Source organism: Kribbella yunnanensis (genome assembly GCF_039529655.1).
GTDB classification, from domain to species: domain Bacteria; phylum Actinomycetota; class Actinomycetes; order Propionibacteriales; family Kribbellaceae; genus Kribbella; species Kribbella yunnanensis.
Map to the genome: position 1 here is coordinate 65,459 of NZ_BAAANF010000010.1, position 54,857 is coordinate 120,315.

A 54,857-nucleotide genomic window follows, 5' to 3' on the forward strand; every position below is an offset into this window, starting at 1 on the left:
ATGCCATCTCGTGGGTGGACCCGGCAGCTTGTGGGTTCTCCACCCGCATGCGATGGGGGAACCCACAACCCCGTGGGGGAACCCATCAGATGGCGGACGGCCGGAGGGCGGACCGGTGGGCCATCACAATTGGGGGATCGGCCGCAGGCCCGCGGGGGAACTCGAGGGGTGGGCGGTTGTGATGGGGTCTGGGTTCGAGGAGGGGTGACTTGTGCGGTTGGCGTTTCGGGAGTTCGGGGTGGTCGGGGCACCGGAGATGGTGTTGTTGCATGGGTTGACGTCGGATGGGGGGTCGTTCGACGGGGTGGTGGGGGAGTTGGGTCGGCGGTGGCGGGTGTTGGTGCCGGATCAGCGGGGGCATGGGGAGACGGGGCCGGCGGACGAGTATTCGTTCGAGTTGCTGGCGGCTGACTTGGGGGAGTTTCTCGACGAGCACGAGTTGGTGGCGCCGGTGGTGGTTGGGCATTCGATGGGGGCGGTGGCGGCCTACCTGCATGCGGCGCGGCGGCCGGAGCGGGTGGGGGCGTTGGTGTTGGTTGAGTCGCCGCCGCCGTTTCCGCAGGCGCGACCGATACCTGAGCGGCCGAGTGAACCTTTGGCATACGACTGGCGGGCTCGGGTGGAGTTGATCGGGCAGGTGAATGCGCCGGATCCGGGGTGGTTCGGGGAGTTGGCGGGTGTGCGAGTGCCGACGCTGGTGATCGGGGGAGGCCCATCCAGTCCGTTTCCGCAGGAGCAGATGCGGGCGATGGCTGAGCAGGTGCCCGGTGGTCGCTTCCACGAACTGGCTGTCGGACACGGGGTGCATCGGGAAGCGCCGGAGGCGTTCGTCGCGCTGCTGACCGAGTTTCTAGCGGACGGCGCGGAGACTTAGGTCGCCGGTGGTGGTGACATCGGCGGGAGCGAATCCGGCTAGCTGGAGCATCCAGAGGAGTTCGTTGCGGAAGTACCAGCGGCCTTGGCCGGCGCGGATCTCGGTGCGGATCGGCGCAGCGCCGCCGTACAGGTCGTAGCGGCGTTCTTCGTGCCAGGTCTGCTCGACGCGATCCAAGGCGGTCCAACGCGCCGAGACCTCTAGGCGGTGACCGTCGGGAAGGTCGGTGCTGGTGCCCGGCTGCCAAGGAGTGGGGAAGTCGTCGGCGGGCGGTTCGGTGTAGTTGATCGGGACCGGGAACGCGTTGAAGACCAGGACACCGCCGGGCTCGAGGTGTTCGCGACAGCGCCGAAGGGTTTCGAGCGCCTCCTGCCGATCGATCATGCAGACGAAGCTGCCGCACGGGATGTAGATCGTGCGGAACTTCCCCGGTACGTCGAGATCCTGCATCGCCTATTCGTACAGCGTCGGCGTCAATCCGGCGACTGCGGCCTGGCGCCGGCACATCGCCAGCATGTCGGCCGACATGTCGCACCCCTCGACCTCCAGACCTTGCGTGTGCCGCCATCTCGTGGGTTGACCCATCAGGTTGTGGGTTCTGTACCCGCATGCGATGGGGGAACCCGCAAGCTCGTGGGGGAACCCATCAGATGGCGGACGGGTGGAGCGGGGCGGGCGGGCTAGGTGGGTCGGACGTGTCGCGGTACCGGCTGCGGTCTGCACCAGGTTTTGCGCGAACGGGAAAGCGAAGCGCCCCGGTGGTTGTCCACCGGGGCGCTGCGAAGGTGGTGGGGTCAGCCGGTGAAGGGCTCGGCGGCGACGATCTGGACGGTGACCGGCTTGCCGTTGGGGGCCTCGTAGGTGGCCTTGTCACCCTTCTTCTTGCCGAGGATCGCGGCGCCGAGGGGGGACTGCGGCGAGTAGACGTCGATGTCCACCGAGGCGTCCAGGGCGAGCAGCTCGCGGGAGCCGAGCAGGAAGGTCTCGACCTCGTCGTCACCGGCGAAGGTGATGGACACCTTCATGCCGGGCTCGACCTTGCCGCCCTTCTTCGGGGTCTCGCCGACCTGGGCGCGGCGGAGCATGTCCTCGAGCTGCCGGATCCGGGCCTCGATCTTGCCCTGCTCGTCCTTGGCGGCGTGGTAGCCGCCGTTCTCCTTCAGGTCGCCCTCGTCGCGGGCGTCGCTGATCCGCTGGGTGATCTCGGCGCGGGCCGGACCCTTCAGCTGCTCCAGCTCGGCCTTCAGCTGGTCGTAGCCCTCCTGTGTCAGCCAGACAACGCTCGCCTCTTCGATTCTCTGCGTCATGGGCTGCTCCTTGGGGGGTTGGATAGGTGGGCAGGAAATGCTGCTGGCCGCCGTCGACGACGGCGACCAATCCGTTCAGCGTAGCAAGTTCTGCCCGAGAACCCCACCGTTCTGACGGCTCTCACACGTCAGGAGAGCGCTTTCCCGACGGTTTTTTGCGAATCCCGGCCGCGCAGATGGCAATCGGTTGCCGATTCAAGTTCCGCGTCAACCAGAAAGCGGCCCTGACCTGCACGTTTGACGTCAGTGCGGGCGGTGCGAATCGGCCGTCGTACAGCCGATCAGGACGACCGAAGTGGCGGTTCGCTGGGTGGTCAGCGTCGCCGGCAGCGACTGATGCCGGGGGGAGTCCGCCGGAACGGTCAGCGTCAGCTCGCCGACGATCGAGAAGTCCGCGGCCTTGGCCTGCACCCGGCAGGTGGCTTCGACCGACTTGCTGCGGTCGACCTGGACCGTGGCTGTCACCTGGGTGTCCGAGACCACCTTGAAGGCCAGCAGCCGCGACGTCACCGGCGGGTTCGATCCGACCACCGCGGCCCACAGCAGCCACCCCAGGCCGGCCACGGCCAGTACGGCGACCAGTCCGATGATCAGTGGTCGACGGGACCGTGACGTGCGTCCATAACGGGAGTCGAGGGTGCTGTTGGCGTGCTCTGTCAACGGGGGTCCAGGGGGTTGGTTGTGGCTTTTGGGGTCCGGTGGAGGACCATTGTGTCTTGTGAGTGGAGAAATGCGGTTGTTGCATGTGCATGCCCACCCGGATGACGAGTCGAGCAAGGGAGCCGCATCGACGGCCCGGTACGTGGCCGAAGGTGTCGAGGTGCTGGTCGCCACGTGTACCGGCGGCGAGCGCGGATCCATCCTGAACCCGAAGATGGACCGGCCCGAGGTGCTGGCCAACATCAGCGAGATCCGCCGCAAGGAGATGGACACGGCGCGCGAGATTCTCGGCATCCGGCAGGAGTGGCTCGGCTGGGTCGACTCCGGCTACCCGGAGGGTGATCCGCTGCCACCGCTGCCGGAGGGCTGTTTCGCCGCCCTGAAGGTGGAGGACGCGGCCGCGCCGCTGGTGAAGCTGATCCGCGAGTTCCGTCCGCAGGTCGTCACGACGTACGACGAGAACGGCGGCTACCCGCATCCCGACCACGTGATGTGCCACCAGATCACCGTGGCGGCCTTCGAGGCGGCCGGTGATGCGGACGCGTACCCGGAGCTCGGTGAGCCCTGGCAGCCGCTGAAGCTGTACTACCACCACACGTTCCACCGCGAGCGGATGAAGGCGCTGCACGACGCGATGGTCGCGCGCGGGCTCAAGTCGCCGTACGAGGACCGGTTGAAGGACTGGAAGCCCGACCCGGAGAACGAGCGCCGCATCACCACGCGGATCGAATGCGCGCAGTACTTCGAGACTCGGGACAAGGCGCTCCTCGCGCACGCGACCCAGATCGACCCCGACGGGGCCTGGTTCGACGTACCGCTGGAGGTCCATCAGGCGGCCTGGCCGACCGAGGACTACGAGCTCGCGCGGAGTCTGGTCGACTCGGAACTGCCGGAGAACGACCTCTTCGCGGGGCTGCGTTGACGGAGCGGCCCCCGATCGGGGCGGTGGGGTGGGGAAGGAATCGAGCACAGTGAGAGAATGGTGGCGTGATAGCGATGACCTTCCTTGCGCCGGTCGAGATCGACCCGAACTCGGTGCGTCCCGGCTGGGTCGCGCTGCTGATCGTGCTGGCACTCGCTGCCGTCACGGTGCTGCTGTGGCGCAACATGGGCAAGCAGCTGAAGAAGATCGACTTCGACGACGCCGACGCGGACGACCCAGCTCCGTCTTCCGGCCCAGCGAGTCCCGCCAGTTCTGCGGACCCGGACGCTGTCGATCCGATCCCTACGGTGGCTACGACGCCGACGCAGAGTGAGCCCAAGTAACGCGCACGATACGATCCGCGGCACCGTGATCACGAGATGGTGTCGGACTGGGCTGCCCACCTCCGCGTGACCCTATAGTGGCCGCGTGCCCACCATTGCCGGGCGCGGGTCCGTGCGATGAGCACGACCCGTGCCACTCGCGCCGCCCGGCACCGCATGCCCGGACGCCTCGTCGTCGGCGGATTGAGTGCGGTTCTGGTGGCCTCGATCGCCCTCGTCATCGCCCTGTTCGCCACCGGCAGTGAGCCGCATGACACCGGCGGTATCGGCGGCCCGAGCCTGTTCGTCGCCTGGCTCCTCCCGCTGCTCAAACTGATCGCGACCCTGGCCACCGTCGGCTGCGCCGGCGCCCTGCTCGCGGCCGTCGTCCTGCTCCGCATCGAAGGCGGCCTGCTCGGCACCCAAGGCCGGCGCGCGGTCCACGACGCCAGCAACTCGGCAGTCATCTGGGCCGCCTGCTCCTTCGTCGGCGCAGTGGTCACCGCCGCGGTCCTCCTCGACACCCCGGTCGACCTCCTCTACCTCCGCCTCGACGACGCCCTCGCCGTACCCGAGGTCAAGGCCCTCCTGATCACCGGCATCCTGGTCGTCGCCCTGGCCGTCGGCATCCGCCGCGTCCAAACGTCCCAAGCCGCCCGCCTCGGCGTCCTGGTCGCCATCGCCGCCCTGATCCCGAACGCCCTCACCGCCTTCCCCCGCAACGAGTCGTACGTCGTCCTCGCAGGCGCCGCCCTGGTCATCCACGTCATCGCCGCCACCACCTGGATCGGCGGCCTGGCCGGCCTCGTCCGCTACGGCCGAGCCAGCCGCGGCGGCCTCCCGATCGTCCTCGAGCGCTACAACCAGGTCGCCTCCATCTCCTCGATCGCCCTCGTCCTCAGCGGCCTGGTCAGCGCCGCCGGCCGCCTCGCCGCGAAGGCCGGCGGCTGGGACGGCGTCTTCGACGTCCTCACTTCGGACGGGTACGGCGTCCTGCTGATCATCAAGGTCCTCGCGTTCGCCGCCCTGATCGTCGCGGCTCAACTCAGCCGCACCCGCGCCACCGGCGATCTCCTCGACCGCAACATCCCCTTCTGGCAGATCGTCGGCTTCGAACTCGTCGTCATGGCCCTCGCCCTGGGCCTCTCCGTGGCGTTGTCGCAGACCGCCTAACGTTGGGGTCATGACGACCCCCGTGAACGAGCTCGGTCGGAGTACCAGTCCCTATCTGCTGCAGCACGCGGGGAACCCGGTGGCGTGGCGGGAGTGGTCGGAGGCGGCGTTCGCGGAGGCGCGGGAGCGCGACGTACCGGTGTTTCTGTCGGTGGGGTACTCGGCTTGTCACTGGTGTCATGTGATGGCTCATGAGTCGTTCGAGGATGTGGCGACGGCGGAGTATCTGAACGAGCACTTCGTGTGTATCAAGGTGGATCGCGAAGAGCGGCCGGATGTGGATGCGATCTACATGGCGGCGACGGTGGGGATGACGGGGCAGGGCGGGTGGCCGATGTCGGTGTTTCTGACGCCGGAGGCGGAGCCTTTCTTCTGTGGGACGTACTTTCCGAAGGATGCCCGGCACGGGATGGCGTCGTTCCGGCAGGTGCTGGAGTCGCTCCAAGAGGCTTGGCGCTCGAAGCGGGACCAGATCGACGGGGTTGGCCGGCGGGTGGTTGAGCAGTTGGGGGCTCGGCATTCGGCGGCTGGTGGGGAGCTCGAGCTCGATCGGGCGGCGCAGTTGCTGGCGACGGACTTTGATCCGGTGGATGGTGGGTTCGGGGGAGCGCCGAAGTTTCCGCCGTCGATGGTGCTGGACTTCCTGCTGCGGCATCACCGGCGTACCGGGTCGGAGGACGCGCTCCGGATGGTCGTGCAGACCTGTGAGCGGATGGCGCGGGGTGGGATGTATGACCAGCTCGCGGGTGGCTTCGCGCGGTACTCCGTCGACGGCCAGTGGATCGTGCCGCATTTCGAGAAGATGTTGTACGACAACGCGTTGCTGCTCGATGTCTATACCCAGTGGTGGGCAATCACCGGGGAGCCGCTCGCGCGCCGGGTCGCCGAGGAGACGGCCGAGTTCCTCCGGACGGAACTCCGGACGCCGGAAGGCGGGTTCGCGTCGGCGCTCGATGCCGATACCGAGGGCGCGGAAGGCAAGTACTACGTCTGGACCGCGGCCGAAATCTACGCAGCGCTGCCCGCTGATGACGCGGCCTGGGTCATCGAACTCTGCGATGTGACCGGTACTTTCGAGCACGGCTCGTCGGTGCTGCAGCTCCGTCAGGACCCCGATGACGCCGACCGTTGGCAGCGCGTCCGAGCGACTCTGCGCGAGGCGAGGACGGCCCGCACATACCCCGGTCGCGACGACAAGGTGGTCGCGGCGTGGAACGGTCTGGCCATCACCGCGCTGGTCCGAGCCGGCATCGTTTTCGGTAAACCCGAGTACATCGATGCTGCGACCGACGCGGCTGAATTGATCCGGACGACCCACCTCGACCCCACCACCGCCAGGCTGCACCGGACCTCGCGAGACGGCGTGGTTGGCACGGCTCACGGCGTACTGGAGGACTATGCGGCTTTTGCCCATGGATGTCTCACGTTGTTCGGTGTCAACGGCAACATTCAGTGGTTCGAGACCGCACAGGCGTTGCTGGATCGGGTGCTCGAGCAGTTCGTTGCCGACGGCGACTATTTCGACACGGCGGGTGACGCCGAGCAGTTGGTGTGGCGACCGCAGGACCCGACGGACAACGCGAGCCCGTCCGGTGTGAGCCTGGCCGCGGAGGCCCTCAGTCTGCTGGCGGGCCTGACCGGATCAGTCCGGTATGAGGCCGCGGCCGAGCAGGCGCTGAGCGCCTCGGCGACGATCGCGAACCGGGCGCCACGGTTCGCCGGGCGGGCGCTGGCGGTGGCCGAGACGCTCGCCGCCGGACCGCTCGAGATCGCGATCGCCGGCCGTTCGCCGGAGCTCCTTCAGGTCGCGTTCACCTCCGCGCCATGGGGTACGGCGATCGTCCAGGGTGCGCCCGGTCTCGCCGTACCGCTGATGGACGGCAGGTCGCTGGTCGCCGACCGGCCGGCGGCCTACGTGTGCCGGAAGTTCACCTGCCGGCTCCCGGTTCCGGAACCGGACGCCCTTCGCGAGCAGCTCAGCTGACCATCGTGGTCAATGCGGGTTTTCCCTGTCATTTCGGCACTATCGCTTGACTCCGGGCCCGCCGCAGACGAGAGTCCTCCCTCAGTCGGATGTAACAGAATTCGCATGTCCTGACACGCAGTGTCACAAGTGAGCAGTGGCACTGATGCGCCAGCACATCCGGCGTCCCCAACTGAATTTGGTCGCTGCGCCCAAACAGCGACCACACCGTGAGGAGATGTTGTCTTGAAACGACTGACATCAGCAGGGGCGGTGGCCATCGTCGCGGCAGCCGGACTGGCTGCGGGCTTCACCGGCACCACCGCCGGTGCGGCTGACCGTACGGCGCCGCTCCCGGCATCCGGCTTCGACCAGCCGGCTGCTGTTCAGGCCGAGAAGGCGCTGACCGCGCGGACGGCCGCAGCTCTCGGACTCGCCGGTGGCGAGCAGCTCCAGGTGCGCGACGTCGTCAAGGACCCCGACGGCACCGAGTTCGTCCGCTACGACCGCACCTTCAACGGCCTCAAGGTCGTCGGCGGTGACCTCATCGTGAAGCGCAAGGGTGAGTCCATCGGTCAGGTGAAGTACAACCTCGGCGCCAAGGCCGTCGGTGTCGCGACCAAGCCGACGCTGTCCCAGTCGGCCGCGCTCGCCAAGGGCGCCCAGGCAGCCAAGTTCAAGGCCACCGGCAACAAGGGGACGCTGGTCGTCTTCGTGACACCATCCAAGCCCGTGCTCGCCTACGAGGTCGTCACCACCGGCGTCAAGGCCGACCAGACCCCGTCGGTGCTGCACTCGTTCATCGACGCCAAGTCCGGCGCGGTGCTCGCCCAGACCGACGAGATCAAGACCGGTACCGGAAACTCGATGTACTCCGGCACCGTCAGCATCGGCACGTCGGGCAGCTACTCGATGTCGGACCCGAGCCGCGGCGGCAACAACACCACGGACCTGAACGGTGCGACCTCCGGTAACGGCACGATCTTCACCGACCCGGACGACACCTGGGGCAGTGGCACGACGGCGAACCGCCAGACCGCCGGCGTCGACGCCCACTTCGGCTCCCAGCTCACCTGGGACTACTACAAGAACGTCCACGGCCGGAACGGCATCTTCAACAACGGCCAGGGCGCGCGCTCGCGGGTCCACTACGGCAACGCGTACGTGAACGCGTTCTGGGACGGCACCCAGATGACGTACGGCGACGGTGCGGGCAACGCCCGTCCGCTGACGTCGATCGACGTGGCCGGCCACGAGATGAGCCACGGTGTCACCGAGGCCACCGCGAACCTGAACTACTTCGGTGACGCGGGTGGTCTGAACGAGTCCACCTCGGACATCTTCGGCACGCTGGTCGAGTTCTACGCGAACAACTCCAGCGACGTCGGCGACTACCTCATCGGCGAGAAGATCAACATCAACGGCAACGGCACGCCGCTGCGCTACATGGACAAGCCGAACAAGGACGGTCGTTCCTACGACTGCTGGAGCAGCTCGGTCGGCGGTGCGGACCCGCACTACTCCTCGGGCCCGCTGAACCACTGGTTCTACCTGGCCTCCGAGGGCCCGGGTACCAAGACCATCAACGGCGTCACCTACACGAGCGCTTCGTGTGACGGCTCCACCTTCGCCGGTGTCGGTCGCGACGTGGTCGGCAAGGTCTGGTACCGCACGCTAAGCACCAAGCTCAGCTCGGGCAGCACCTACGCCGACGCCCGGGAAGGCGCCATCACCTCCGCCAAGGAGCTGTACGGCAACGACTCGGCCGAGTGCAAGGGCATCCAGGCCGCGTTCAGCGCCATCTCGGTCCCGGCCGGCACCGCCGCCTGTGGTGGTACCACCGAGCCGCCGACCGGCGACAACCTGCTGAAGAACCCGGGCTTCGAGTCCGGTGCGGTGAACTGGACCGGTACGTCGGGTGTTGTCACCAGCAGCACGTCGAAGCCGGCTCGCACCGGTACCTGGAAGGCGTGGCTGCAGGGCAACGGCCGGACCACCACCGAGAACATCGGCCAGTCGGTCGCCATCCCGGCCACCGCGACCTCCGCCTCGCTCTCGTTCTGGCTGCGCATCGACACCACCGAGACCACCACCTCGACGGTGTACGACACGCTCAAGGTGCAGATCGTCGACGGCAGCACGACCACCACGCTGGCGACGTACTCGAACCTGAACAAGAACACGACGTACACGCAGAAGACGTTCAACGTCACTGCGTACAAGGGCAAGACCGTCACGGTGAAGTTCCTCGGCGCGGAAGACTCCTCGCTGCAGACCAGCTTCGTCGTCGACGACACCTCGCTCGTCGCCGGTAGCTGACCGCTACCCACTCCGGTCCGGGGGCCTTGCGTGGCCCCCGGACCCCCTGGTTCTTCCCCTGTGCAGGACGCGTCATCGAATCGCACCGAGCCGCTGCGCCCATTCAGTGGCCACCACGTGAGGAGAGCTGTCTTGAAACGAGTCACATCTGTTGGGGCCATCGCCGTCCTCGCCGCCGCTGCCCTCGCGGCCGCGCCGGCCGGCGCGAACCTCGCCTCCGCCCCGCTGCCGGCGAGCGGCTTCAACCAGCCCGCGGCCGTGCAGGCCGAGCAGGCCGTCGCGGCGAAGACCGCCGAGGCGCTCGGGCTGGCCAAGGGTGAGGTCCTCAAGGTCCGCGACGTCGTCAAGGATGCCGACGGCACAGAGTTCGTCCGCTACGACCGGACCTTCAACGGTCTCAAGGTCGTCGGCGGTGACCTGATCGTCAAGCGGTCCGCCGCCGGTACGGTCAGCCAGATCACCTACAACCGCAACGCGAAGGCCGTGGGGCTGACCTCCACCAAGCCGACGCTGTCCCAGGCCGCCGCCCTCGCCAAGGGCGCCAAGGCGGCCGGGTTCAAGGCGACCGCCAACAAGGGCGCGCTCGTCATCTATGTCAGCGAGACCAAGCCGGTGCTGGCCTACGAGGTCGTCACCAGCGGGGTCAAGGCCGACCAGACGCCGTCGGTGCTGCACTCGTTCTTCGACGCGAAGACCGGTGCGCTGCTGGACTCCGACGACGAGGTCAAGACCGGTACCGGTAACTCGATGTACTCCGGTCAGGTCTCGATCGGTACGTCGGGCAGCTACGTCCTGAAGGACACGGCCCGGGGTGGCAACTACACCACCGACCTGAACGGTGGCTCGTCCGGCGCCGGTACGACGTTCACCGACGCGGACAACGTCTGGGGCAACGGAACCACCTCCAGCCGTCAGACCGCTGGTGTGGACGCCCACTTCGGTTCGCAGCTGACGTGGGACTACTACAAGAACGTCCACGGCCGGAACGGCATCTTCAACAACGGCCAGGGCGCTCGCTCCCGCGTGCACTACGGCAACGCGTACGTGAACGCGTTCTGGGACGGCACCCAGATGACGTACGGCGACGGCCAGGGCAACGCCCGTCCGTTGACGTCGATCGATGTCGCCGGTCACGAGATGAGCCACGGTGTCACCGAGGCGACTGCCAACCTGAACTACTCGGGTGACGCGGGCGGCCTGAACGAGGCGACGTCGGACATCTTCGGCACGCTCGTCGAGTTCTCGGCGAACAACGCCACCGACAAGGGTGACTACCTGATCGGCGAGAAGATCAACATCAACGGCAACGGCACCCCGTTGCGCTACATGGACAAGCCGTCGAAGGACGGTCGCGGTAGCCAGGACTGCTGGACCACCGGCACCAAGAACCTGGACCCGCACTACTCCTCGGGCCCGCTGAACCACTGGTTCTACATGGCCTCCGAGGGCACCGGCGCCAAGACGATCAACGGCGTCAACTACAGCACGACCTCCTGCAACGGTACGACGTTCGTCGGTGCCGGCCGCGACGTGGTCGGCAAGATCTGGTACCGGACGCTGACCACCAAGCTCAGCTCCGGCTCCAACTACGCGGCTGCCCGCAACGGTGTCATCAACTCCGCCAAGGAGTTGTACGGCGCCGGTTCGGCCCAGTGCCTCGCGGTGCAGCGCGCCATGGCCGGCATCAACGCGCCGGCCGGTACCGCTGCTTGCTAGTAGCAAGTAGTTACTGACACTCGAAGGTCCGGGGGCGGGCCCTGCCCAAGGCTCGCCGCCCGGACCTTCTCTTGTAAGCAAGGAGAAAGTCCCCCATGCGTAGATCCTTGTCTGCAGCTGCTCTCGGCGTCGCCCTCGCCGCCGGAGCGCTGGTCGTCCCTGGTTCGTCCTCGTTCGCATCCACCCAGGTCGTCGACCCCGACATCTCGGTGACCAACACGAAGGCGCACCTGGACCAGTTCCAGACCATCGCCACCAACAACGGCGGCAACCGGTACACCGGTCGCGCCGGCTACAAGGCCTCCGCCGACTGGGTGAAGGCCAAACTCGACGCGGCCGGTTACACGACCACGTTGCAGCAGTTCTCCACCTCGGCCGGTACGTCGTACAACGTGATCGCCGAATGGCCTTTCGGCGACGCGAACCATGTCGTGATGACCGGCTCGCACCTGGACAGCGTCAGCTCGGGTCCGGGCATCAACGACAACGGCACGGGCAGCGCGGGCAACCTGGAGGTCGCACTCGCCTATGCCGCCAGCGGCCAGACTCCCAGGAACCGTCTGCGCTTCGGTTTCTGGGGTGCCGAAGAGCTCGGGCTCCTCGGTTCCAAGTACTACGTGAACAACCTGCCGGCCGCCGAGCGCGACAAGATCGAGCTCTACCTGAACTTCGACATGATCGGCTCGCCGAACCCGGGTTACTTCGTCTACAACGACAACCCGGCCGGTAACGAGGCCCGCGACGCACTGACGACGTACTTCACCAGCAAGAACATCCAGACCGAGTACATCGACGTACAGGGTCGTTCTGACCACGCGGCGTTCCGCTCGCTCGGGATCGCCACGGCCGGCACCTTCACTGGCGCCGAGGGCACCAAAACCTCAGCCCAGGCAGCGAAGTGGGGCGGTACGGCGGGCCAGGCGTACGACCGGTGCTACCACCAGTCCTGCGACAACATCAACAACCTCAACCTGACCGCGCTGGACCGCAACATCGATGCCATCGGCCACATGATCTGGAACTACGCCCAGAAGGACTACGGCAGCGGCCCGCCCCCGGGCGGCTCGAACCTGCTCGTCAACCCGGGCTTCGAATCCGGTGCGGTGAACTGGACCGGTACGTCGGGTGTCGTCACCAACAGCTCGTCGAAACCGGCCCACGCCGGTACCTGGAAGGCGTGGCTGCAGGGCAACGGCAACACCAGCACCGAGAACACCGGTCAGTCGGTAGCGATCCCGGCCGCGGCGACGGCGGCGACGCTGTCGTTCTGGATCCGGATCGACACCGCCGAGACAACCTCGTCGACGGTCTACGACACCCTCAAGGTGCAGGTGGTCGACGGCGGTACGACGACCACGCTGGCGACGTACTCGAACCTGAACAAGAACACGACGTACACGGAGAAGACCTTCAACCTCCTTGCCTACAAGGGCAAGACGGTCACCGTGAAGTTCCTCGGTGCCGAAGACTCGTCACTCCAAACGAGCTTCGTCGTCGACGACACCGCGGTCACCGTCCCCTAGAGCGGCTTGCAGAGATTCCCCGGCGGAATCTTGGCCTCGGTGAGCAGCTTGCTCACCGGGGCCGTCAGCGGCTTGAGCTTCGGATCCTCGAGCCGCGCGACCTTGCCGTTGGCCGACACCGCGATGATCATGTCGTCCGGGTGCCGCACCGTCGGCTTGACCATCGTCAGGCTCGCCCAGTCCACCTGCTCAGCCGCTGAAACCAGCGGTGTCAGCAAAGTCGGGTCGAGCTTGCACCGAACCGTCTCCTTGCCACGCGAACTAACCGTGGCAACGCCGTCGGCAGCCACCTGCACCTGATCATCGAACCCGGCAAACCCACCGGTCCGCGTGATCGTCATCGGCAACCCAACCCCAACCGGCGTCGACTCAGTCACCGTCGGGTCGGTAGGCGTCGGCGTACTCTGCGCCGACGGAGGTGGCGTGCCCGTGGATTCGTCACCGCATCCGCTCAGAACCAGTCCAGCGAGGGCGGCGAGCGCTGTGTACCTCATAAGGTTCTTCACGCCCCATGGATACCCGATCACCCCCGTTTCGTTGCACCTGAGACACGACTGAAATCAAATGCAGTGGCTGAGGTGGTCGAGCCCACCCGTGCGGCTTCGCTGTGGTGCGGGTGGCATTGCCCGCCGGGCCGTGGGTGGTGGCCCGCCGCAGGCAGCTGACCGCCGCCGCATGGCGAGGCCTCACGCCGGGGGTCGGATCATCACCTTGCGCGCGGCCGCCCGACCGTCGGTGAACTCGTCCGGCGAAGGCGGGCTGGTGCGCTCCCAGTCCCGGTCGCCATGCCCGCCCAGCTCATCTTTGTGCACCCACCAACCACGCGGAGCTCACGAAGATGACTAGTGGGCGCACAAAGTTGGATCTCGTGCACAAGGAAGAGACGACCCACCTTTGGGCGCGAGGGGTGCCGGCCTTGGGTCCACGATCAAACGGTGGTACGGCGCAAGCCGTTGTGATCGGGCCCGCGGCCGCTAGCGTTCAGTTGCCTGCGGCGGGTCACCCGGCGCCGGTGGGGTGGGGAACATTGCCCGCGCCACGGAAAGGGTGCACGGGTGGGGTCAACTGTGTTCACACGACCGTTGAGACGAGGTCGACGAGGGCTCGGGTTAGGTGGACGCGTTGCTCGAAGAGGCCGAGGGTGGATGCATCGACGGGCTTGCCTAGGTCCTCCAGGGGGAGTGCGGTGAAGGTTGCTCTTGCGCACAGGGAACCCAGGTAGCCGTAGAGGACCTGGTCTTCGGTTACCTGCATGCCTTCTTCGGCTACACCGGTCAGGAAGGCTTTCAGGATCACCCGGTGTACGACGGGGAGCGCGTCCGGCGAGAGTTCGCCGGCGTGCGCTAGCCCGACCAGGAGTTGGCCCAGGTCGAAACCGATGGCGTGCGGGCAGTCGAAGCCCCAGTCGATCAGCACGAAGTCATCTGGCGAGTCCTGCGGTACCAGCAGGTTCTGCGGACTCGCATCCCCGTGCTGGTAGCACTGGGGCAGCGTGTCGAGTGCATCGAGGATCGCGGGCAGCCGTGCCCCCAGCTCCAACAGATCGTCGCGCAGTGCGTGCTCTCCGAGGTTGCAGACGGCAGCGGCGAGCATCGGGTGTCGCCAGGTCTCTGGGTTCGCAAGAGCCGGTACGGCGCTCGCCAGCACCCGTCCACCCGTGTAGTACCGCAGTGCGCCGCCTGGTGTGGTCGCGTCGGGGCGGGGGAGGAATGGCTCGACCAGATGTGGTTGGCGGCGAGCGGAGAGTCGGCCGAGCAGGTATGCCGCTCGTTCGAACCGGCTGATGGGCCACGGGCCCGGTTCCTGGATCACGTCCTCCAGCCACAGGGTGCCGCGGTCGTCTTCGTGCACGTCGATGCGGTAGGCCTTGGGCAGGCGCATGCCTTCGGGGAGGATCTGAGCGATGTTGCTGCGGTAGACGGCGAGCTCCAGTGACCAGGGGAGCTTCTGGATGAAGTCCTCCCGGAATGGCTCCGGCACCAGCGTGATGAGTGGCCAGCGCCGCGCCGACTGCAACTGCTTGACGAAACAGGACCAGCCGACGCCATCCGCCGTACCGAAGACGCGGTAGAGACCTGCGGTGCTCGGTGTGCCGATGGGGTAGTCCACGTCTTCGATGCGCACGTCAGCGATGCGTGCCGTGGGCACGCCGGCGACTGACCGCCCCAGCTCGGTCAGCTCGTCATCGCTCAGTTCCAGAAGTCCGCCCATGCTTCAGGGTCGCGGACGACCCTTCAGCCAGCCTTCAGAAACGCTCAGGACTGGTAAGTGACGAGGCTGACCGCGATGTAGTGGCAGATGAAGGCGGCCACCGTCAGGGCGTGGAAGATCTCGTGGAAGCCGAACCAGCGAGGCGACGGGTTGGGGCGCTTGGTGCCGTAGATGACCGCGCCGACCGAGTAAAGCAGGCCGCCGACCGCGATCAGCGTGACGACCGCAGCGCCGCCCTGGTGGTAGATGTCGCCCATCCAGAACACCGCGACCCAGCCCATGGCCAGGTAGATCGGCGTGTAGAGCCAGCGCGGGGCGCCGACCCAGAAGACCCGGAACAGGATGCCCAGCGTCGCACCGCCCCAGACCAGGCCCAGCATCAGCAGGCGGTCCTTGCCGCTCAGCAGCAGCATCCCGAGCGGGGTGTAGGTGCCGGCGATCAGCAGGAAGATGTTGCTGTGGTCCAGCCGGCGCAGGATCGCCTCGCCGGTCGCACCCCAGTAGAAGCGGTGGTAGAGCGCGGAGATGCCGAACAGCAGCATCGCGCCCACGGTGTAGACCGCGGCGGCCCAGCGCGCGTTCGCATGCGGAGCCAGGCAGATCAGCACGATGCCGCCCGCGGTGGCCAGCGGGAAGGTGCCGGCGTGCAGCCAGCCGCGCAGCTTCGGTTTGAGCGGGCCGAGCCGTTCGGACAGCTTGTGACCGACTGCCTGGGGCTGTGCGCTGGAAGCGGTCATCGCCGTCCTTTCGGGAGGTCGTACAGGTCTACCTACGCAACCGTAACCTACGGAACCGTAGGTTCAAGCCCCCACCGGATGAAATGTAGGCGAAGTCACCCCTGCTACGCACCTTCTCCCGTGTCTACGATGCTGCGAACAAGTGAAAAGTTCGGCCTCTCTTTCGGAGGCCGATGTGGGCTAGCCTCGTCTGAGGAACTTGGAGGCGAACCCCTGCTCATGCAGACACCAGGCAAGCAGAAACTGCGCGACGCGCTGATGCTGATCTACGAACGCCGGCTGCGGCGTTCGCTGGCACCGGACCGGATCCCGGGCCACATCGGCGTCATCATCGACGGCAACCGGCGCTGGGCCCGCTCGGCCGGCAACCCGGTGTCGCACGGCCACGAGGCCGGGGCGAACAAGATCACCGAGTTCCTGCACTGGTGTGACGACGTCGGCGTCAAGGTGGTCACCGTCTGGATGCTGTCCACCGACAACCTGACCCGGCCCGCCGACGAGCTCGAGCCGCTGCTGCGGATCATCGAGCAGGCCGTCGACGAGCTGACCGCGATCGGCCGCTGGCGGATCCACCCGGTCGGCGCGCTCGACCTGCTGCCGAGTGCGACCGCCGAGACGCTCAAGCGGGCCGAGACCGCGACTCAGGACGTGGAAGGCATGCTCGTCAACGTCGCAGTGGGGTACGGCGGCCGCCGCGAGCTCGCCGACGCCGTGCGGTCCCTGCTGCTCGAGGAGGCCGCTCAAGGCATCTCGATCGAGGAGCTGGCCGAGCGAGTCGACGTCGAGCACATCGCCCGGCACCTCTACACGAAGGGCCAGCCCGATCCGGACCTGGTCATCCGCACGTCGGGTGAGCAGCGGCTGGGCGGCTTCCTGCTCTGGCAGAGCGCGCTGAGCGAGTTCTACTTCTGCGAGGCGCTCTGGCCGGACTTCCGGCACGTCGACTTCCTCCGGGCGGTCAGGAGCTACGCCCAGCGAGAGCGTCGCTTCGGCACGTGACTCCACGTCCGCACCGCACACACGTCGTACGGCGTCTGAGGTAGTAGGCGTAGGTCGCTGCGCCGAGTCCTGCACCCCAGAGGATCCACAGGATGCCTGGGGCGTTGAGCGCCCAGTTGTCGCCGTCCAGGGGTAGCTGGGCGTTCATCAGACCGGCAGGGATCAGTACGACGGCCACGATCGAGCCCGGGATGATCGCCAGCCGCGGGGGAATCCGGCGACCGGCCTTGAACCAGATCCAGCGTGGATAGACCTCACCCCAGCGCTGGACCAGGCCGTGCGTGAGGATGCTGCCGCCGATGGCCAGTACGGCGAGGCCGAGGCCCATCTCCAGCATGCCTGGGGTGTCGACCATCATCTGGTGGAAGTCGTCGGTGATGCCCAGCGGCCAGCCGAAGTACCAGGCGATCCGGGTGGCCTCGTACGGCAGGTTCGCCACGACGGACACGCCGACCGCGACCCGTCCCCAGCGGAGCGCTTCCGAAGGTGTGGTCCACGCGGGTGCGGGCCGGTCGCTGCGGCCGCAGGAAACGCAGGCGTCGCGGGTACGGCGGTGGTAGGCGATCGCAGTCGCCGCCCACAGCACGCCACCGACGAACAGGATGAGCAGATTGAGTCGGTGCCAGTACAGGACGTCACCGACGCCACCCTGCTCACCCGGGATTCCGGTGAACGCGAAGACCACCAGTGCGGGGGACAGGGCAAGGATCGCGATCAGGGTGTAGTCCGGAATCACCAGTGCCAGCACAACCGCGAGTACGGCAGCGATTGTCTGCAGCAACCACCCGCGCGGCCGGCGTCGAGTCATCACCACGGCCAGTACGGCGCCGCCGAGTCCCACGATGGCCATGATTGGCCCGACAACGGCCACTGGAGCGCCTTCCAGGACCGAGGCGGTCGACCGGTCGTCCTCCACCTTCGCGAACGGGTAGCCGGAACCTCCTGAGGACCAGTAGAGGCCTGCAATTCCGTAGGCAAACGACCACAGAGCGGTTGCGCAGCCCACCAGGACCGGCCAGTTTCTTCGCATGACATGAGCGTCCGCCGCGACGCCGTCGTACCGGATCACCCGGTGGGGTGAAGCGGCTCCCTCGGGTGGGGGGAACGTGTAACACCCTGTTAACCCCGCGGGCGGGCGTGTCGGGCTGCGGGGTTTGCCGGACCCTCCTACTCTGACAATGACGGTCGGAGGGGAAGCCGGCTGTTACGGGAGGTGCGATCAGTTTGAGAATCGTTCGCCAGCCGGTTGCCCCATGAGGGGCAGAACGGAGTGTCCGAGACGGTCTGTCTCGGTCCGGCTGATCCCCGACTCCCGGTCCAACACCTAACACTGGTGGGCCGGGCGTGGTGTGCACGTCGCGGCCCGAGAGGACGTGCGACATGGCTGCCACCCACGCCAAGGCGTCAAGTACCTCATCCACACCGGACCAGCGCACTTTTGTGCTGGACACCTCGGTGCTCCTGTCGGACCCGCACGCGATGCTGCGGTTCGACGAGCACGAGGTGGTCGTCCCGGTGGTCGTCGTCACCGAATTGGAGGCCAAACGGCATCATCCTGAACTCGGCTACTTCGCGCGCACCGCACTACGCCTGCTCGACGAGCTCAGGATCCAGCACGGACGTCTGGACGCGCCCCTGCCAGTGGGGGAGAAGGGTGGAAGTCTTCGGGTCGAGCTGAACCATACGGACCCGGAGAGCCTGCCGGCCGGTTTCCGGCTCGGCGACAACGACAGCCGGATCCTGGCGGTCGCCTGCAACTTCAAGGCCGAGGGCCGCGACGTCACGCTGGTCTCCAAGGACCTGCCGATGCGCGTGAAGGCTTCGGCCTGCGGTTTGGTGGCCGAGGAGTACCGGGCCGAGCTCACTCTGGAGTCCGGCTGGACCGGGATGGCAGAGCTCGAGGTCGAGACCGCAGTGGTCGACGACCTGTACGAGGACGGCATCCTGGAGCTCCAGCAGGCCGGTGAGTTCCCGACGCACACCGGACTGGTGCTGCTGTCGGACCGGGGCAGTGCGCTCGGCCGGGTGATGCCGGACAAGCGGGTCCGGCTGGTCCGCGGCGATCGCGAGGCATTCGGGATCCGCGGCCGGTCCGCCGAGCAGCGGGTCGCGCTCGACCTCCTGCTCGACCCGGACGTCGGGATCATCTCGCTCGGCGGCCGTGCCGGTACCGGCAAGTCGGCGCTCGCGCTGTGCGCCGGTCTGGAGGCGGTGATGGAGCGCCGCCAGCACAAGAAGGTGGTCGTCTTCCGGCCGCTCTTCGCGGTCGGCGGTCAGGAGCTCGGCTACCTGCCGGGTAGCGAGTCGGAGAAGATGCAGCCGTGGGCGCAGGCGGTCTTCGACACGCTGGGCGCGCTGGCTGGTTCCGACGTGATCGACGAGGTGATGGACCGCGGCATGCTCGAGGTGTTGCCGTTGACCCACATCCGCGGCCGGTCGCTGCACGACGCGTTCGTGATCGTCGACGAGGCGCAGTCGCTGGAGCGCAACGTGCTCCTGACCGTGCTGTCCCGCGTCGGGGCGAACTCGCGGGTCGTGCTGACCCACGACGTCGCCCAGCGCGACAACCTGCGGGTCGGCCGGCACGACGGCGTGGTCGCGGTGGTCGAGCAGCTCAAGGGCCACCCGTTGTTCGCGCACGTCACGCTGACCCGCTCGGAGCGTTCGCCGATCGCCGCGCTGGTCACCGAGATGCTGGATGACCTGCAGATCTGACGCTGTTTGACGTAAAGCACGCGTAAGACTTCGTCCGCCACGGCGCGGTCGCCCCTGCGGCGGCCGCGCCGTCGCTCGTGACCTGCTTGTGATCACGGTCGGTTTAGGCCAAAGTATGTTTCTGTTGCAGCCGACGGGGGTCGGGATCTCGGAAGGAAAGATGAAAGCGAAGCGCTCCGTCGCGGCTCTCTCTGTGACAGGGATCGCCGTCGTCACCGTGGTGACGGGTATCGACCTCTTCAGCTCCGCCGGTAGCAGCTCTGCCTCCGGACGCGCCGAGCTCGCGGTCGTGAACAGCGAGAAGGCGTCGGCCGGCAAGCAGCCGACCCAGAAGATCCTGACGCAGCAGGAGCAGGCCGAGGAAGCGATCCGGATCCGCAACCAGGTCGAGGCCCAGGCGCAGGAGATGCAGGCCTCCCAGGACGCCGCGTGGCGGCGCCGCGTCGCCAAGAACGCCGCCCTCGCGCGCTACCAGGCGCTGCAGAAGACCGACCGCAACTCCCGCGAGGCGCGCGCCAGCCGGGACGCCGAGCGGAAGAAGTACGAGGGCACTCCCAAGCAGATCGCGATGAACCTGCTGCCCGACCACGGCTGGAGCCAGGGCCAGTTCAGCTGCCTGGAGAAGCTGTGGAACAAGGAGTCGCGCTGGAACCCCCGCGCCGACAACCCGACCTCCTCGGCGTACGGCATCGCCCAGGCCCTCCCGGGTAACCGGATGGCCGCCTACGGCTCGGACTGGCGGACCAACCCGGTCACCCAGATCAAGTGGGGCCTCGACTACATCGAGGACCGCTACGGTTCACCCTGCTCGGCCTGGAGCCACTCGCAGGCCAAGGGCTGGTACTAACGTCCTGGGTTCTTTTTCAGCCAGGCGCCGATGTCGTTGAGCCGGCTCAGCTGGGCGGGGACGATCTCGCCCTCGCCGCCGCTCGGGCCGACGTTCAGTAGCAGGGCGCCGTTGTTGGCCCGGGCCTTGGCCAGGGCGGTGATCAGGTCGGATGACTTGGCGTAGTCGGCTTCCGCCTCCTCGCGGTTGTAGCCGAAAGACCCGCCGATGCCACGGTCCTGCTGCCAGAACTTGGTCTGGGGCGTGTCGAAGCCGACGTACTCGGGGGTTCTGAAGTCGCTGTGCGGGACCTCGCGCGGCGTACTGATGCTGTCGGCGGCGTCCGGGATCTTGAGCAGGCCGCGCATCAGCAGGTCGAATCCCCAGCGCATCGGCTTCGGGCTCATGAACTGCCGGCCGAACGACGCCGTACCCCAGCGATCGTCGACCACGCCGTCGGGCACGGTGTTGTAGTAGTCCGCCATGACGGCGTACAGGCGCTTGCTGCCGGTCGGCCAGGAGATGTCGTTCCAGAGGATGTCCGGCTTGTACTTCGCGATCAGCTCGCGCAGCTGAGCGACGGCGTACTGGCGGTAGTCCTCGCCGTAGTGCAGGAAGGAGTAGTCGCCGAGGGTCTTGACGGTCTTCTTCTGGAAGGTCCAGTCCACGCCGCCGGAGTAGTAGACGCCGAACTTGAGCCCCTGCTTGCGCACCGCGGTCGCCAGCTCACCCATCAGGTCGCGCTTGGCGTGGAAGTCCGGCGCGTGCGGGTTCCGCACCTCGGTCGGCCACATCGAGTAGCCATCGGCGTATTTGGCCGTCACCACGATGTACGACGCCCCGGCCGCCTTGAACTGTGCGGCCCAGCGGTTCGGGTCCCACTTGGCCAGCCCGGCTTCGAACTGCTTGGTGAAGTCGCTGTACGGCGCATCGCCGTAGTGCTCGCGGTGGTACCTGCCGGTGGGGGAGTCCGGGTCCTTCATCGCGTTCGCGTAGTCCTCGGCGTACGGGTTGTGCGTCATCGCGTGCCCGTACTCGGAGGCGAGCAGTTGCGGGAACGTCTTCCCCTTCGGCGCGAACCCCGGGACCGAGTACAGCCCCCAGTGGATCATCACACCGAACGTCGCGTCCTGGAACCACTTCGGCAACGGATGCTTGTTCAGCGACTCCAGATCGGCCGTGTAGGGACCGGTCGTGGTCATCGTCGCCTTGCGGTCGTCCTGCCAGGTCCAGACCTTCGACGAGATCACGAACGCCGGCACCAGAACGATGACCACGGCAACGATCCGCAGCAGTTTTCGCATGGTCGAATCCTCAGATCACGGTGAGTTGGAGGGTGTGCGGCAACGCGGCGGCGGAGGTGCCGACGCGCAGGGTGAAGGTGCCCGGCTCGACGACGCGGTCGAGGCCGGCGTCGATCAGGGCGAGGTCATCGGCCCGCACCGGGATCTTGATCGAGGCGTGGGCACCGGGCGCCAGGCTGACCTTGGCGAAGCCGCGCAGCTGGATCTCCGGTACGACGACACTCGACTCGTCGTCGGTGACGTACAGCTGGACGACCGCGGTGCCGGTGCGTTGGCCGGTGTTGCGGACCTCGGCCCGGATCTCGGTGCGGCCGGTCCCGGTGATCCTGTCCGCGCTGAGACGAACGTTGCTGAGGGCAAACGATGTGTAGCTGAGGCCGTGGCCGAACGGATACAGCGGGGTCGACGGGATGTCGACGTACGTGCCGGCCCGGGCTCGTGCGCCCTTGCTGTTGTAGTACATCGGCAGTTGGCCGACGCTGCGCGGCACCGTGATCGGTAGTCGACCGCTCGGGTCGACGGCACCGGTCAGTACGTCGGCCACCGCCTGCGCGCCTTGTTCGCCGGGCAACCAGGCCTCGAGGATGGCCGGGATGTGCTCGGCGGCCCAGGTGACCGACAGCGGGCGGCCGTTGACGAGCACCAGTACCACTGGCGTACCGGTGTGGTGGACGGCCTCCAGGAGCTCCTGCTGTACGCCGGTGAGGTCGAGCGACGCGATATCGGCCAGCTCGCCGTTCGTGCGGCCGGGGTTGAAGTACCCGCCCTTGACCTCCTCACCGAGGACGACGACCGCCACGTCAGCGTTCTTGGCCGCCTTGACCGCGGCTGCGACGCCGGAGCGGTCGGTGCCGGTGGTGGCGCAGCCCTTGGCATGGGTGATCTGCCGGCCGGTCGCCTTCAGCCTGTCCAGGATCGTCGGTACGGCGTGGAACGTCGGCCAGGCGGAGTATTCGCCGAGCAGGTTCCGGGCATCGTCGGCGTTGGGACCGATGACGGCGATCCGGCGGTGGTGGAGTGGGAGCAGGCCGCCTTCGTTGCGGAGCAGGGTCATCGACTCCCGCGCCGCTTGCAGAGCGATCCTGCGATGCGCGGGCTGGTTGACGACCGCCTGGGCGCGGGCCGGGTCGGCGTACGGGTTCTCGAAGAGGCCGAGACGTTCCTTGAGAGTGAGGATCCGGCGGACGGCACGGTCGATGAGGGTTTGGTCGATCGCGCCGGTGCGGACGGCTTCGACCAGCCCGGTGAGGAAGGCGGCGTGCCACGCGAGTGCGATGTCGATGCCGGCGTCGAGCGCGAGGGCGCCCGCCTGGGCCGGCGTGGTGGCGACTCGGTCGGTGATCATGGTCTCGAAGCCGTTGGCGATCACGACGCCGCGGAAACCGAGCTCGTCGCGGAGGACCTCGGTCAGGTACTTCGGCGATCCGTGCACCGGGATGCCGTCGATGGTCTGTTCGCCGGCCTCGGTCATCAGCGAGCCGGCGGCGGAACCGGCTCGCCACGGTGGGAGGTGGACGTTGCGGAGTTCGCGTTCGCCGAGTTCGATCGAGGAGCCCTCGAGGCCGCCGACATTCGGGGACTCGGCCGGGAACGTGCACAGCGATACGACGGCGCCGGTGTGGAGGTCGGCCTGGGCGGCCGGGACGAGAGCCTCGACGTACCGGGAGGTCAGGTACGGGTCCTCGCTGAACGACCAGATGGCGCGGCCGTAGCGCGGATCGCGGTTGAGCTCGGCGGTGATCGTGCTGATCGCGTGGATCCCGACCGCGCGAGCCTCCGCGCCGACGACGCCGTACACGTGCCCGACGAGCTCGGGCGACCACGTCGCGCCGAGACCGAGGCCCTCCGGGAAGATCGTCGAGCCGGGGCCGATCGAGCCGTGCGTGCCTTCGCTGATCTGGAGCAGCGGGATCCGGTGCTCGGACGCCAGCGCAAGCTTCTGCAGGGCGTTGTGGCGCTCGGCCTGCTCCTTGGGCGTCTTGGGCTGCTCAGGATCGAAACTGCCGAACAACGACTCGTTCACCAACCCGAAGAAGCCGCCACCCGGGCCGAGTACGAGGTTCTGGTGCTGGAACCCGCCGCGCGCGTACCGCTCCTGATCCGCAGGTGTCGCCCCGGCTGAGCTGCCCGGCTCACCCGGGAGCACGACCGGCATGTTCAGCTGCGCGATCTTGTCCGCCAAGGACATTGCCGCCAGCAACTTCTCCACCCGCGCCGACCCTCTGGACCCGGGGCGCGGGCGGCCCTCCTCACCCCATCCCGCGGCCGCCAAGGCCCCGGCGCCCGCTCCGGCGACGAAACCCCTGCGGCTGATCATGCTCGGGTCTCCGTGGCGATCCACTGGTTGAGGCGGCCGGCCCACTGGGCGTTGTCGGTCCGTTCGGTGAACCAGCGGTGGTTGGTGAGCAGGTAGAGCGTCGTACCGCCGCGCAGCTCGAGGATCAACGGCGCTCCGAGCGTCTTCGACCCGCCGCCGAGGAACCGCCCGTACAGGTCGGTGAAGTCGTTGCCGACCGCGGCGATGTCGCTCGGGTGCACGGTGATGTCGTGCCCGTGCTCCCAGGCGGTGAGTTCGAGGCGGTGCAGGTGCAGGCGGATCGTACCCGCGCGCGGGAAGACCGCCCGCTGGTCGATCGCGGCTTTGAACGAGTCCCAGCGACTCCGCCCGGCCAGCTCGGCGGCCGTCGTACCGCGGTAGGTGCTTTCGGCAAGGATCATCAGGACGACTCTGCCGGGACCAGCCGGTACGACGGATCCGTCGGCGGGTGCTTGTGGAGTGCCGACCGGTGGACCGCGGCCTCCACCGAAAGTATCGAGTGTGCGGCGGTTGCGCGGGGAACGGGATACCGTCGGTCGAGTGATCCTCGCGGCGCTCATCGAACCCGGGTCGCCGGCCGCGCCCGGCTACGACCGGCTGACCCCGCGGGACCGGGTCGTGGACGTCGCCGCCGTGGTCGTGGGGTTCCTGCTCAGTCTGCTGTCGGTCGGTGACGTCGAGCCGCCGCCGCGGTTCGGGCCGGTGCCGTACTGGCTCAGCCTCGGGCTGGCGATCGCCGGTGCGCTGGCGCTCCTGCTCCGGCGGCGCTGGCCGGTCGGACTGGTCGTGGTGATGATCGTGGTGTCGACGACGGTTCCATCGGTCGGTGGTTCGGCCGGGATCGCGTTGTTCAGCGTCGCGGTGCATCGGCGGCCCGCGGTGAGCCTGTCGCTCGGTGCTGCGGCGATGGCGTCCTGCCTGGTGCAGTTCTGGCTGTACCCGCTCGCGGACACCCCGAATGCTTACCTGATCGCGGTCACGCTGACCGCGCTCGCCTGTCTCGCACTCGTTGCCTGGGGCATCGTCGTACGGACCCGGCGGCAGCTGATGGCGTCGCTGACCGAGCGGGCGGTGCGGGCCGAGAGTGAACAGCAGTTGCGCGTTGAGCAAGGCCAGCGGCAGGAGCGGGAACGGATCGCCCGGGAGATGCATGACGCGCTCGGGCATCGGTTGTCGTTGCTGAGCGTGCATGCCGGTGCCCTGGAGTTCCGGCCGGACATTCCCACCGACGAGCTGTCCCGGGCGGCCGGCGTGATCCGGACCAGCGCCCGCGACTGCGTCGAGGACCTCCGCGAGATCGTCGGCGTACTGCGGTCCCAGGACATGGACGGTCCCCGGCGTGGGATCGCCCAGCTGGACGAGCTGGTGGCGGAATCGCAGCAGGCTGGGATGGTGATCGATCTGACCGTCCGGGCCGAGCTGGCCGACGTACCGGACCCGATCGGCCGGCACGCCTACCGCATCGTCCAGGAGGGCCTCACCAACGCCCGCAAGCACGCCCCGCACCAGCGCGTCCGCCTGACGATCAGTGGTCAACCAGGAGCGGGGCTGACGGTCGAGCTGGCCAACCGCCTGGAGCCCGGAGCCGGCGGGCCGGGGTCGCGGGTGGGGCTGATCGGGCTCACCGAGCGTGCCACGTTGGCCGGTGGGCGGATCGAGTACGGGCCGACCGTCGACGGTGAGTTCCGGTTGGCGGCCTGGTTGCCGTGGACCCTACGATGACGCCGTGAGTTCTCCCGTCCGGCTGCTCCTGGTGGACGACGACCCGCTCGTCCGCGCGGGCCTGGCCAGCATGCTCGGCGGTACGCCGTCAGTGCAGCTCGTCGGTGCAGCCACCAACGGCCGCGAAGCAGTCGACGCAGTCCGCGACCTCACCCCCGACGTGGTCCTGATGGACATCGGCATGCCCGTCCTCGACGGCGTCGCCGCCACCACCGCCATCCGCAGCGAGGCGCCGGCCCCCGAGATCATCATCCTCACCACCTTCGGCTCCGACCACCACCTCGTCCGGGCCCTCCGCGCCGGCGCCGCCGGCTACCTCCTCAAGGATGCCGCCCCCACCGACATCCTGACCGCCATTCTCAAGGTCGCCGCCGGCGAATCCGTCCTCTCCCCGCAATCCACCCGCCAACTCATGACGCACGCCGCCGAATCCGACCCCCACACCCGCCGCACCGAAGCCCGCGCCGCCCTGGCCCACCTCACCGACCGCGAACGAGACGTCGTACAAGCCGTCGCCGAAGGCAAAACCAACGCGGAAATAGCCACTACCCTCCACCTGGGCGTAGCCACCGTGAAAACCCACCTCGCCAACGCCCTCACCAAGCTCCACCTCACCAACCGGGTGCAGCTCGCCTTGCTGGCCCACGACGCGGACGCCGGCTGATGGAGATCGCGCGGGCGCAGTCGGAGCGAGGGGAACTGGTGTTGCGGCGGCGGGAGGGTGGGGCGCTGGAGTTGCGGGTCAATGGGGTGTTTGTGATGGATGACGTGGAGACTTCGAGTGAGGAGTTGCTGGCGTCGGTGGCGTTGGCGGCGGTACGGCGGCCTGAGCGGGTGCTCGTGGGTGGGCTGGGACTCGGGTATACGGTGCGGGCGTTGTTGCGTGATGTTCGTCTCGGTGCGGTGGTGGTGGCGGAGATCGAGCCGGAACTGGTGGGGTGGATGCGGGATGGTCTGGTGCCGTCGGTGCTGGATGATCCGCGGGTGTCGGTCGAGGTGGGGGACGTGCGGGCGGTGATCGCGGGGGCGGCCCGGGCGTCGTACGACGCGATTCTGCTGGATGTGGACAACGGGCCGGACTTCCTTGTGTACAACGAGAATTCGGCCATCTACGAGTCGTCGTTCCTGGGGGTGTGTCGGGAGCGGTTGCGGGCCGGTGGGGTGCTGACGGTGTGGTCGTCGTCGGAGTCGCCGGCGTTGGGGACCGCGGTGGAAGTGGTCTTCGGGGCGTGCCAGGTGACGCCGGTGCCGGTGTTGCTGCAGGGGCGGGAGGAGCTCTACTACGTCTATCAGGGCGCGACGTAGGCTGACTGGTATGGGTGAGAACGTGGAATACCGGATCGAGCACGACACCATGGGCGAGGTCAAAGTCCCCAAGGACGCGTTGTGGCGGGCGCAGACCCAGCGCGCGGTGGAGAACTTCCCGATCTCCGGCCGGCCGCTGGCCCCGGAGCTGGTGCACGCGCTCGCGCAGATCAAGGCGTCGGCGGCCGTCGTGAACGCCGAGCTCGGGGTGCTCTCCGGTGAGCGGGCGGCCGCGATCGTGGCTGCGGCTGATCAGGTGGCTTCGGGGGAGTACGACGCGGAGTTCCCGATCGACGTGTTCCAGACCGGGTCCGGTACGTCGACCAATATGAACGTGAACGAGGTTCTCGCGACCCTGGCGACCCAGGCCGGTGTCGACGTGCACCCGAACGATCACGTCAACGCGTCGCAGTCGAGCAACGACACCTTCCCGTCGGCCATCCACGTGGCGGCGACGGCCGGGGTTGTCCACGAGCTGCTGCCGGCGCTCGACGTACTGGTGGAGTCGTTGTCGCGGAAGGGTGTCGAGTTCGCCGAGGTGGTGAAGTCGGGGCGCACGCACCTGATGGACGCGACGCCGGTGACGCTCGGGCAGGAGTTCAACGGCTACGCCCAGCAGGTACGGCGGGGTGCGGAGCGAGTGCGGTCGTCGCTGCCGCGCGTGGCCGAGCTGCCGTTGGGTGGTACCGCGGTGGGGACCGGGATCAACACACCGCCTGGGTTCGCGGCTGCGGTGATTGTTGAGTTGAACCGGCGTACCGGGCTGTCGTTGACCGAGGCTGCGGATCACTTCGAGGCGCAGGGGGCTCGGGATGGTCTGGTCGAGCTGTCGGGGCAGCTGAAGACGGTTGCGGTCAGCCTGACGAAGATCTGCAACGACCTGCGCTGGATGGGATCCGGGCCGCGCGCCGGGCTCGGCGAGATCGCGCTGCCGGACCTGCAGCCGGGATCGAGCATCATGCCGGGCAAGGTGAACCCAGTGATCTGCGAGGCCACGCTGATGGTCGCCGCCCAGGTGATCGGCAACGACACCACGATCACCGTGGCCGGTGCCGGCGGCAACTTCGAGCTGAACGTGATGCTGCCGGTGATCGCGCGCAACCTGCTCGAGTCGATCACCCTGCTCAGCAACGCCTCCCGCCTGCTCGCCGAGCGCTGCGTCGACGGCATCACGGCAAATGTCACGCATGCTCGGGCGCTCGCTGAGTCGTCGCCGTCGATCGTGACACCGCTGAACCGCTACATCGGTTACGAGAACGCGGCCGCGGTCGCGAAGAGCGCTTTGAAGCAGGGCAAGACGATTCGCGAGGTCGTCATCGAGAACGGGCATGTCGCGCAGGGCGATCTGACGGAAGAACAGTTGGACGCGGCCCTCGACGTACTGTCCATGACCCGCCCGGCCGAGTCGTGACCTACTGGAGCCCGGGCACCACGATCGAGTGGATCTACGCCAACGACCACGACAAGCCCACCGTGCGTCCGATGACGGTCGTCCGCGACGACGCGGACGGTCTGGTCGCGTGGCTCGCGCCGGGTACCCCGCTGCTGAAGGCGGTGTTGCGCGACGGCCGTGAGCTCCGGCACGCCGGCCCGGTCGGGATGTTCACCGAACCCCGTGTCCTGAAGCGCGACATCTGGCACGGCACCGGCATCCTCAAGGTCGCACCCGCCGGGAAACCCTGGTCAGTCTGGTACTTCTGGGGCTCCGACGGCAGTTTCCGCGGCTGGTACGTGAACCTCGAGGACCCGCACACCCGGGACTACGAGGCCCGCCGTACGACGACTCAGGATCACGTCCTCGACCTCTGGATCACGCCCGACCGCGAGATCCACTGGAAAGACGAGGATGAGTTGGAAGGCGCCGTACAGGCCGGCCGCTTCACGCAAGCCCGGGCCGACGAAATCACCGCGACGGCCCACCAAGCCGTCGCAGACATCGAGGCTTGGACGCACCCGTTCTGCGACGAATGGGAGTCGTGGACCCCGCCGGCCCATTGGCCCCTCCCGCCGGCCCCGGATCTGATCAGAGCCGGCTAGCTGCGGGCCCTGCTGCGCATTTCGTCGACGAATGTGTCGACGGCGATCTTCATCTTGGCGAGCTCCTCCGGGTCCTTGAACACGTCCGCGAGATCTGCCGGGTCGACCTCGTGCACCGGAGTCTGCAGCCACCAGATGTTCCCCAGCGGATCCGTGATCCGGCACCCCCGGTCCCCGCTGATCCGCGACTCCATCATCGGAGTAAGCAGTGCCGCCCCCGCCTTCAACGCCCTGTCGAGCACCGCATCCACGTCGTCGACGTAAACACTCAGAAACGCCGGCGTATCCGGCCAATCCGGCTGCGCGTCGAACGTCATCACCACCGATCCACCGACGGTGATCTCCGCATGCCCGATGGTCCCGTCCTCATTCGGCACATCGAAGGACCGCTTGACCTCGAACGTCTCCTCCACAAACTCCAGAAACCGCGCCGCCCCCTTCACCACCACGTACGGAGTGACTGCCGCCTTACCACCAGGAAACCGTGTCGTCGTCATGACTCAATCCTCCCGCCAGAAGAGGCCAACAAATGTCCTCTACTTGAACCAGACGCTGCGGCGGCGGTCAGCGGGTGAAGGCGGACCGCCCCCACTCATCAACCCCCAGAAACCGCCCACCCAGCCACCCCGCTGAGCGTGCGAGCCGAGTACCGAGGAAGTTAGTGAGTGGCGGCGGTCCGGGGCCGGTAGGGTCGAGCTGCTCGGTCTCGTCGACCGGAGGTGCTGCGTGAGGCCGGATGCTCTGTTGCTGACCGGTGGCGGTGGCGCCGGCAAGACGACCATCGCTCAGGCGATCGCCGGCCGACTGAGCACCTCAGGCCGGACAATCGCGATTGCCGGGGTGGGATCTGCAGGTGGCACTCGACGATGCGGCTACGCACGAGCCGGTGGTGGACTTCGCCGTACGGAACGACGGAACCCCGGCTGCGACGGCGGCCGGGGTTCTTGAGCGTCTTGGCTGGGGTTAGCGGGGGCGGGTGGTCAACGGGACCGGCTTGCGGGTGTCGGTGAAGAAGTCGTTGCCTTTGTCGTCTACTACGACGAAGGCGGGGAAGTCTTCGACCTGGATCTTCCAGATGGCTTCCATGCCGAGTTCGGCGTACTCGATCACCTCGACGGACTTGATGCAGTCCTGGGCGAGGCGGGCGGCGGGGCCGCCGATGGAGCCTAGGTAGAAGCCGCCGTGCTGCTTACAGGCCTCGGTGACCTTGGCGGAACGGTTGCCCTTGGCAAGCATGACGAAGGAACCGCCCGCCGCCTGGAACTGGTCGACGTATGCGTCCATCCGGCCGGCGGTGGTTGGGCCGAAGGAGCCGGAGGCGTAGCCCTCGGGGGTTTTGGCGGGGCCTGCGTAGTAGACCGCGTGATCACGAAGGTACGACGGCATCGGCTCGCCGGCGTCCAGGCGCTCCTTGATCTTGGCGTGCGCGATATCGCGGGCGACCACGAGCGGCCCGGACAACGACAGGCGCGTCTTCACCGGGAGCTTCGACAGCTCCTCGCGGATCTCCGACATCGGCCGGTTCAGATCGATCCGTACGACGTCGCTGTCGTCGGACAGGTGCTCATCGGTCGTGTCCGGCAGGAAGCGGGCCGGGTCGCGCTCGAGCTGCTCCAGGAACACACCTTCCGGGGTGATCTTCGCGCGGGCCTGGCGGTCGGCTGAGCAGGAGACGGCGATCGCGACCGGGCAGGACGCGCCGTGCCGGGGGAGTCGGATCACGCGGACGTCGTGGCAGAAGTACTTGCCGCCGAACTGCGCGCCGATCCCGAAGTCCTGGGTGAGCTTGAAGACCTCCTCCTCCAGCTCCAGATCGCGGAACCCGTGCCCCACCGCCGAACCGGTCGTCGGCAACCCGTCCAGATAATGCGCCGACGCGTACTTCGCAGTCTTCAACGCGAACTCGGCCGAGGTCCCACCGACCACGATTGCCAGGTGGTACGGCGGACAGGCCGCCGTACCGAGGGAGCGGATCTTCTCGTCCAGGAACTTCATCATCCCGGCCGGGTTCAGCACCGCCTTCGTCTCCTGGAACAGGAACGACTTGTTCGCCGAGCCACCACCCTTGGCCATGAACAGGAACTTGTACGCCGGATCGCCGCCGGCAGGTGTCGAGTACAACTCGATCTGCGCCGGAAGGTTGGAGCCGGTGTTCTTCTCGTCCCACATGGTCAGCGGGGCCATCTGCGAATACCGCAGGTTCAGCTTCGTGTAGGCGTCGTACACGCCCCGGCTGATCCACTCCTCGTCGACCACACCGGTCAGGACGCCCTCGGACTTCTTGCCCATCACGATCGCCGTACCGGTGTCCTGGCACATCGGCAGCACACCGCCGGCCGAGATATTCGCGTTCTTCAGCAGGTCGAGCGCGACGAACCGGTCGTTCCCCGAGGCCTCGGGGTCGTCGATGATCCGCCGCAGCTGCGCGAGGTGCGCGGTCCGCAGGTAGTGCGAGATGTCGTGCATCGCCTCCGCGGTCAGCATCCGCAGTACGTCGGGCTCGATCTGAAGGAACGTGCGGTCGCCCGCCGTGAACGTGCTGACACCTTCGGTGCTCAGCAGCCGGTACTCCGTGTCGTCAGGTCCTGACGGGAGCAGATCGGAGTACGTGAAGTCGGCGGACACCGGCAGACCTCCATGGACAGTGGACTGGACTGATCCAGCCTAATCTCAGGGGTCCGATCAGGGGCGGGTAGGGGAGGTTTCGGAGCGCGGAGGGCCCGTCGCGCGCGTAAGGTTTTGCTCGTGGCACAGGATGAGGTTCCCCAGGACAATCGACCGCAGGACGCCGTACCGGCGCCGGTGGATCCGGCGCTCCGCCGACGGGTGTCCGACCTCGAACGCGAACAGGTCGCCGACGTCCTCCGCGACGCAGCGGGCGAGGGCCGGCTGTCCTACTCCGAGCTCGAGGAGCGACTCGAGACGCTCTACGCCTCCAAGACGTACGGCGAACTCGTCCCCCTCACCGCCGACCTCCCGAACGGCCTCCACCAACCCGCCGCGGCCCCGCCGCCAGTGCAGTACTCCCCGGGCACCGTCGTCCAGGACGGCCCGGCCATCAACGTCTTCCTCTCCGACACCAAACGCCTCGGCAACTGGGTAGCTCCCCAGCGCCAAGAGGTGCACGCGGTCCTGGGCGACGTCACCCTCGACTACACCGAGGCCCAGATCCCCTTCGACGAGATCTACGTCGACATCCGCTGCATCCTCGCCGACGTCAAGATCCGCGTCCCCGCCGATGCCGTCGTCCACCTCGACTCCAACCCCATCCTCGGCGCCGTCTCCGAACAAGCCGCCACCCTGCTGCCGGCCCCCGACCCCAACACCCCCCACCGCCCCAAAACCTTCCACATCCGCGGCACCGCCATCCTCGGCGACATCAAAATCAAACGAGGCCCCCGCCTCACCAAACGCCTCGGCCTCGCCTGACCCGCGCCCTGTGGACAACGGCGACGAAGAGTGACGATTCCGATATAGCATTCGTGCTATGCCTTGGGGTACCGTTGAACTCGAAGCCGAAGTGCGCGACTGGCTCGAGAACCTGCCGACCGAGCTCTTCGCGCGTACCGCCTTCTACGTCGATCTCCTTGCCGAACGGGGGCCGCTGTTAGGTGAGCCGTACACGAAGCAGCTCGACGGCAAGTTGCGTGAGTTGCGTTTCTGGCTCGATCAGGACGCGATGCGGATCAGCTACTGGATCGCCACCGATCGGCGGATCATCTTGTTGACCGTGTTCAGGAAGAGCCGGATGCGTGAGACGCAGGAGATCGGTCGTGCGCGAAGGGCTTATCGGCGGTGTGTGGATCGGGCGCACGGTGTGCCGGAGGAGGAGTGACGTGACGGGTTGGGATGAGGTTCGCGGACGGCGGATGGGGGAGCCGGGGGCTGAGGTGGCGTACGACGCTGCGCGGCGGGCGTTCGAGCTCGGGGCTGCGGTGCGGACGATGCGGGAAGAGCGGGGCTGGACGCAGACCAGGCTTGCGGAGGCTGCGGGGATGACGCAGTCCGCGCTGGCTCGGTTCGAAGCCGGTGGCACGATCCCCACCCTCGCGCTGCTCGAGCGGATCGCCCAGGCGTTTGAGGCTCGGCTTGTCGTTCGGTTCGACGTGGGGGACTCGGCCGCCTAGGGGATGTGGCGTTCGGTGTGGAGGTGGTTGAGCCAGGCGGCTAGGGACGGGAGGTCGTCGACGTTGTCGCGGGGGATCTCAAGTTCGTCTTCGTCGCCGTCTTCGTTGGTGAAGTGGATCGGGAGGTGGTTGCTGAAGAACGAGGTGACCGGGGCGCCGATCGTGGTGATGGCGGTCCAGGGGGTGAAGTCGTCGCCGAGGCGGATGCCGGTGGTGTCGACGGTCAGGACGGGGGTGCCGCGGAGGATCTGGGCTGTGGTGGAGACGGCACCACTCACCAGGAGCGCGACGATGCATGCGCGGATGTAGAACCAGGTGCCGCGGGTGTCGAATTCGTCGGTGATTCCGATCGCCGCGACGATCACGACGACCCACGAGAGCAGCACCTGGCGGGTGAAGAGGGATCGGCTGCGGCGGGGGAAGACCACGCGGCCGGTACGGCGGTATTCGGCGTCCCAGTGTTCGGGGCCGGCGTCTCCCGTCACCATGGCGAGGGTCCGGAGCCGCGGTGGGATTCCTGCAGATGGAGGAGCCAGGCGCGAGCCATGGCGAGGTCGCGGACGTTGTCGCGCGGGATGAAGAGACGTTTGCGGGGCACGTCGGAGCGGACTCGCAGGCCGCTGGACGAGGCCGAGAAGTCGAGCGTCGTGATGGTTGACCAGGTGAGCAGCTTGCGGCCCTTGCGGATTCCTTCGGCGTTGATGACGAGCGTTGGACGACGGGTAGCCAGTTGCCAGAGGCAGCAGGCGAGGACTGCCGTGGCCAATGCCAGGAGCAGCCAGTCGACCACCCACCAAGCGACATCCTGATCACTGGTCGCCATGCTGGCCGCCTGGAGCAGCGTCAGCGCGCCAATCAGAACCACCCGCAGAACCGCAGGAAACCGCCGTACCGGAAAGACGACCTCGCCCGTACGACGGTACTCCGCGTCCCAGACGTCAACCGTCAGATCACCCGTGCTCGGCATGCGAGTCTCCCTCGGTCGTACGGCGGTGAGGCCGGAGGCCGTTCAGCCAGGCAGAGAACGCGGTGAGGTCGCGGACGTTGTCCTGGAGGATGCGAATCTCCTTGGCCCACACATCCGCGGGAAGCACCGGCAGCGAGCGCAGGATCGTCGGCCCGGTGGGAATCCCGGCCGTGCCGACCGCGTCCCACGACATGAGCTTGCGCCCAGTGCGAATACCTTCGGTGTCGACGACGACGATCGGCCGCCGAGTCACCAACTGCCAGGTGATGCCGCCGACGATGAACGCCCACGCAGCCAGGCCGAAACCGTCGAAGATCCGCCCCACCGTGGATTCGTCCGCGAACTCCACGATATTGAACACATTGCTCGGAGCCAGCAGCAGCAGGATCACCCCCGCGCGCAACGCAGCCGGTCGCCGCCGCAACCGGAACACGACCCGCCCGCTCCGCTGAAACTCCGCGGTCCACTCAGCCGGCCCCAGCTCACCCATGGTCGGCATGGGCGTCTCCCTCGGCGGTACGGCGGTTGTCGCGGAGGGCGTTGAGCCAGTGGGTGAAGGCGTCGAGGTCCTGGATGGTTGCGTGCGAGACGCGGATCTCCTTCAGCGGACCGTCGACCGGCTTGAGGGCGACGTACCGGAAGCCGCGCGGACCAGCTGGGAGCCGCGCCATCGCGAAGTCCGCCCACGGGATCGACCGACGACCCAGCCGAACACCCTCGGCATCGACGACCAGCGCCGGTTTGCGCGTGACCAACTGCCAGCTGACACCGCCGAATCCGACCAGGAACCCAACGATGCCGAACCCGCTCAAAACCTTCGCAAAGACGACCGCATCCCCGATCATGGTCGCGGACAAGACGACAACCGGAACCAGAAACAGAAAGAGCGGCATCGTCCGAACGCCGAAAGCCAGTCGTCGCAAAGGAAACTCGACCCGCCCAGTCCGTTCGTACACCGCGGTCCAGTCCGCCGGCGGCAGTTCACCCAACGTCGTCATTCCCCCACCCCTCCCCAGGAAGCGCAACTCTAGTGCACGAAGGGGACACTGGCGGGTGATCAGTTCGACCGGTAGACCTCGTCGTACAACGTCTTCAGTTCGGCCGCGGTTGCTTCTCGACCGGTCGAATCGGTACGGCGTTGGACGTGGCGGGCGAATTCCACTTGCTGGGAAGGCGACAGTTGGACGCCGTACGACGTCTCTAGGACGTGCGCGATTCCGCCCTTGCCGGACTGGCTGTTCACCCGTACGACGGCCTCGTAGCCGCGGCCGACATCGGCAGGGTCGATCGGTAGGTACGGCACCTCCCACAGCCCGTCGCCCTGGACCGCGAGCCCCTTGCGGATCGCGTCCTGGTGGGTCCCGGAGAACGCCGTGTAGACGAGTTCGCCGACGTACGGGTGCCGTGGGTGGATCGGCATTCGGGTGCAGTATTCGACCGTCTCGCGGATCCCGTCGATGTCGGAGAAGTCGATCATCGGGTCGACGCCTTGGGCGTGCAGGTTGAGGGCCAGGGTTGCGATGTCGACGTTGCCGGTGCGTTCGCCGTTGCCGAAGATGCAGCCCTCGACGCGCTGCGCGCCGGCCAGTACGGCGAGTTCCGCGCACGCGATCCCGGTCCCGCGGTCGTTGTGCGGGTGGACCGAGAGGATCACGCCGTCTCGCCGGGGCAGGTTCTGGTGCATGTACTCGATCTGGTCGGCGTACACATTCGGAGTCGCCGCCTCGACCGTCGCCGGCAAGTTGAGAATCACCGGCCGCTCCGCAGAAGCGTCCCATACCTTCGTCACCTGGTCAGCGAGCTCGAGGATGTAGTCCGGCTCAGTCAGGTTGAACACCTCGGGCGAGAACTGGAACCGCACCGACTCCCCACCCAACCGCAGCACCTGCTCGGCGCCCGCCTGGATCATCGCCGCCAACTCGTCCCGGGACCGACGCAGTACGACGTCCCGCCAGGTCGGCGCAGTCGCCGCATACATGTGTACGACGACCTGCCCGCGAATCCCCTGAATGGACTCGATCGTGCGCGCAATCAAGTCCGGTCGAGCCGGTGTGAACACGACCACCGTGACATCGGATGGGACTAGATCGGTCGTCGCCAGAAGCCGGACGAAGTCGAAGTCGGTCTGCGAGGCGGACGGGTACCCGACCTCGATCTCTTTGTAGCCGATGGCAACCATCAGCTCGAAGAAGCGGCGTTTCCGCTCGGGGTCCATCGGTTCGGCCAAAGCCTGGTTGCCGTCCCGCAGGTCGACCGGGACCCAGAGGGGAGCGGCGGTGATCCGCCGGTCCGGCCAGGTGCGGTCGGGCGGTAGGACGGGGATCCGGGAGTAGATGTCGCGGTAGCGGTGGCTCGGCATCGGGGAGGGGAGCTGACGGTTCCAGTGCATCACCCGAATCACGCTAACCCGGTTCAACTCCTCAGACAAGCTGATAACCTGAGAAGTACCCCCCGTTGTGTCGCAGTGGCCCCTAGACTGAGCCGCATGATTCGCCGTCACCCGCTGGCCGAGCAGGCCGCCGAAGAGCTGCTGCGCCGGATCGGCAGCGGCGAATGGGCGCTCGGCGCGAAGCTGCCGGGTGAGACGACGTTGGCCGCGCAGCTCGGTGTCGGCCGGTCGACGATCCGGGAGGCGGTCCGCGAGCTGGCCGGCCGCCGGGTGTTGGAGAGCCGGCAGGGTGCGGGCGTGTTCGTGATCGGCCACCAGGCCGCGGAGGACTGGGACCAGGTGCTTCGCCGGGCCGACATCACCGACGTACTGGAAGGGCGGATCGCGATCGAGACCGAGGCCGCCCGGCTCGCCGCGGAACGCCGTACTCCGGCCGATCTGAAGAGCTTCCGCTACACCCTGAAGGACCGGCTCGACGCGTCGGTGAAATCACCCGACGACTGGTACGTCGAGGCCGACCTCGCCTTCCATCGCGCCCTGGTCACCGCGGCCCACAACACCGTGCTGGCCGAGCTGTTCGACGCGTTCGTGCCGCGGATCCGGACCACGATGCTCGACATGCTGAGGCTCGACGACCAGCACCGGCACCGCCACGACCAAGCCGCTCACGTCGCAATCGCGGACGCCGTACGGGATCGTGACCCCGAGCTTTCTGCCGCGCGCTGCCGCGAACACCTGACCGCGGTCCGCAGCAGCGTGATCTAAGACGTGTAGCGCGTCTGGACCGAGCGCAGCCAGTGCGCGAAGGCGTCGAGCTCCTCGACGTTGTCGAGCGAGATACGCAACGGCCTGGTACGCCGGTCGACCGGGCGAACCTGGATTGTCCGCGCGCCGGTGAAACCGGTGGGCTCGTCGATCTGCGCGATCCCGGACCAGGCGAGGCTGCGGCCGCGGGTGACGCCGTCGGCGTCGATCGTGACGACAGGCCGGTTCGCGATCAGCTGCCAGAGCGTCAGGCCGGTTCCGTAGATGAACGCGGCCAGTGCGGTCAGGCGCAGTACGCCGATGGTTCCGGAGATGCCGTCGGTGCGCAGGTGGTCCAGGTTCGTCGCCGCGGACGCGAGCATCAGCAGGCCGAATGCGGTCAGCCGAAGGTAGAGGCGGCCGCGGCGCGGTGGGAACACCACCCGGCCGTCCTCGTCCAGCTGGGTGTTCCAGACATCTGCGGGCATCAGGCTCCCCAGGTCGCCGTGTGCTCGGCCGCGGTCGGCGGGTCGGCGCCATGCCGGGTGCAGGTGATCGCGGCCGCCTTCACGGCGTAGTCGACCACGCTCTGCAGGCTCTGCGACGTGAGGCCGGCCAACCGAGTCGCACCGAGCAGGTCGTGGCTGGCCAGCCCGGCGATCAGGGCGGCCATGAACGAGTCACCCGCACCGACCGTGTCGACCACATCGATCTTCGGCGCGGTCACGTCGATCCGCCCCTCCCGGCTGATGCCGAGCGCGCCCTCGCCGCCGCGCGTGATCACGACGCACTGGGTCCGCGGTGCGCTGAGCAGCTCGACCGCGATCGACTCGGGCGACTGCCCGGGCCGCAGGAACTCGCAGTCCTCGTCGCTCAGCTTCACGAGATCCGACAGCGCAGCCAGCTCCCGTACGGCGACCCACGTGGACACCGGGTCCGGGGTGATCGTCGGGCGCGCGTTCGGGTCGAGAGTCACCGTGACCGGCTGGTCCTCGAGCGTCTTGAGGAAATCGCGGATCGCGCTGGAACCCGGCTCGAGCACGGTCGCGATCGACCCGGTGTGCACCGCGGGACAACCACGCGACAACGACAGCGCCGGCGGTTCCCACGTGATGTCGAACTGGTACGACGCAACTCCGGCCGCGTCGAGCGTCGCGGTCGCCGTACTGGTCCGGAACCCGGGCTCGACCGAGCCAGGCGACAACTGGACGCCGTTCCCGAACAGGTGCGCACCGAGCTGATCGCCGTACGGGTCCGTCCCGAACCTCGTCACCAGCTCAGTCGGTACGCCGAGCCTCGCCAGACCGACCGCCACATTCGCCGGGGACCCACCGGGCGTCGCCTTCGGCTTCCCGTTCCCGTTCCGCGTCGTCTTGGGCCCAGAACTGACGATGTCCACCAATGCCTCGCCGATTACGAGGAGAGGTGCACTCATCTTGCGTGCTCGAAGTCGATGGCGGAGTACGCGCGGAGCTTGGCCAGTTGGTGGACGCTCTCGATGGTGCGAATCGTGCCGCTGCGGGAGCGCATCACCAGGGAGTGCGTGCGTGCAGTCGAGCGGCCGTAACGGACGCCGCGTAGCAGCTCACCGTCGGTGATACCGGTGGCGACGAAGAAACAGTCGTCACCGCTGACCAGGTCGTCGGTGTCGAGGACGCGGTCGAGGTCGTGACCCGCGTCGATCGCCTTCTGGCGTTCGTCGTCATCGGTCGGCCAGAGCCGGCCCTGGATCTTGCCGCCCAGACACTTCATCGCGCAGGCCGCGATGATGCCCTCCGGTGTACCGCCGATGCCGAGCAGCATGTCCAGACCGGTGTCCGGCCGGGCCGCCTCGAGCGCACCGGCCACGTCGCCGTCGCTGATGAACTTGATCCGCGCACCGGTCGCCCGGATCTGCGTGGCCAGCTCCTCGTGCCGCGGCCGATCCAGCAGTACGACGGTGACGTCGTCGACCGTCGACCCCTTCGCCTTCGCGACCCGGCGGATGTTCTCCGCGACCGGGAGCCGGATGTCGACCACCTCGGCCGCCTCCGGCCCGACAACCAGCTTCTCCATGTAGAACACCGCGGACGGGTCGTACATCGAGTTGCGCGCCGACACCGCCATCACCGCGATGCCGTTGTTCATGCCCTTCGCGACGAGCGTCGTACCGTCGACCGGGTCGACCGCGACGTCGCACTCCGGGCCGTCGCCGGCACCGACGCGCTCGCCGTTGTAGAGCATCGGGGCGTTGTCCTTCTCGCCCTCGCCGATCACCACCGTGCCATTCATTCCGACCGTGCCGATCAGGGTGCGCATCGCGTTCACCGCCGCACCGTCGGCGCCGTTCTTGTCACCGCGGCCGACCCACCGGCCGGCCGCCATCGCCGCCGCTTCGGTGACCCGGACCAGCTCGAGCGCGAGGTTGCGGTCAGGCGCATGCGCCTCGACCTCCAGATGGGCAGGCGGAGTCGTCGGGTCGCTCATGCCACGGATGGTAGCCAACTGGGTGATCGGACCTCTCGGAGGGCGTCTGAAGGCCCCCCGTCTACTGCGCTGCACTCGGCACGGCACCTCGCCGCACTGGAGGAAAGGCCACGATGGAAAAGCATCGAGGCCTCCCCTCCAGCACACCGATGCACCGCACCGAGCACATGCTCGCTACGACGGGGAGCCTCCAGACCCCTCAGCCAGGATGCGACACTCGTGTCATGAGTTCGACTGGTCAGGGTGAGGCAGAGGCGCGGGAGAAGGCCCGGGCGCGCGCGGAGGCAATCGCATACCGCGAGCAGAACGCGAAGGACCGGGCGAAGGCGCGGACGCTGCCGAACATGGTCTGGGCGCTGCTGGCCTGCTTCATCGTGGTCGCGTTCCTGATGATCGTGACCTGGCGGCCGAAGGAGGAGAAGGTCCGCGCGGTCGAGTACAGCGCCCAGCTGGAAGACGCCCGCAAGACCGCTTCGTGGGTCCGCGGTCCATCGCCGATGCCGGGTGGTTGGCAGGCGACGAGTGTCGAGTTCCGTGCGCCGGAGCAGGCGCCGATGACCTGGCACCTCGGCGTCGTCACGGACGCGAAGAAGTACGTGGGACTCGAGCAGTCCAACGTGGCCGGGACGAAGTACCAGTCCGACGAGCTCGGCCGAACCGCCGACGACGGTACGGCGACGGTCGGCGGAGTCACCTGGCAGCGCAAGGTGCTGCTGGATCGCAAGGACGAGAACGCCTTGGTGCTGGTCGGCTCCGGCGTCACCACGATCGTCACCGGGAACGCCGGGTACCCGGCCCTCGAAACGTTTGCTGCAACGCTGCGCTGATCGTGTACTGACCAGTTTCCGGACGCCGATTGACAGGGTTGCCGGGACCGAGGTTCCATCAAGACTTCGGCTTGCCACTCGGGGACAGCGCTGAGGAGTCCCGACGTGTCCCGGTTGCGGAGTTGATCCGCCGATGTTCGTCACGGGGTTACTGCTGGCCGCCGAAGGTTCCCCGCATCTCGGCGTACCGTGGCAGTCGCTGGCCTACAACGGCGAGACCCTGCTCGGATCCACCCTCGACACCGCCCGCGAGTGCGGGTTCGACCAGCTGATCGTCACCCTCGGTACGGCGTCCGAGCAGATCCACGACCGGATCGACTTCGACGGCGTCCGGGTCGTCGAATCCCCGCACGCCGACACCGGCAGTTCGTCGATCGTCCCCGCCCTCGACGCGGTCGACCGCCGTACCGACGGCATCGTCGTCCTGCTCGGCGACCAGCCCGGCATCACCTCGGCCGCCGTCTGGTCCCTGGTCGCCGAAGTCGCCGGCCCCTCCACACCCCTCGGTATCAGCCACTACGACGACGGCCCCGGCTACCCCGTCTGGTGCGCTCGCGAACTCTTCGGCGGCCTCCGCCAACTCCGCTCCGACGACGACCTCTGGCAACTCGCCGACCACCACCCGGTCACCCAAGTAGATGCCATAGGCAACATCCCGCCCCGGATCCGCACCTGGCCCGACTACCACCGAACCCTCGGCCACCCCGCCCCCGACGACCCCCCACACACCTCCCTCACCGCCCGCCCCCGCCGCCGCCGAACCACCCACTGACCCCATTTCGTGGGCCGACCCATCCGGATGCGCGTCGGCCAACCGCACGCGATGGGCCCGCCCGCACCCCCGTGGGCCTACGCGCACCCCCGTGGGCCCGCCCACGCCGTGACGGCGCGGACCGCCATCACCGTCCAACGCGCGGATTCGGCGCCGGCTCACGCTCAGAGCTGGCTTCGGCACGGGGTGCCAGCGTGGTTAGTGGGTGGTGGAGGTCCGGACCCACGCGCCATCACAAATGGTCGCCGGGCGGGACCTCACGCGGGGAGCGTGGCTGGGCGGGCAGTTGTGATGGGCTCTGGGTCCGGTCACTCCGCGCCGGCGAGGCGGAGGCCGATGACACCGGCGACGATGAGAGCGATGCACGCGAGGCGGGTGGGGGTGAGTTGTTCGTTGAAGAGGACGATGCCGAGGGTGACGACTCCGACCGAACCGAGGCCGGTCCAGATGGCGTAGGCGGTGCCGATCGGGAGGCGGTCGAGGGTTCGGCCGAGGAGGTAGACCGAGGTGATGCCGAAGACGAGGACGCCGAGGGTCGGCCACAGGCGGGTGAAACCTTCGCTGGGTTTCATGCTGAGCGCGAAGGCGATCTCGAACGCGGCGGCCGCGAGCAGGATGAGCCAGGCCATCAGGCGGCCTGGGCTCCGCGCAGGTGGCGCTGGGTGACGGTGGCGACACGGGCGCCCAGGGCGTGCGCGGTGCGGAGGTCGGTGGCCGGCGGCGCCTTCTCGGCCGAGAGGTCGGCGTCGGACTGGGCCATCGCGCCGAGCCAGCTGCCGAGGCGGTTCAGGTCCTCGATGCTGGCGGTGCTCTCGGCCCAACCGGGGTAGATGTCCAGGCCGACCCAGATCATCCCGTGCTGTGCGGCGAACACCGCGAAGTCGACCAGGCTGTTGAGCTTGTCGCCGGACATCGCCTTCGAGTTGGTGAACCCGGCGGCGATCTTGTCCCGCCAACCGAGGTCCGCGCCCCAGACCTTCGCGCTCGCCTCGGCGAACGCCTTGAAGACCGCACTCGGGCTCCCCATGTACGTCGGCGCCCCGAACACGATCGCATCAGCCGCGGCCAGCGTGGCCCAGACGTCGTCGGTCAGTTCGTCGAGCGCGACCAGCTCCGCGGTGGTACCCGGGACCGACAGCGCACCGGCCGCAACAGCCTCGGCCTGCTTCGCGGTGTGCCCGTACCCGGAGTGGTAAGCGATCGCGATCCGGGCGGTGGCGTGGTTCATTCTTTCCTCCAGAGGCTCTAGCGGACTACAGTCCGTCTCATGGACGACAGTAGCGGACCGCAGTCCGTTTCACAACGAGAGCTCCCGGTCGTCGGCACCCCACGCCCCGAACGGGCGGATGCCCGGCGCAACCGGCTCCGCGTACTGGAGGCGGCAGAGCGGCTCTTCACCGAGCGCGGCGTCAAGAACGTGTCACTCGACGCGATCGCCGCCGAAGCAGGCGTCGGCAAAGGCACCGTCTTCCGCCGCTTCGGCGACCGCGCCGGCCTAGCCGTCGCCCTTTTGGACGAACGCGAACAAGAACTCCAGGCCAAGATCCTGACCGGCCCACCGCCCCTAGGCCCCGGCGCTCCCGCGGTCGACCGCGTCGTCGCCTTCCTGACGGCGTACCTGGATCTCCTGGACCGTCACGTCGAACTCTTCATGGACAGCGAAAACGCCTCAGACGGCGCCCGCTACCGCATCGGCTCCTACAACCTCTGGCACCGCCACCTGGCCCACCTGGTCGAACAGTCGAGCCCAGACCTCGACGCCGACCACACCGCCCACGTCCTCCTGGCCCCCCTGGCCGCCGACCTCCACCAATCCCTCCGCGACCGCGGCTTCTCCCTCGACCGCCTCAAGACAGGCTCGGAAGCAATAGCTAGAGCCCTACTGACAACCTGACCTCCGGCAGGTCGCCCAACGACGAGTACGTCCGATCCGCCGTCTCCACGAACCCGTACCGCGCGTAGAACGCCCGCGCTCGCGCATTCGCCTCCACCACCCACAACCAAACCGTCGTACGCGCCGGCGAAGGCTGTTCGCCAGCTGGCTACTCGTGTTTCAGCGGCGCCGAGGAGGTCGTCCGGCAGAGCGGATCGCACGAGCAAGTGGGGTCACTTGGTCTTTTCTTCGGTGGCTTCTTGGGCTTTGGTGAGGCGTTCGCGGGCGCCTTCGAGCCAGGATTGGCAGGTGGTGGCGAGGGATTCGCCGCGTTCCCAGAGGGCGAGGGACTCCTCGAGGGTGGTGCCGCCGGCTTCGAGTTTGCGGACGACCTCGACGAGCTCCTCGCGCGCCTGCTCATAGGAAATCTCAGGTCGTTCGGCTGTCACTTCTTCTCCTCGGGCTGGACTTGCACGGCGAATCGGCCGTCGGTGACTCGGGCTTGCAGTACGTCGCCGGCTGCGACCTGCGCCAGCTCTCGGACTGCTGTGCCGTCGGCTAGTTGGAGGACGGAATAACCGCGCTCCAGGGTCGCCTTGGGGGACAGGGCTCGGACGCTCGCCAGTCGGTGGGCGATGTCGTCGGCGGCGCGGTCCAGACGGTGGGTGAGAGTACGGCGGCTGCGGTCGACCAGCGCGGTGATCTCGTCCGAGCGCCGCTGGATTCCGGAGACCGGGGCGGCCAAGGCCGGGCGGCTGCGGATCGCGGCCAGGGCGTGCGCCTCGCGGTCCAGCCAGCTGGTGATGGCGCGCAGGCCGCGGTCGCGGAGTAGGCGCACGCCGTCCAGCTCCTCGCGCACGTCGGGCACGATCCGCTTCGCGGCATCCGTCGGGGTCGAGGCGCGGAGGTCGGCGACCAGGTCGAGCAGTGGGGAGTCCGGTTCGTGGCCGATCGCACTGACGATCGGGGTCCGTGCCTGGGAGACCGCGCGGATCAAGCCCTCATCGGAGAACGGCAGCAGATCCTCCAGCGAACCACCGCCGCGCGCGATCACGATCACCTCGACCGACTCGTCGCCGTCCAGCTTCCGCAGCGCCTGCATGACTTCACCGGCCGCAGCCGGGCCCTGAACCGACGCGTACTCGATCCGGAACGCGACCGCCGGCCACCGCCGCTTCGCGTTCTCCAGTACGTCGCGCTCCGCGGCGGAATCCCGCCCGCAGATCAGCCCGATGGTGTGCGGCAGGAACGGCAGCCGCTTCTTGCGGTGTGCCGCGAACAACCCTTCCGCGGCCAGCAACTGCTTGAGCCGCTCGATCCGCGCGAGTAGCTCACCGATCCCGACATGCCTGATCTCGCTGACCGCGAGTGCGAGCGTGCCGCGGCGGGCGAAGAAGTTCGGCTTGGCGTTGACGACGACCCGCGACCCGTCCGTCACCGGCGGATCCACCGCCTCGAACACCCGTCGATTACAGGTGAACCGCAACGAGATGTCCGCGTCCGTGTCGCGCAAGGTGCCGAAGACGGTCGTCGTACCACGTCCGATCGACACGTCCGTCAGCTGTCCCTCGACCCAGACCGCGCCGAGCTGATTGATCCAGCTCGCAATGCCGTTCGCAATCGTGCGAACGGCTGCAGGCGCATCCGGCGAGGTCTCCAAAGCCACCCCCAGACCCTACGGCCCACCACCGACAAAACCCCGCACCACCTACCGTTCACCCCATGCGCCCTCTCCTCCTCCTGGACATAGACGGCCCCCTGAACCCGTACCGGGCCAAGCAGATCCCGCCTGGATATGTGCACCACGAGATCGTGGAGGAGGAGAAGGCGTGGGTGGTGCTGCTCAATCCGCAGCACGGCGTGGAGCTCAACGCGCTCGCCGACACGTTCGACCTCGTGTGGGCAACCAGCTGGGAGCACGGTGCCAACCGCCTGCTCGGCCCGCTGCTGGGCCTGCCCCAGCTCCCCGTGATCATGTGGCCGTCACGCGAATCGGTCTCCCGTACGCGCCGAGGCTCCTGGAAGACCCCGTACGTCGCCGAGTGGGCGGCCGACCGCCCGTTCGCCTGGGTGGACGACGAGGTGAACCGCTATGACCGCCTCTACCTGGACAACGCCCACCCAGCGCCGCATCTGGCGCACCGCGTGGAGCCCCACCGCGGACTACTCGCCGACGACTTCGCCGTACTCCGCACCTGGGCGCAATCCACCGCCTGACCCCGATCGAGCCCAAAGAAACGCCGACCGATCCTTGTGCACGACCGTCGTCTTTGAGTACCCACCAGTCGTTTCGGCGGGAGAAAAATGGTTGGTGGGTGCACAAAGACGCAACTCGTGCACAAAGAGAAGGCGACCCACCTTTGGGTAGCGAGCGGCGGCGGCCGGGGGTGGGGGAGGCGGAAAAGCCTTTGCGGACAAGGGCGATCGGGGCGCATTCTTGAGGGGAAGAACACCTCCCGGGGGAGCCGTCCGGACAGGGCGGGCGGCTCCTCGACGTACTGGATGTTGCTGTGGGCAACTAGCCAGGGTGGCGCAGTTGGTCAGCGCGCACCCCTCATAAGGGTGAGGTCGCCGGTTCGAACCCGGCCCCTGGTACAACAAGGCTGTGAACGAGGGATATGCGCGGCTGTACGCGCCACTGGCGGTGGTTGCGATGGTGCTGTCGTTCCAGCCGATTCTGCCGGCCGAGGAGTACGGGACGGTGTGGGAGATGGCCGGGCGTGGGTCGGGGAACCCGGCGGGGTTCGGGGCGTTCCTGATGGGTGGGCTGATCCTGCTGCTCGGGTACGCGAGCTTCCGGCCGCCGACGACCGCGCCGGTTCCGGCGGCGATCGCCGTACTGGCGGGGGTGATCGCCGTGATGCTGCTCACAAGGCCGGGGACCGGGAGTCCGCGTCCTGGGCTCACTTCATTCGGGGATGCCGCCGTCGCGGTCGCGATCTGCACCTGTTTGCTCGCGGTTTCGCAGTTGGTGCGGCTCCGGAGGCGATGATTCGCGCCCCGTACCATGGGGTTCGTGACTGCCCAGCCTGAAGACACTGGTACGACGACCGCCGTGGCGACGAAGCGGGTGCTGCTGGCCGCTCCTCGGGGGTACTGCGCCGGCGTGGACCGGGCGGTCGTGGCGGTCGAGAAGGCGCTCGACCTGTACGGCGCGCCGGTCTACGTGCGGAAGGAGATCGTCCACAACAAGTATGTCGTGGAGACCCTGACCGACCGGGGTGCGATCTTCGTCGACGAGACCGATGAGGTGCCTGAGGGTCAGACGGTGATCTTCTCCGCCCACGGGGTCTCCCCGGTGGTGCATGCGGAGGCGGCGGCGCGGCAGTTGAAGACGATTGACGCGACCTGCCCGCTGGTGACGAAGGTGCACCACGAGGCGAAGCGGTTCGCCGCGACTGATTTCGACATCCTGCTGATCGGGCACGAGGGCCACGAAGAGGTCGTCGGGACCAGCGGTGAGGCGCCGGAGCACACCACGATCGTGGACGGGCCGGACGACGTACCGAACGTCACCGTGCGCGACCCGGAGAAGGTTGTCTGGCTGTCCCAGACCACGCTGTCGGTCGACGAGACGATGGAGACGGTGCGGCGGCTGCGGGAGAAGTTCCCGCTGCTGCAGGACCCGCCGAGCGACGACATCTGCTACGCCACCCAGAACCGTCAGGTCGCAGTCAAGAAGATGGCCCCCGAGGTCGACCTGATGCTGGTCGTCGGCTCCCGCAACTCGTCGAACTCGGTGCGCCTGGTCGAGGTCGCCCTCGAGTACGGCGCCAAGACCGGTCACCTGGTCGACTACGCCGCCGAGATCGACGAGAAGTGGCTCGACGGGGTCGAGTCGGTCGGTCTGAGCAGTGGCGCGAGTGTTCCGGAGATCCTGGTCCGCGACGTACTGCGCTGGCTCGCCGAGCGTGGTTACGCCGACGTCCAGGAGATCACCACGGCCGAGGAGAGCCTCACCTTCGCCCTGCCGCGCGACCTGCGGGCAGACCTGAAGGCGGCCGGACGCCCGACCACCGGCACGTCCGACCACGCCTGGACCCTCTAACTGGTCGTCACCTGGCTGCGGTCCGGACTAGTGCAGACCGCAACACTCGCTACCATCGCCAGGTGTTCTGCCGTGTTCTGGGGCCGGTTGAGGTAGAGATCGACGGACGCCCCGTCGAGCTCGGCGGTGCTGTGCCGCGGCGGCTGCTGGCGGCACTCAGCACCACCAACCGCCCGTTGCCGGACGATGAGCTCGCCGAGTTGGTCTGGGGCGCCGAACCGCCGGGCGACGTCGCCGGTGCGCTCCGCGTGGTCGTTTCACGGCTCCGTACATCGCTGGGCCAGGGTGGGCGGGATCAGGTCGTCCGCACTGAGCGCGGCTACCACCTGACCCTGCCGACCGATGCGTTCGACCACGGGCGCTTCGTTGCCACGGTGAACGACGCAGCCGCCGCACTGAGCGCCGGCCAGGCAACAGACGCCGTACGGCGGTATCAGGCGGCGCTGGAGCTGTGGCGTGGCCGACCGTGGTCTGAGCTGGACGGTGCGCCGGCGATTGCCGGATCGCAGGCCCGGTTGGACGAGCTGCACGCAGTGGCCGTTGAGGAGCTCGCAGCAGCTCAGCTCGCCGCAGGCGAGACCGCTACCGCAGTAGCTGCGCTTCGGGAGGCCGTTGCTGCTACGCCTTACCGGGAACGACGTTGGGAGCTCCTGGCCCTCGCTCTCTACCGCAGCGGTCGTCAGGCTGACGCCCTCATCGAACTGCGCACAGTGCGCGGCCTACTCGCCGATGAGCTCGGCATTGACCCAGGACCGGTACTGCGCGACATCGAACGCCGCATGCTCAGTCAGGACCCGACTCTGCTCCCAACGCCGACGGCGTACCGGCCGCCGGTCACCTCGACCGCTGGGTTCTTCGGCCGAACCGCTGAGCTGGAGCAGCTCATGCTGCGGTCCGGAGGGTTCGCGCTGGTCACCGGCGAACCGGGTATCGGGAAGTCCGCCCTTCTGGCCCAGGTCTCAGGCGAACGGGTTGTCGCAGTCCGCGTTGTCGATTGCACCGAGCCGTTCTGGACCTGGGGTGAGGTGGTGCAGCAGCTGGGCGGCTCGGTGGCTGACATGCTCGCCGGTACGTCGTTGTCCGCGGAACAGCGGTTCGCCGTCTTCGACCGGTTCGCGGAGTACTTCAGTTCGTTCGACGGTCTGACGATCCTGATCGACGATGCGCAGTGGATGGACGGCGTCTCGCTCGCACTGCTGCTGCACCTGGTCCGCCGCCGGCGCACCGACGGTGTGAAGATCGTCGTCGCGGCACGCGCGGCCGAGTTCGCCGAACGCGAGGGCGCTGCGGAGATCCAGCACCTGATCAGCCGGTACGGCGTCCACCTCGCCCTAACCGGCTTGTCCGCGGACGCGGTGGCGGAGCTGCTGGCCGGCCGCGGCGTGGCTCCAGAGGTCGTCGCCGCGATCACCGAACGGACCGGTGGCAACCCGTTGTTCGTCGAGGAGCTCAGCGGGGCGGACGGCGTACCGGAGGTGATTCGGGACGCGATCCGGCAGCACCTGCATTCGCTCAGCGCGGACTGCCGCCGGATGCTGAGTGCCGCGGCCGTGGTGGGGCGGGTGGTCGACGTACCGGTCACGAGTGCGCTCACAGGTCGCTCGGCAGTCGACGTACTCAGCCAGCTGGACGCTGCGCTCGGGCTGCAGGTGCTGGTACGGCGTGGTGCGTCGATCGAGTTCCGGCACGACCTGCTCCATGAGGTGCTGGCGACCGACCTGCCGCTCGTCGAACGGGCTGCGTTGCACCTGCGGATCGCGCAGTACCGCGAGGCCACCGCACCGGACCGGGTGTCCGACATCGCGCGGCATCGGCTGGCCGCGCTGCCGTTGGGCGACCCGGCAGTGGCGATGGCCGCCGCCGAGACTGCGGCCACGGTCGCCGTACAGAGTCTGGCGGCCGAGGATGCGGCGTCCTGGTACGAGCAGGCGCTCGCACTGACCGAGCCGGCGCCGGCAGATCGCGGTCGGCTGTTGTTGGGCGCCGGTCGAGCCTGGTTCTTGAGTGGTCTGCGGGATCGGGCGATCGAGCGCTGTGCCGAGGCTGCTGAGCTGGCACAGCGGGCCGGCGATGCAGTGCGGCTCGCCCGGGCCGCACTGGCGTTGCCGGAGTCACCGGACATCCGCTGGCTGCCGTTGGTTCAGCCATGGTGCGAGTCCGCGCTGGCCGGGCTCCCCGCGGCCGACAGCCCGTTGCGGGCTGAGGTGCTGGCACAGCTGGCGCTGACGGAGGTCTACAGCCCCGATGCAACGCGTCTGCTCGAGCTCAGTGGACAGGCGCTGGCCATGGCCGAGCGAGTAGCCGACGACGACGCGCTGCGCCTTGCGTTGCGGGCTCGGCAGATCGCTCGCTCAGCACCTGAGGGCGCGGGGGAGCGGATGACCCTCGGCGAACGCATGGTCCACCTCGGCCGGCGCAGTGCGGACTTCGACGGGGCAGCGTGGGGTCGCCTTTGGCGATTCGACGCGATGGTGCAACTCGGCGAGACACAGGCCGCCTGGTCGGAGCTGGAGGAGCTTGCCAGGGTGCTGGCTCGGCTGGGCGACGCGGGCTTCGACTGGAACGTCACTCGCTCACGCGCTGCCCTCACCATCGCCTCCGGCGGATTCGACCAGGGCCGTGAGCTGGGCAAGCGCGTTCGAGCCAGTACGCCGATGGGTGAGCTCGGCGGAACCGGCCTGTGGCTGCAGCATCCCGTGCAGATCAGCACGTTGACCGGCGACGACTTCGATGCCGAGGCGACGATGCCCGCAGTCAACGACCACCCGATCGGCAACCCGTCCTGGTTCATCCACCTGGCCCCCTGGTACCTCGCCCAGGGACGTCCGGCCGAGGCTGAACGCCTCTATCGCGCACTCGCCGCTCCTGAGACGATGCGGCCGCCCATCTTCCTGCGACTGCTCTTCGAGGCGGTGCGGGGTGGCGTCGCTGCGGAGCTCGGTGATGACGACGGCTGCCGGCACGCGTACGCCGTACTGGAGCCGTATGCCGATCTGCACGTGACTACGGGTGCTGGAATCGCGCTGGTGCTCGGGTCGGTGCAGCACTACCTCGGCGTAACGGCACCCGACGCGGACCGGGCGGCTGAACACCTGCGGGCGGCGGTACGCGCGAACGAGCTGGCCGGGTACGAGCCATTCGCTGCGCGGAGCCGCTACCACCTGGCCCGGTTGGAGCCGTCGGCCGAGCTGATCGCGGCGGCCCGGGACACCGCCGTACGGCTTGGGATGCGGCCGTTGCTGACCAGGTTGGACGCGCTCTAGCGCTGCGCCTCGATCACCACGTAGTCGACGACGAACTCGGGTATCCACTCGGTGAGCTGCGCGATCACGTCCGCCCGGGCGCCGTCGTACAGACCGGCCTGTTGCAGCAGGGGAGCGGTGTGTACGCCGATCGGGTGCCGCTCGAGGTGCGTTTGCCAGAACTCGGCCGGTGCACCGATCGGGAAGGTCAGCTGGTGTTGCGTCGGGGTCACCTTGAAGCCATGCGGGCCTAGCAACCCAGTGGCTGCGTCGGGGTCGTGCCAGATCGGCTTCGGAGGCGGAGTGAATGCACCATCCGTGGCCTGGGCGACGGCCTTGCCCAGGATGCCCATCATCTCGTCCCAGGGGCCGCCCGGCGTCCAGGCGGTCAGCAGGATGCGGCCGTCGGATGCGGTCACGCGGGCGAGCTCATCGGCGGCGGCTTGCGCGTCCGGGGCCATGATCACCGCGAAATTGGACAGCACCACGTCGGCGGAGCCATCGGGCAACGGGATGTCAGCCGCGGTCCCGTCGAGCACTGAGACCGCTAGGCCCTTCGCAGCCGCGGCTGCTGCCGTCAGCTCGCGCAGACGGGCGGCTGGCTCGATTCCGGTGACACGAGCGCCCAGCTCGGCGGCCAGCAGAGCTACGTTGCCAGTGCCGCAGCCGACATCGACCACGTGCTCAGGCAGCGCACCGACACATGCCGCACGCACGAGAACCTGCGCGGCCGGCACCAGGTCCACCGCGATCCGCTCGTACTCGCCTACACCCCAGTCGAACTCCACAGCTCCTCCTTCGTCTCAGCAACTCTCAGCTGACGGTAGGAGCCGGGCCTTTCAACCCCGTGTCAGCCGGCGGCGTCGTACTCGGCTTGGGCGTGGTTGATCGCGACGATGTGCTCTTCGGCCCACTCGCTCACAGCGGTCAGCGGCTTGATCAACGAGCTGCCCATCGGGGTGAGCGTGTAGACCACGCGCGGCGGGACCTCGGCGAAGACCTCGCGGGTGACCAGGCCGTCGCGCTCCAGCCGGCGCAGGGTCTGGGTGAGCACCTTGGGCGCGACGCTGCCGATGCCGTCACGCAGCTCGGTGAAGCGCAGGGGGCCGTGCTGCAGCAGGAGCACCGCCAGAGCGGTCCACTTGTCGCCGATGCGGTCCAGAACCACTCGCGTCCCGCACTGCGGGTTGAAGAGGTCGCCGCGCTCGTACTGCCCATTGATTACCACAAGGTACTTATAGCACGTTGAAGTAGCCAGTTACCAATCGATACTATTGGGAACAAGTTGAGATTTCATCCTTTCTGAGAGGGAACAGTATGAAGATCGCGGTCTATGGCGCGAGTGGCATGGTCGGTAGCCGGATCGTCGCCGAGGCGGCGGCTCGTGGGCACGAGGTCACCGGTGTGACCCGCTCCGGTGCCGACCTCCCGGCCGGGGTGCGGAGCGTCCAGGCCAGCGCGAACGACATCGCGTCGGTCAAGGAGATCGTCGGTGACGCGGACGTGGTCGCCGTGGCGCTCGGCCCGAGCCGCACCGGCGGCAGCCACCAGGACTACCTCGACGCGGTCGACAACCTGATCGCGGCCGCCCGCGGTACCGAGACGCGGCTGCTGGTCGTGGGTGGCACCGGCGGACTGACCCTCGGTGGGCAGCGTGTGCTCGACGGTCCGGACTTCCCGGCCGAGTACAAGCCGGAGTCGCTGACTGTTGCCACGGCGCTCGAGACGCTGCGCGCCACCGACGAGAGCGTGAACTGGACGATGCTGCACCCGGCGTACGTGATCCAGCCGGGCGAGCGCACCGGCACCTTCCGTCTCGGTCAGGACGAGCCGGTCGGTCACGAGATCTCGGCCGAGGACTTCGCGGTCGCGGTGCTCGACGAGTTCGAGAAGCCGGCGCACAACCGGGCGCGGTTCACCGTCGGCTACTGACTCAGTGGCTTGCCCAGGTACCCGCGGGCGATCATCGTCACCCATTGGTAGACGGCGTCCTCCGCGGGTGCCAGCGGGCCGGGCTGGAAGTGCGGCGACTCGGCACCGCGCTGCACCGACTCGCAGGCGGCCCAGTCCTCGCGATTCGTGACGTCCCAGAACTCCACGGCGTACGACGGATCCTGCACCTCGGCCGGGAAGTACCAGGAACACTCGATCGCGGTCAGCCCCGGCGAACGCGGTTCCATCCGGTGCGTCATCACGTAATCCGGGTGCAGTGAGATGAGCAGGTTCGGGAACAGCCCGAGATAGTTCACGCGGCGCGGATCCACGCTGGGCAGCAGGACGCCGTACGAGCGGCCGTCGAGCGACATCGTCTCGGCCTCCGGCCGCAGGTCCATCAGGCCGCCGACCCAGGCGCCGGGCAGGTTCCAGTTGTCGCCGGAGGTCGGTGGCGAGACCTTGCACAGCTCGGGATGGATCAGTGGACAGTGGTAGCACTCGTGGTAGTTCTCCACGATCGTCTTCCAGTTCGACGCGACGTCGTACTGGTGTCTGGCCTTGAGAACCAGGCTCTCCGGCGCATAGGGGGCGATGAGGTCGGTGAGCCCGCCGACGTGCTCGGCGAACGACGTCGCCGTACCGGTCGCGTTCACGAACAGCCACCCCTGCCAGACCTCGGCCGGCAGCTCGACCAGCCCGTACGGCGCTGGGTCGAACGACTCGCCCATTCGGGGCGCGGCCTTCACGGCGCCGGTGAGTTCGTACGACCAACCGTGGTACGGGCAGACCACTGCGCGGCGGTCGCTCGATGCGCCCTTTTGCAGGAGTTCGTGACCGCGGTGCCGACAGGTGTTCGCGAACGCCCGCGGCCGATCGCCGAACGTCAGCAGGACGCTGATGTCGCCGATCGTCAGCTCCTGATGCGTGCTGGCCGACAGCTCAGCCGCGCGGCCGAGGCAGGTCCAGCTGCCGGCGAAGAAGTGTCGCCGTTCCCACGCGAGTACGGCGGGATCGGTGTAGGCGGCCTGCGGCAGCATGACGGATTCGCCGTGCGGGCGCAGGGAGGCTTCCAGGGCGCGGGGATCGACGGGCGCGTTCACCATCCATCCACTATCGGCGCTGGAGCTGTTCGGCGTACAGGTTGAGCATGTCCTGCCAGTCGTCGCCGGTGGAGGTGAGGTCGAGCCGGGTACCTCCGTTCGCCGGAGTGAACGTGACGGTGACGTGGTCGGCGCGCTGTGGGTCGCGGTTGGGATGCCAGGTGAAGCTGAGGGACTTGGCGGGGTCCCAGTCCGAGACGGTTCCCCGCCATCCCCCGATGGAGTCGTGCAGGCGGGCACCGACAGCGCCCTCAGCGTTCAGGAATGCCGTGAAGGCGATGGATGCCCGCTCGGGGTCGACCGGGACATCCACCGTCCGCTTCAGCATGTGTTCAGTGGATCAGCTTCAGTTGAAGGGGTCCAGCGTCAGGTAGGCCTGGGCCGGGTTGCCGTCGTGGACGAGGGCCTCGTGCGCGCCGACGTCGTCGAAGGCGAAGCCGTACGCCTTACCGTCCACCATCTGCTGGTGGACCTTCTTCGAGTACTGGTTGGTGACGCCGTCCTGGTAGAAGTTGGCGTTGTTCGCGTCAGGCTGGTTCGGGTTCACCAGCAGCGTCGACCGGTTGTACCCCGCGCAGAGTGTGCGGGAGATCGGTCCGCGGACCAGGTCGTTCGGTGCGTCGAGCAGCTTGAAGCAACCGAAGATGCTGGCCGAATCAGGCTTCTGGAACGACGTGACCGTCTGGCCTGAGCTGTTGGTGAAGTTCATCGTGTTGCCGGACACGCGACCGAAGTACTTGGTGTTCGGCTGGTTGGAGAACGGCGTCACGGTCAACGTCTGCGAGCTGTACTTCGACCACACCCGGTTCACGTAGTCATCCATCACGTTCGCCGCCAGGCCGCCGGTTTCCACGCCGTACAAGGGGGATAGCGCGCGGAGGGTGCCGCCGTTCGGCGCGGTCTGGATCAGGCCGGCCCAGCCGGGTTGGCTGCGCAGCGAGTTGAAGAACGCGTTGTAGCCGCCGGGCTTCAGGTGGCCGGTGGTCTTGGTGGTACCGCCGGTGGGTTGCACACCGACGGCGTACGGGACCGAGAACATGTCGACCTGCGTGCTGTTGATCCACAGACCGGAGTCGTTGAGCGTGTACTCCGACCAGCTGAACAAGATGTTGCGGTTCGGGTCCGACGGATTCTGTACGGCGGGCTGCACCAGGCCGCCCGTGGTCAGTTTGAACACCAATTTCTGCCCGTAAGAGAAATAGACGCGCCCGGAGAACTTGGGCATCCGTATGGTGAGGGACTGGCCGTTGGCCGGGCCGGGGATCGATGCGTCGGGTGCCGGAGTTGGCGGGTTGCCGCCGGCCGGCCAGGCGTGGAAGTTGCCGGCCGAGTCGGCCCAGCCCTGCTGGCCGGTGGCCAGGTTTGTACCGAGGTTGTAGATGTAGAGGGCGTCACCACGGCCCGAGTTGTTGCT

Annotated in this window: 59 protein-coding genes and 1 tRNA gene (1 of these 60 cut by a window edge); 29 read left to right on the forward strand and 31 right to left on the reverse strand. The window is 67.8% G+C overall.

Annotated features, from left to right (window positions below):
* Positions 1-211 precede the first annotated feature (211 nt).
* Positions 212-874 (forward strand): alpha/beta fold hydrolase, encoded by a 663-nt coding sequence (locus ABD231_RS15825; protein ID WP_344151448.1) that lies wholly within the window; start codon positions 212-214, stop codon positions 872-874.
* Here ABD231_RS15825 and ABD231_RS15830 read toward each other — a convergent pair.
* The 4 genes from ABD231_RS15830 to ABD231_RS15845 form a co-directional block, all read right to left on the reverse strand.
* Positions 851-1,324: a hypothetical protein gene (locus ABD231_RS15830; protein ID WP_344151451.1), complete on the reverse strand. Its 474-nt coding sequence runs from the start codon at positions 1,322-1,324 to the stop codon at positions 851-853. The genes ABD231_RS15825 and ABD231_RS15830 overlap by 24 nt on opposite strands.
* Positions 1,325-1,327: 3 nt before the next feature.
* Positions 1,328-1,459, reverse strand: a complete 132-nt coding sequence (locus ABD231_RS15835) for a class I SAM-dependent methyltransferase (RefSeq protein WP_344151453.1) — start codon at positions 1,457-1,459, stop codon at positions 1,328-1,330.
* A gap of 209 nt (positions 1,460-1,668) precedes the next feature.
* Entirely contained in the window at positions 1,669-2,181 is a 513-nt protein-coding gene (gene greA / locus ABD231_RS15840) for a transcription elongation factor GreA (protein WP_344151456.1), read from the reverse strand.
* A gap of 243 nt (positions 2,182-2,424) precedes the next feature.
* Positions 2,425-2,841 (reverse strand): DUF4307 domain-containing protein, encoded by a 417-nt coding sequence (locus ABD231_RS15845; RefSeq protein ID WP_344151459.1) that lies wholly within the window; start codon positions 2,839-2,841, stop codon positions 2,425-2,427.
* 70 nt (positions 2,842-2,911) lie between these two features.
* On the opposite strand from ABD231_RS15845, the gene mca reads away from it, so the two are divergent.
* From mca to ABD231_RS15880, 7 genes are all read left to right on the forward strand, one after another.
* Positions 2,912-3,763: a mycothiol conjugate amidase Mca gene (gene mca, locus ABD231_RS15850; RefSeq protein ID WP_344151462.1), complete on the forward strand. Its 852-nt coding sequence runs from the start codon at positions 2,912-2,914 to the stop codon at positions 3,761-3,763.
* A gap of 74 nt (positions 3,764-3,837) precedes the next feature.
* Positions 3,838-4,107, forward strand: coding sequence for a hypothetical protein (locus ABD231_RS15855; RefSeq protein ID WP_344151465.1), 270 nt, complete (start codon positions 3,838-3,840; stop codon positions 4,105-4,107).
* 117 nt (positions 4,108-4,224) lie between these two features.
* Positions 4,225-5,259, forward strand: coding sequence for a CopD family protein (locus ABD231_RS15860; RefSeq protein WP_344151468.1), 1,035 nt, complete (start codon positions 4,225-4,227; stop codon positions 5,257-5,259).
* A gap of 10 nt (positions 5,260-5,269) precedes the next feature.
* Positions 5,270-7,243 carry a thioredoxin domain-containing protein gene (locus ABD231_RS15865; RefSeq protein ID WP_344151471.1) on the forward strand — a complete coding sequence of 658 codons (1,974 nt, stop codon included), beginning with the start codon at positions 5,270-5,272 and terminating at the stop codon, positions 7,241-7,243.
* Between the two features lie 225 nt (positions 7,244-7,468).
* The gene (locus tag ABD231_RS15870) at positions 7,469-9,541 is read left to right on the forward strand and encodes a M4 family metallopeptidase (RefSeq protein ID WP_344151473.1); all 2,073 of its coding nucleotides are present in this window, start codon (positions 7,469-7,471) and stop codon (positions 9,539-9,541) included.
* 132 nt (positions 9,542-9,673) lie between these two features.
* On the forward strand, positions 9,674-11,257 hold the full coding sequence (locus ABD231_RS15875) for a M4 family metallopeptidase (RefSeq protein ID WP_344151475.1): 1,584 nt from the start codon (positions 9,674-9,676) through the stop codon (positions 11,255-11,257).
* A gap of 95 nt (positions 11,258-11,352) precedes the next feature.
* Positions 11,353-12,780: a M28 family metallopeptidase gene (locus ABD231_RS15880; protein ID WP_344151477.1), complete on the forward strand. Its 1,428-nt coding sequence runs from the start codon at positions 11,353-11,355 to the stop codon at positions 12,778-12,780.
* Here the strand turns inward: ABD231_RS15880 and ABD231_RS15885 are convergent.
* The 4 genes from ABD231_RS15885 to trhA all read right to left on the reverse strand — a co-directional run bounded on the left by ABD231_RS15885 (position 12,777) and on the right by trhA (position 15,728).
* Complete coding sequence (locus ABD231_RS15885; protein WP_344151479.1) at positions 12,777-13,274, reverse strand: hypothetical protein; 498 nt, start codon at positions 13,272-13,274, stop codon at positions 12,777-12,779. The two genes, ABD231_RS15880 and ABD231_RS15885, sit on opposite strands and share 4 nt — an antisense overlap.
* 192 nt (positions 13,275-13,466) lie before the next feature.
* Entirely contained in the window at positions 13,467-13,592 is a 126-nt protein-coding gene (locus ABD231_RS15890) for a hypothetical protein (protein WP_344151481.1), read from the reverse strand.
* A gap of 259 nt (positions 13,593-13,851) precedes the next feature.
* Positions 13,852-14,991 carry a phosphotransferase gene (locus ABD231_RS15895; RefSeq protein WP_344151484.1) on the reverse strand — a complete coding sequence of 380 codons (1,140 nt, stop codon included), beginning with the start codon at positions 14,989-14,991 and terminating at the stop codon, positions 13,852-13,854.
* 44 nt (positions 14,992-15,035) lie between these two features.
* Positions 15,036-15,728, reverse strand: coding sequence for a PAQR family membrane homeostasis protein TrhA (gene trhA, locus ABD231_RS15900; protein WP_344151487.1), 693 nt, complete (start codon positions 15,726-15,728; stop codon positions 15,036-15,038).
* A 219-nt stretch (positions 15,729-15,947) separates the two neighbouring features.
* Between trhA and ABD231_RS15905 the strand changes: the two genes are divergently transcribed.
* Positions 15,948-16,727, forward strand: a complete 780-nt coding sequence (locus tag ABD231_RS15905; protein WP_344151490.1) for an isoprenyl transferase — start codon at positions 15,948-15,950, stop codon at positions 16,725-16,727.
* On the opposite strand, the gene ABD231_RS15910 is transcribed toward ABD231_RS15905, so the two are convergent.
* Positions 16,687-17,757: an NYN domain-containing protein gene (locus ABD231_RS15910; RefSeq protein ID WP_344151493.1), complete on the reverse strand. Its 1,071-nt coding sequence runs from the start codon at positions 17,755-17,757 to the stop codon at positions 16,687-16,689. The genes ABD231_RS15905 and ABD231_RS15910 overlap by 41 nt on opposite strands.
* A 350-nt stretch (positions 17,758-18,107) precedes the next feature.
* Here ABD231_RS15910 and phoH2 point away from each other — a divergent pair, with 350 nt between their 5' ends.
* Positions 18,108-19,442 (forward strand): RNA 5'-3' helicase PhoH2, encoded by a 1,335-nt coding sequence (gene phoH2, locus ABD231_RS15915; protein WP_344151496.1) that lies wholly within the window; start codon positions 18,108-18,110, stop codon positions 19,440-19,442.
* Positions 19,443-19,602: 160 nt separating this feature from the next.
* Positions 19,603-20,289 carry an aggregation-promoting factor C-terminal-like domain-containing protein gene (locus tag ABD231_RS15920; protein WP_344151499.1) on the forward strand — a complete coding sequence of 229 codons (687 nt, stop codon included), beginning with the start codon at positions 19,603-19,605 and terminating at the stop codon, positions 20,287-20,289.
* Here the strand turns inward: ABD231_RS15920 and ABD231_RS15925 are convergent.
* From ABD231_RS15925 to ABD231_RS15935, 3 genes are read right to left on the reverse strand one after another with little or no spacing between them, the layout of a single operon-like run.
* Positions 20,286-21,572 (reverse strand): alpha-L-fucosidase, encoded by a 1,287-nt coding sequence (locus ABD231_RS15925; protein WP_344151502.1) that lies wholly within the window; start codon positions 21,570-21,572, stop codon positions 20,286-20,288. The genes ABD231_RS15920 and ABD231_RS15925 overlap by 4 nt on opposite strands.
* Positions 21,573-21,582: 10 nt before the next feature.
* Entirely contained in the window at positions 21,583-23,889 is a 2,307-nt protein-coding gene (locus ABD231_RS15930) for a glycoside hydrolase family 3 C-terminal domain-containing protein (RefSeq protein ID WP_344151505.1), read from the reverse strand.
* Entirely contained in the window at positions 23,886-24,290 is a 405-nt protein-coding gene (locus ABD231_RS15935; protein ID WP_344151507.1) for a hypothetical protein, read from the reverse strand. Before ABD231_RS15935 ends, ABD231_RS15930 begins: the two co-directional genes overlap by 4 nt.
* A gap of 139 nt (positions 24,291-24,429) precedes the next feature.
* Here ABD231_RS15935 and ABD231_RS15940 point away from each other — a divergent pair, with 139 nt between their 5' ends.
* From ABD231_RS15940 to ABD231_RS15960, 5 genes are read left to right on the forward strand one after another with little or no spacing between them, the layout of a single operon-like run.
* Positions 24,430-25,611: a sensor histidine kinase gene (locus tag ABD231_RS15940; RefSeq protein WP_344151510.1), complete on the forward strand. Its 1,182-nt coding sequence runs from the start codon at positions 24,430-24,432 to the stop codon at positions 25,609-25,611.
* Between the two features lie 4 nt (positions 25,612-25,615).
* Positions 25,616-26,275, forward strand: a complete 660-nt coding sequence (locus ABD231_RS15945; RefSeq protein WP_344151513.1) for a response regulator — start codon at positions 25,616-25,618, stop codon at positions 26,273-26,275.
* Positions 26,275-26,916, forward strand: coding sequence for a spermidine synthase (locus ABD231_RS15950; protein ID WP_344151517.1), 642 nt, complete (start codon positions 26,275-26,277; stop codon positions 26,914-26,916). Before ABD231_RS15945 ends, ABD231_RS15950 begins: the two co-directional genes overlap by 1 nt.
* A 10-nt stretch (positions 26,917-26,926) precedes the next feature.
* Positions 26,927-28,327, forward strand: coding sequence for a class II fumarate hydratase (locus tag ABD231_RS15955; protein WP_344151520.1), 1,401 nt, complete (start codon positions 26,927-26,929; stop codon positions 28,325-28,327).
* Entirely contained in the window at positions 28,324-28,953 is a 630-nt protein-coding gene (locus ABD231_RS15960) for a DUF402 domain-containing protein (RefSeq protein WP_344151523.1), read from the forward strand. The genes ABD231_RS15955 and ABD231_RS15960 overlap by 4 nt, the downstream gene beginning before the upstream one ends.
* Here ABD231_RS15960 and ABD231_RS15965 read toward each other — a convergent pair.
* Positions 28,950-29,450, reverse strand: a complete 501-nt coding sequence (locus tag ABD231_RS15965) for a VOC family protein (protein WP_344151526.1) — start codon at positions 29,448-29,450, stop codon at positions 28,950-28,952. The two genes, ABD231_RS15960 and ABD231_RS15965, sit on opposite strands and share 4 nt — an antisense overlap.
* Positions 29,451-29,916: 466 nt before the next feature.
* Entirely contained in the window at positions 29,917-31,578 is a 1,662-nt protein-coding gene (locus ABD231_RS15970) for a fumarate hydratase (RefSeq protein WP_425554183.1), read from the reverse strand.
* Positions 31,579-31,698: 120 nt separating this feature from the next.
* Between ABD231_RS15970 and ABD231_RS15975 the strand changes: the two genes are divergently transcribed.
* The 3 genes from ABD231_RS15975 to ABD231_RS15985 are packed head-to-tail and all read left to right on the forward strand — an operon-like array spanning position 31,699 to position 33,080.
* A complete protein-coding gene (locus tag ABD231_RS15975) occupies positions 31,699-32,382 on the forward strand; it encodes a DUF1707 SHOCT-like domain-containing protein (RefSeq protein WP_344151529.1) in 684 nt (227 codons plus the stop codon).
* A 58-nt stretch (positions 32,383-32,440) separates the two neighbouring features.
* A complete protein-coding gene (locus tag ABD231_RS15980) occupies positions 32,441-32,788 on the forward strand; it encodes a type II toxin-antitoxin system RelE/ParE family toxin (protein ID WP_344151532.1) in 348 nt (115 codons plus the stop codon).
* 1 nt (position 32,789) lies between these two features.
* Entirely contained in the window at positions 32,790-33,080 is a 291-nt protein-coding gene (locus ABD231_RS15985) for a helix-turn-helix domain-containing protein (protein WP_344151535.1), read from the forward strand.
* Here ABD231_RS15985 and ABD231_RS15990 read toward each other — a convergent pair.
* The 5 genes from ABD231_RS15990 to ABD231_RS16010 are packed head-to-tail and all read right to left on the reverse strand — an operon-like array spanning position 33,077 to position 36,475.
* The gene (locus ABD231_RS15990; RefSeq protein WP_344151538.1) at positions 33,077-33,568 is read right to left on the reverse strand and encodes a hypothetical protein; all 492 of its coding nucleotides are present in this window, start codon (positions 33,566-33,568) and stop codon (positions 33,077-33,079) included. The two genes, ABD231_RS15985 and ABD231_RS15990, sit on opposite strands and share 4 nt — an antisense overlap.
* Positions 33,562-34,047 carry a hypothetical protein gene (locus tag ABD231_RS15995; protein WP_344151541.1) on the reverse strand — a complete coding sequence of 162 codons (486 nt, stop codon included), beginning with the start codon at positions 34,045-34,047 and terminating at the stop codon, positions 33,562-33,564. Before ABD231_RS15995 ends, ABD231_RS15990 begins: the two co-directional genes overlap by 7 nt.
* Positions 34,031-34,546 carry a hypothetical protein gene (locus ABD231_RS16000; RefSeq protein WP_344151544.1) on the reverse strand — a complete coding sequence of 172 codons (516 nt, stop codon included), beginning with the start codon at positions 34,544-34,546 and terminating at the stop codon, positions 34,031-34,033. Before ABD231_RS16000 ends, ABD231_RS15995 begins: the two co-directional genes overlap by 17 nt.
* A complete protein-coding gene (locus tag ABD231_RS16005) occupies positions 34,530-35,045 on the reverse strand; it encodes a hypothetical protein (protein ID WP_344151547.1) in 516 nt (171 codons plus the stop codon). Before ABD231_RS16005 ends, ABD231_RS16000 begins: the two co-directional genes overlap by 17 nt.
* A 59-nt stretch (positions 35,046-35,104) precedes the next feature.
* Positions 35,105-36,475: a 2-isopropylmalate synthase gene (locus tag ABD231_RS16010; RefSeq protein WP_344151550.1), complete on the reverse strand. Its 1,371-nt coding sequence runs from the start codon at positions 36,473-36,475 to the stop codon at positions 35,105-35,107.
* A 57-nt stretch (positions 36,476-36,532) separates the two neighbouring features.
* On the opposite strand from ABD231_RS16010, the gene ABD231_RS16015 reads away from it, so the two are divergent.
* The gene (locus ABD231_RS16015) at positions 36,533-37,201 is read left to right on the forward strand and encodes a FadR/GntR family transcriptional regulator (protein WP_344151553.1); all 669 of its coding nucleotides are present in this window, start codon (positions 36,533-36,535) and stop codon (positions 37,199-37,201) included.
* Here ABD231_RS16015 and ABD231_RS16020 read toward each other — a convergent pair.
* Genes ABD231_RS16020 through glpX form a run of 3 tightly spaced genes read right to left on the reverse strand, consistent with a single transcriptional unit; the run spans position 37,198 to position 39,646 of the window.
* Positions 37,198-37,668 (reverse strand): hypothetical protein, encoded by a 471-nt coding sequence (locus ABD231_RS16020; RefSeq protein WP_344151556.1) that lies wholly within the window; start codon positions 37,666-37,668, stop codon positions 37,198-37,200. The two genes, ABD231_RS16015 and ABD231_RS16020, sit on opposite strands and share 4 nt — an antisense overlap.
* Positions 37,668-38,615 carry a carbohydrate kinase family protein gene (locus ABD231_RS16025; protein WP_344151559.1) on the reverse strand — a complete coding sequence of 316 codons (948 nt, stop codon included), beginning with the start codon at positions 38,613-38,615 and terminating at the stop codon, positions 37,668-37,670. The genes ABD231_RS16020 and ABD231_RS16025 overlap by 1 nt, the downstream gene beginning before the upstream one ends.
* Positions 38,612-39,646 carry a class II fructose-bisphosphatase gene (gene glpX / locus ABD231_RS16030; RefSeq protein ID WP_344151562.1) on the reverse strand — a complete coding sequence of 345 codons (1,035 nt, stop codon included), beginning with the start codon at positions 39,644-39,646 and terminating at the stop codon, positions 38,612-38,614. The genes ABD231_RS16025 and glpX overlap by 4 nt, the downstream gene beginning before the upstream one ends.
* Before the next feature lie 224 nt (positions 39,647-39,870).
* Here glpX and ABD231_RS16035 point away from each other — a divergent pair, with 224 nt between their 5' ends.
* Both ABD231_RS16035 and ABD231_RS16040 read left to right on the forward strand, forming a co-directional pair.
* Positions 39,871-40,473 carry a DUF4245 domain-containing protein gene (locus tag ABD231_RS16035; RefSeq protein ID WP_344151565.1) on the forward strand — a complete coding sequence of 201 codons (603 nt, stop codon included), beginning with the start codon at positions 39,871-39,873 and terminating at the stop codon, positions 40,471-40,473.
* A 133-nt stretch (positions 40,474-40,606) separates the two neighbouring features.
* Complete coding sequence (locus ABD231_RS16040; RefSeq protein ID WP_344151568.1) at positions 40,607-41,245, forward strand: nucleotidyltransferase family protein; 639 nt, start codon at positions 40,607-40,609, stop codon at positions 41,243-41,245.
* A gap of 308 nt (positions 41,246-41,553) precedes the next feature.
* On the opposite strand, the gene ABD231_RS16045 is transcribed toward ABD231_RS16040, so the two are convergent.
* Positions 41,554-41,874, reverse strand: coding sequence for a DMT family transporter (locus ABD231_RS16045; protein WP_344151571.1), 321 nt, complete (start codon positions 41,872-41,874; stop codon positions 41,554-41,556).
* Positions 41,874-42,473: a flavodoxin family protein gene (locus ABD231_RS16050; protein ID WP_344151574.1), complete on the reverse strand. Its 600-nt coding sequence runs from the start codon at positions 42,471-42,473 to the stop codon at positions 41,874-41,876. The genes ABD231_RS16045 and ABD231_RS16050 overlap by 1 nt, the downstream gene beginning before the upstream one ends.
* Before the next feature lie 39 nt (positions 42,474-42,512).
* Between ABD231_RS16050 and ABD231_RS16055 the strand changes: the two genes are divergently transcribed.
* Positions 42,513-43,139, forward strand: coding sequence for a TetR/AcrR family transcriptional regulator (locus ABD231_RS16055; protein ID WP_344151577.1), 627 nt, complete (start codon positions 42,513-42,515; stop codon positions 43,137-43,139).
* A 212-nt stretch (positions 43,140-43,351) separates the two neighbouring features.
* Here ABD231_RS16055 and ABD231_RS16060 read toward each other — a convergent pair whose 3' ends face one another.
* Positions 43,352-43,567 (reverse strand): exodeoxyribonuclease VII small subunit, encoded by a 216-nt coding sequence (locus ABD231_RS16060; RefSeq protein WP_344151580.1) that lies wholly within the window; start codon positions 43,565-43,567, stop codon positions 43,352-43,354.
* Complete coding sequence (gene xseA / locus ABD231_RS16065; RefSeq protein ID WP_344151583.1) at positions 43,564-44,784, reverse strand: exodeoxyribonuclease VII large subunit; 1,221 nt, start codon at positions 44,782-44,784, stop codon at positions 43,564-43,566. The genes ABD231_RS16060 and xseA overlap by 4 nt, the downstream gene beginning before the upstream one ends.
* A 56-nt stretch (positions 44,785-44,840) precedes the next feature.
* On the opposite strand from xseA, the gene ABD231_RS16070 reads away from it, so the two are divergent.
* From ABD231_RS16070 to ABD231_RS16090, 5 genes are all read left to right on the forward strand, one after another.
* A complete protein-coding gene (locus ABD231_RS16070; RefSeq protein WP_344151586.1) occupies positions 44,841-45,335 on the forward strand; it encodes an HAD domain-containing protein in 495 nt (164 codons plus the stop codon).
* 304 nt (positions 45,336-45,639) lie between these two features.
* Positions 45,640-45,713 (forward strand) — tRNA-Met (locus ABD231_RS16075).
* Positions 45,714-45,723: 10 nt separating this feature from the next.
* A complete protein-coding gene (locus ABD231_RS16080) occupies positions 45,724-46,110 on the forward strand; it encodes a hypothetical protein (RefSeq protein WP_344151589.1) in 387 nt (128 codons plus the stop codon).
* Between the two features lie 15 nt (positions 46,111-46,125).
* Entirely contained in the window at positions 46,126-47,166 is a 1,041-nt protein-coding gene (locus ABD231_RS16085; RefSeq protein ID WP_344151593.1) for a 4-hydroxy-3-methylbut-2-enyl diphosphate reductase, read from the forward strand.
* A 62-nt stretch (positions 47,167-47,228) separates the two neighbouring features.
* On the forward strand, positions 47,229-50,429 hold the full coding sequence (locus ABD231_RS16090; protein WP_344151596.1) for an ATP-binding protein: 3,201 nt from the start codon (positions 47,229-47,231) through the stop codon (positions 50,427-50,429).
* On the opposite strand, the gene ABD231_RS16095 is transcribed toward ABD231_RS16090, so the two are convergent.
* Positions 50,426-51,196 carry a class I SAM-dependent methyltransferase gene (locus ABD231_RS16095; protein WP_344151599.1) on the reverse strand — a complete coding sequence of 257 codons (771 nt, stop codon included), beginning with the start codon at positions 51,194-51,196 and terminating at the stop codon, positions 50,426-50,428. The genes ABD231_RS16090 and ABD231_RS16095 overlap by 4 nt on opposite strands.
* A gap of 62 nt (positions 51,197-51,258) precedes the next feature.
* Positions 51,259-51,636, reverse strand: coding sequence for a winged helix-turn-helix transcriptional regulator (locus ABD231_RS16100; RefSeq protein WP_344151602.1), 378 nt, complete (start codon positions 51,634-51,636; stop codon positions 51,259-51,261).
* 89 nt (positions 51,637-51,725) lie between these two features.
* On the opposite strand from ABD231_RS16100, the gene ABD231_RS16105 reads away from it, so the two are divergent.
* A complete protein-coding gene (locus ABD231_RS16105) occupies positions 51,726-52,340 on the forward strand; it encodes an NAD(P)-dependent oxidoreductase (protein WP_344151605.1) in 615 nt (204 codons plus the stop codon).
* Here the strand turns inward: ABD231_RS16105 and ABD231_RS16110 are convergent.
* The 3 genes in view from ABD231_RS16110 to ABD231_RS16120 are tightly spaced (at most 18 nt apart) and all read right to left on the reverse strand, a layout consistent with a single transcriptional unit that may run on beyond the window.
* Positions 52,334-53,446, reverse strand: coding sequence for an aromatic ring-hydroxylating oxygenase subunit alpha (locus ABD231_RS16110; RefSeq protein WP_344151608.1), 1,113 nt, complete (start codon positions 53,444-53,446; stop codon positions 52,334-52,336). The two genes, ABD231_RS16105 and ABD231_RS16110, sit on opposite strands and share 7 nt — an antisense overlap.
* A gap of 7 nt (positions 53,447-53,453) precedes the next feature.
* Entirely contained in the window at positions 53,454-53,771 is a 318-nt protein-coding gene (locus ABD231_RS16115) for an SRPBCC family protein (protein WP_344151611.1), read from the reverse strand.
* 18 nt (positions 53,772-53,789) lie between these two features.
* A protein-coding gene (locus ABD231_RS16120; RefSeq protein WP_344151614.1) for a glycoside hydrolase family 64 protein crosses the window boundary here: on the reverse strand, positions 53,790-54,857 show its 3' portion. It continues 120 nt past the right edge of the window; 1,068 of the gene's 1,188 nt are visible here — the last part of the coding sequence; its start codon lies beyond the right edge, outside the window — the gene reads right to left on this strand; the stop codon is at positions 53,790-53,792.

Coding starts and splice junctions, on each gene's coding strand:
- ABD231_RS15880 (WP_344151477.1), top strand. CDS start 11,353: ATGCGTAGATCCTTGTCTGCAGCTGCTCTCGGCGTCGCCCTCGCCGCC.
- ABD231_RS16085 (WP_344151593.1), top strand. CDS start 46,126: ATGGGGTTCGTGACTGCCCAGCCTGAAGACACTGGTACGACGACCGCC.
- ABD231_RS15865 (WP_344151471.1), top strand. CDS start 5,270: ATGACGACCCCCGTGAACGAGCTCGGTCGGAGTACCAGTCCCTATCTG.
- ABD231_RS16115 (WP_344151611.1), bottom strand. CDS start 53,771: ATGCTGAAGCGGACGGTGGATGTCCCGGTCGACCCCGAGCGGGCATCC.
- ABD231_RS16050 (WP_344151574.1), bottom strand. CDS start 42,473: ATGAACCACGCCACCGCCCGGATCGCGATCGCTTACCACTCCGGGTAC.
- ABD231_RS15965 (WP_344151526.1), bottom strand. CDS start 29,450: ATGACGACGACACGGTTTCCTGGTGGTAAGGCGGCAGTCACTCCGTAC.
- ABD231_RS16040 (WP_344151568.1), top strand. CDS start 40,607: ATGTTCGTCACGGGGTTACTGCTGGCCGCCGAAGGTTCCCCGCATCTC.
- ABD231_RS15995 (WP_344151541.1), bottom strand. CDS start 34,047: ATGCCGAGCACGGGTGATCTGACGGTTGACGTCTGGGACGCGGAGTAC.
- ABD231_RS15990 (WP_344151538.1), bottom strand. CDS start 33,568: ATGGTGACGGGAGACGCCGGCCCCGAACACTGGGACGCCGAATACCGC.
- ABD231_RS15905 (WP_344151490.1), top strand. CDS start 15,948: ATGCAGACACCAGGCAAGCAGAAACTGCGCGACGCGCTGATGCTGATC.
- ABD231_RS16055 (WP_344151577.1), top strand. CDS start 42,513: ATGGACGACAGTAGCGGACCGCAGTCCGTTTCACAACGAGAGCTCCCG.
- ABD231_RS15830 (WP_344151451.1), bottom strand. CDS start 1,324: ATGCAGGATCTCGACGTACCGGGGAAGTTCCGCACGATCTACATCCCG.
- ABD231_RS16045 (WP_344151571.1), bottom strand. CDS start 41,874: ATGGCCTGGCTCATCCTGCTCGCGGCCGCCGCGTTCGAGATCGCCTTC.
- glpX (WP_344151562.1), bottom strand. CDS start 39,646: ATGAGCGACCCGACGACTCCGCCTGCCCATCTGGAGGTCGAGGCGCAT.
- ABD231_RS15885 (WP_344151479.1), bottom strand. CDS start 13,274: ATGAGGTACACAGCGCTCGCCGCCCTCGCTGGACTGGTTCTGAGCGGA.
- trhA (WP_344151487.1), bottom strand. CDS start 15,728: ATGACCGCTTCCAGCGCACAGCCCCAGGCAGTCGGTCACAAGCTGTCC.
- ABD231_RS16025 (WP_344151559.1), bottom strand. CDS start 38,615: ATGAGTGCACCTCTCCTCGTAATCGGCGAGGCATTGGTGGACATCGTC.
- ABD231_RS15920 (WP_344151499.1), top strand. CDS start 19,603: ATGAAAGCGAAGCGCTCCGTCGCGGCTCTCTCTGTGACAGGGATCGCC.
- ABD231_RS15955 (WP_344151520.1), top strand. CDS start 26,927: ATGGGTGAGAACGTGGAATACCGGATCGAGCACGACACCATGGGCGAG.
- ABD231_RS15855 (WP_344151465.1), top strand. CDS start 3,838: ATGACCTTCCTTGCGCCGGTCGAGATCGACCCGAACTCGGTGCGTCCC.
- ABD231_RS16000 (WP_344151544.1), bottom strand. CDS start 34,546: ATGCCGACCATGGGTGAGCTGGGGCCGGCTGAGTGGACCGCGGAGTTT.
- ABD231_RS16020 (WP_344151556.1), bottom strand. CDS start 37,668: ATGCCCGCAGATGTCTGGAACACCCAGCTGGACGAGGACGGCCGGGTG.
- ABD231_RS15835 (WP_344151453.1), bottom strand. CDS start 1,459: ATGGGTCAACCCACGAGATGGCGGCACACGCAAGGTCTGGAGGTCGAG.
- ABD231_RS16005 (WP_344151547.1), bottom strand. CDS start 35,045: ATGACGACGTTGGGTGAACTGCCGCCGGCGGACTGGACCGCGGTGTAC.
- ABD231_RS15860 (WP_344151468.1), top strand. CDS start 4,225: ATGAGCACGACCCGTGCCACTCGCGCCGCCCGGCACCGCATGCCCGGA.
- ABD231_RS16015 (WP_344151553.1), top strand. CDS start 36,533: ATGATTCGCCGTCACCCGCTGGCCGAGCAGGCCGCCGAAGAGCTGCTG.
- ABD231_RS15930 (WP_344151505.1), bottom strand. CDS start 23,889: ATGATCAGCCGCAGGGGTTTCGTCGCCGGAGCGGGCGCCGGGGCCTTG.
- mca (WP_344151462.1), top strand. CDS start 2,912: ATGCGGTTGTTGCATGTGCATGCCCACCCGGATGACGAGTCGAGCAAG.
- ABD231_RS15935 (WP_344151507.1), bottom strand. CDS start 24,290: ATGATCCTTGCCGAAAGCACCTACCGCGGTACGACGGCCGCCGAGCTG.
- phoH2 (WP_344151496.1), top strand. CDS start 18,108: ATGGCTGCCACCCACGCCAAGGCGTCAAGTACCTCATCCACACCGGAC.
- greA (WP_344151456.1), bottom strand. CDS start 2,181: ATGACGCAGAGAATCGAAGAGGCGAGCGTTGTCTGGCTGACACAGGAG.
- ABD231_RS15925 (WP_344151502.1), bottom strand. CDS start 21,572: ATGCGAAAACTGCTGCGGATCGTTGCCGTGGTCATCGTTCTGGTGCCG.
- ABD231_RS15910 (WP_344151493.1), bottom strand. CDS start 17,757: ATGCGAAGAAACTGGCCGGTCCTGGTGGGCTGCGCAACCGCTCTGTGG.
- ABD231_RS16105 (WP_344151605.1), top strand. CDS start 51,726: ATGAAGATCGCGGTCTATGGCGCGAGTGGCATGGTCGGTAGCCGGATC.
- ABD231_RS15980 (WP_344151532.1), top strand. CDS start 32,441: ATGCCTTGGGGTACCGTTGAACTCGAAGCCGAAGTGCGCGACTGGCTC.
- ABD231_RS15950 (WP_344151517.1), top strand. CDS start 26,275: ATGGAGATCGCGCGGGCGCAGTCGGAGCGAGGGGAACTGGTGTTGCGG.
- ABD231_RS16035 (WP_344151565.1), top strand. CDS start 39,871: ATGAGTTCGACTGGTCAGGGTGAGGCAGAGGCGCGGGAGAAGGCCCGG.
- ABD231_RS16110 (WP_344151608.1), bottom strand. CDS start 53,446: ATGGTGAACGCGCCCGTCGATCCCCGCGCCCTGGAAGCCTCCCTGCGC.
- ABD231_RS15895 (WP_344151484.1), bottom strand. CDS start 14,991: ATGGGCGGACTTCTGGAACTGAGCGATGACGAGCTGACCGAGCTGGGG.
- ABD231_RS16070 (WP_344151586.1), top strand. CDS start 44,841: ATGCGCCCTCTCCTCCTCCTGGACATAGACGGCCCCCTGAACCCGTAC.